This is a genomic window from Amycolatopsis sp. CFH S0740 (genome assembly GCF_004522315.1).
Lineage (GTDB): Bacteria > Actinomycetota > Actinomycetes > Mycobacteriales > Pseudonocardiaceae > Amycolatopsis > Amycolatopsis nivea.
The window spans coordinates 115,343-173,013 of record NZ_SDLS01000016.1; the positions used below are offsets into that span (position 1 = coordinate 115,343).

At 66.2% G+C, this 57,671-nt stretch carries 41 protein-coding genes (2 of these 41 running past the window's edge); 27 read left to right on the forward strand and 14 right to left on the reverse strand.

Going from position 1 to position 57,671, the window contains the following annotated elements; translation table 11 throughout:
* From EIZ45_RS25880 to EIZ45_RS25910, 7 genes are all read left to right on the forward strand, one after another.
* Nucleotides 1–1,115: the final stretch of a LamG-like jellyroll fold domain-containing protein gene (locus EIZ45_RS25880; protein WP_043829551.1), read on the forward strand. 3,052 nt of this gene lie to the left of the window's left edge; 1,115 of the gene's 4,167 nt are visible here — the last part of the coding sequence; the start codon falls outside the window, past its left edge; it ends in the stop codon at nt 1,113–1,115.
* A 45-nt stretch (nt 1,116–1,160) separates the two neighbouring features.
* Nucleotides 1,161–7,994 (forward strand): RHS repeat-associated core domain-containing protein, encoded by a 6,834-nt coding sequence (locus EIZ45_RS25885; protein WP_051171853.1) that lies wholly within the window; start codon nt 1,161–1,163, stop codon nt 7,992–7,994.
* 100 nt (nt 7,995–8,094) lie between these two features.
* On the forward strand, nt 8,095–8,850 hold the full coding sequence (locus EIZ45_RS25890; RefSeq protein ID WP_134662607.1) for a barstar family protein: 756 nt from the start codon (nt 8,095–8,097) through the stop codon (nt 8,848–8,850).
* A gap of 245 nt (nt 8,851–9,095) precedes the next feature.
* A complete protein-coding gene (locus tag EIZ45_RS46930; protein ID WP_081684743.1) occupies nt 9,096–10,283 on the forward strand; it encodes a reverse transcriptase domain-containing protein in 1,188 nt (395 codons plus the stop codon).
* A gap of 297 nt (nt 10,284–10,580) precedes the next feature.
* Nucleotides 10,581–15,668: an NACHT domain-containing protein gene (locus EIZ45_RS25900; RefSeq protein WP_134736078.1), complete on the forward strand. Its 5,088-nt coding sequence runs from the start codon at nt 10,581–10,583 to the stop codon at nt 15,666–15,668.
* A 209-nt stretch (nt 15,669–15,877) separates the two neighbouring features.
* Entirely contained in the window at nt 15,878–16,654 is a 777-nt protein-coding gene (locus tag EIZ45_RS25905) for a hypothetical protein (RefSeq protein ID WP_043829525.1), read from the forward strand.
* 589 nt (nt 16,655–17,243) lie between these two features.
* Nucleotides 17,244–18,557, forward strand: a complete 1,314-nt coding sequence (locus tag EIZ45_RS25910; RefSeq protein WP_051171851.1) for an NAD(P)H-binding protein — start codon at nt 17,244–17,246, stop codon at nt 18,555–18,557.
* A gap of 37 nt (nt 18,558–18,594) precedes the next feature.
* Here the strand turns inward: EIZ45_RS25910 and EIZ45_RS25915 are convergent, their stop codons facing one another.
* The 3 genes from EIZ45_RS25915 to EIZ45_RS25925 form a co-directional block, all read right to left on the reverse strand.
* A complete protein-coding gene (locus EIZ45_RS25915; RefSeq protein ID WP_051171850.1) occupies nt 18,595–19,893 on the reverse strand; it encodes a CdaR family transcriptional regulator in 1,299 nt (432 codons plus the stop codon).
* A 319-nt stretch (nt 19,894–20,212) separates the two neighbouring features.
* Entirely contained in the window at nt 20,213–21,610 is a 1,398-nt protein-coding gene (locus EIZ45_RS25920; protein ID WP_037816910.1) for an FAD-binding oxidoreductase, read from the reverse strand.
* A complete protein-coding gene (locus tag EIZ45_RS25925; RefSeq protein ID WP_043829523.1) occupies nt 21,601–22,323 on the reverse strand; it encodes a DsbA family protein in 723 nt (240 codons plus the stop codon). The genes EIZ45_RS25920 and EIZ45_RS25925 overlap by 10 nt, the downstream gene beginning before the upstream one ends.
* Nucleotides 22,324–22,671: 348 nt before the next feature.
* Here EIZ45_RS25925 and EIZ45_RS47400 point away from each other — a divergent pair, with 348 nt between their 5' ends.
* From EIZ45_RS47400 to EIZ45_RS25935, 3 genes are all read left to right on the forward strand, one after another.
* The gene (locus EIZ45_RS47400) at nt 22,672–22,803 is read left to right on the forward strand and encodes a hypothetical protein (RefSeq protein WP_255443398.1); all 132 of its coding nucleotides are present in this window, start codon (nt 22,672–22,674) and stop codon (nt 22,801–22,803) included.
* Nucleotides 22,800–24,173 carry an NAD(P)/FAD-dependent oxidoreductase gene (locus EIZ45_RS25930; RefSeq protein ID WP_304571906.1) on the forward strand — a complete coding sequence of 458 codons (1,374 nt, stop codon included), beginning with the start codon at nt 22,800–22,802 and terminating at the stop codon, nt 24,171–24,173. Before EIZ45_RS47400 ends, EIZ45_RS25930 begins: the two co-directional genes overlap by 4 nt.
* Nucleotides 24,174–24,244: 71 nt before the next feature.
* Entirely contained in the window at nt 24,245–25,750 is a 1,506-nt protein-coding gene (locus tag EIZ45_RS25935; RefSeq protein WP_037817285.1) for a PucR family transcriptional regulator, read from the forward strand.
* Between the two features lie 40 nt (nt 25,751–25,790).
* On the opposite strand, the gene EIZ45_RS25940 is transcribed toward EIZ45_RS25935, so the two are convergent.
* Complete coding sequence (locus tag EIZ45_RS25940) at nt 25,791–26,693, reverse strand: bifunctional methylenetetrahydrofolate dehydrogenase/methenyltetrahydrofolate cyclohydrolase (protein WP_051171849.1); 903 nt, start codon at nt 26,691–26,693, stop codon at nt 25,791–25,793.
* Nucleotides 26,694–26,963: 270 nt separating this feature from the next.
* On the opposite strand from EIZ45_RS25940, the gene EIZ45_RS25945 reads away from it, so the two are divergent.
* The 8 genes from EIZ45_RS25945 to EIZ45_RS25980 all read left to right on the forward strand — a co-directional run bounded on the left by EIZ45_RS25945 (nt 26,964) and on the right by EIZ45_RS25980 (nt 37,866).
* Nucleotides 26,964–29,411 carry an FAD-dependent oxidoreductase gene (locus EIZ45_RS25945; protein ID WP_037817287.1) on the forward strand — a complete coding sequence of 816 codons (2,448 nt, stop codon included), beginning with the start codon at nt 26,964–26,966 and terminating at the stop codon, nt 29,409–29,411.
* Complete coding sequence (gene purU, locus EIZ45_RS46215) at nt 29,408–30,262, forward strand: formyltetrahydrofolate deformylase (protein WP_037817289.1); 855 nt, start codon at nt 29,408–29,410, stop codon at nt 30,260–30,262. The genes EIZ45_RS25945 and purU overlap by 4 nt, the downstream gene beginning before the upstream one ends.
* A 111-nt stretch (nt 30,263–30,373) precedes the next feature.
* Nucleotides 30,374–30,763: a cupin domain-containing protein gene (locus EIZ45_RS25955; protein ID WP_063697534.1), complete on the forward strand. Its 390-nt coding sequence runs from the start codon at nt 30,374–30,376 to the stop codon at nt 30,761–30,763.
* Nucleotides 30,764–31,050: 287 nt separating this feature from the next.
* The gene (locus EIZ45_RS25960; RefSeq protein WP_037817292.1) at nt 31,051–31,902 is read left to right on the forward strand and encodes a xanthine dehydrogenase family protein subunit M; all 852 of its coding nucleotides are present in this window, start codon (nt 31,051–31,053) and stop codon (nt 31,900–31,902) included.
* The gene (locus tag EIZ45_RS25965; protein WP_037817294.1) at nt 31,899–32,405 is read left to right on the forward strand and encodes a (2Fe-2S)-binding protein; all 507 of its coding nucleotides are present in this window, start codon (nt 31,899–31,901) and stop codon (nt 32,403–32,405) included. Before EIZ45_RS25960 ends, EIZ45_RS25965 begins: the two co-directional genes overlap by 4 nt.
* Nucleotides 32,402–34,822, forward strand: coding sequence for a xanthine dehydrogenase family protein molybdopterin-binding subunit (locus EIZ45_RS25970; RefSeq protein ID WP_051171848.1), 2,421 nt, complete (start codon nt 32,402–32,404; stop codon nt 34,820–34,822). Before EIZ45_RS25965 ends, EIZ45_RS25970 begins: the two co-directional genes overlap by 4 nt.
* Nucleotides 34,823–35,248: 426 nt before the next feature.
* Nucleotides 35,249–36,583, forward strand: a complete 1,335-nt coding sequence (locus EIZ45_RS25975; protein WP_205673408.1) for an APC family permease — start codon at nt 35,249–35,251, stop codon at nt 36,581–36,583.
* Nucleotides 36,583–37,866 carry an NAD(P)/FAD-dependent oxidoreductase gene (locus EIZ45_RS25980; RefSeq protein WP_037817297.1) on the forward strand — a complete coding sequence of 428 codons (1,284 nt, stop codon included), beginning with the start codon at nt 36,583–36,585 and terminating at the stop codon, nt 37,864–37,866. The genes EIZ45_RS25975 and EIZ45_RS25980 overlap by 1 nt, the downstream gene beginning before the upstream one ends.
* Before the next feature lie 72 nt (nt 37,867–37,938).
* Here EIZ45_RS25980 and EIZ45_RS25985 read toward each other — a convergent pair whose 3' ends face one another.
* The 3 genes from EIZ45_RS25985 to EIZ45_RS25995 form a co-directional block, all read right to left on the reverse strand.
* Entirely contained in the window at nt 37,939–38,424 is a 486-nt protein-coding gene (locus EIZ45_RS25985) for a (2Fe-2S)-binding protein (protein WP_037817299.1), read from the reverse strand.
* The gene (locus EIZ45_RS25990; protein WP_037817301.1) at nt 38,421–39,296 is read right to left on the reverse strand and encodes a xanthine dehydrogenase family protein subunit M; all 876 of its coding nucleotides are present in this window, start codon (nt 39,294–39,296) and stop codon (nt 38,421–38,423) included. The genes EIZ45_RS25985 and EIZ45_RS25990 overlap by 4 nt, the downstream gene beginning before the upstream one ends.
* Nucleotides 39,297–39,435: 139 nt before the next feature.
* Nucleotides 39,436–40,650 (reverse strand): CdaR family transcriptional regulator, encoded by a 1,215-nt coding sequence (locus tag EIZ45_RS25995; protein ID WP_037817417.1) that lies wholly within the window; start codon nt 40,648–40,650, stop codon nt 39,436–39,438.
* Nucleotides 40,651–40,724: 74 nt separating this feature from the next.
* Here EIZ45_RS25995 and EIZ45_RS26000 point away from each other — a divergent pair, with 74 nt between their 5' ends.
* Entirely contained in the window at nt 40,725–41,948 is a 1,224-nt protein-coding gene (locus EIZ45_RS26000; RefSeq protein ID WP_043829521.1) for a CdaR family transcriptional regulator, read from the forward strand.
* A gap of 21 nt (nt 41,949–41,969) precedes the next feature.
* Here EIZ45_RS26000 and EIZ45_RS26005 read toward each other — a convergent pair whose 3' ends face one another.
* Nucleotides 41,970–42,320: a cupin domain-containing protein gene (locus EIZ45_RS26005; RefSeq protein ID WP_037817305.1), complete on the reverse strand. Its 351-nt coding sequence runs from the start codon at nt 42,318–42,320 to the stop codon at nt 41,970–41,972.
* Nucleotides 42,321–42,353: 33 nt separating this feature from the next.
* Nucleotides 42,354–43,436 carry a S9 family peptidase gene (locus EIZ45_RS26010; protein ID WP_276323840.1) on the reverse strand — a complete coding sequence of 361 codons (1,083 nt, stop codon included), beginning with the start codon at nt 43,434–43,436 and terminating at the stop codon, nt 42,354–42,356.
* A gap of 66 nt (nt 43,437–43,502) precedes the next feature.
* On the opposite strand from EIZ45_RS26010, the gene EIZ45_RS26015 reads away from it, so the two are divergent.
* The 8 genes from EIZ45_RS26015 to EIZ45_RS26050 all read left to right on the forward strand — a co-directional run bounded on the left by EIZ45_RS26015 (nt 43,503) and on the right by EIZ45_RS26050 (nt 52,264).
* The gene (locus EIZ45_RS26015) at nt 43,503–45,977 is read left to right on the forward strand and encodes a xanthine dehydrogenase family protein molybdopterin-binding subunit (RefSeq protein WP_200864239.1); all 2,475 of its coding nucleotides are present in this window, start codon (nt 43,503–43,505) and stop codon (nt 45,975–45,977) included.
* A 97-nt stretch (nt 45,978–46,074) separates the two neighbouring features.
* Entirely contained in the window at nt 46,075–46,377 is a 303-nt protein-coding gene (locus tag EIZ45_RS26020; protein ID WP_200864238.1) for a Dabb family protein, read from the forward strand.
* Entirely contained in the window at nt 46,377–47,303 is a 927-nt protein-coding gene (locus EIZ45_RS26025) for a cyclase family protein (protein ID WP_037817311.1), read from the forward strand. Before EIZ45_RS26020 ends, EIZ45_RS26025 begins: the two co-directional genes overlap by 1 nt.
* A 12-nt stretch (nt 47,304–47,315) precedes the next feature.
* The gene (locus EIZ45_RS26030; RefSeq protein ID WP_037817312.1) at nt 47,316–48,485 is read left to right on the forward strand and encodes an FAD-dependent monooxygenase; all 1,170 of its coding nucleotides are present in this window, start codon (nt 47,316–47,318) and stop codon (nt 48,483–48,485) included.
* A gap of 55 nt (nt 48,486–48,540) precedes the next feature.
* Complete coding sequence (locus EIZ45_RS26035; RefSeq protein ID WP_037817313.1) at nt 48,541–49,284, forward strand: SRPBCC family protein; 744 nt, start codon at nt 48,541–48,543, stop codon at nt 49,282–49,284.
* Complete coding sequence (locus EIZ45_RS26040; protein ID WP_051171846.1) at nt 49,281–50,123, forward strand: carbon-nitrogen family hydrolase; 843 nt, start codon at nt 49,281–49,283, stop codon at nt 50,121–50,123. Before EIZ45_RS26035 ends, EIZ45_RS26040 begins: the two co-directional genes overlap by 4 nt.
* 43 nt (nt 50,124–50,166) lie before the next feature.
* The gene (locus EIZ45_RS26045) at nt 50,167–50,790 is read left to right on the forward strand and encodes a flavodoxin family protein (RefSeq protein WP_037817314.1); all 624 of its coding nucleotides are present in this window, start codon (nt 50,167–50,169) and stop codon (nt 50,788–50,790) included.
* Between the two features lie 85 nt (nt 50,791–50,875).
* Nucleotides 50,876–52,264 (forward strand): FAD-binding oxidoreductase, encoded by a 1,389-nt coding sequence (locus tag EIZ45_RS26050; RefSeq protein ID WP_037817315.1) that lies wholly within the window; start codon nt 50,876–50,878, stop codon nt 52,262–52,264.
* A gap of 306 nt (nt 52,265–52,570) precedes the next feature.
* Here EIZ45_RS26050 and EIZ45_RS26055 read toward each other — a convergent pair whose 3' ends face one another.
* The 5 genes in view from EIZ45_RS26055 to EIZ45_RS26075 are tightly spaced (at most 60 nt apart) and all read right to left on the reverse strand, a layout consistent with a single transcriptional unit that may run on beyond the window.
* On the reverse strand, nt 52,571–53,929 hold the full coding sequence (locus EIZ45_RS26055; protein WP_043829515.1) for a sialidase family protein: 1,359 nt from the start codon (nt 53,927–53,929) through the stop codon (nt 52,571–52,573).
* A gap of 60 nt (nt 53,930–53,989) precedes the next feature.
* A complete protein-coding gene (locus EIZ45_RS26060; protein ID WP_134662605.1) occupies nt 53,990–55,450 on the reverse strand; it encodes an alpha/beta hydrolase family protein in 1,461 nt (486 codons plus the stop codon).
* Complete coding sequence (locus tag EIZ45_RS26065; protein WP_037817319.1) at nt 55,423–56,559, reverse strand: serine hydrolase; 1,137 nt, start codon at nt 56,557–56,559, stop codon at nt 55,423–55,425. Before EIZ45_RS26065 ends, EIZ45_RS26060 begins: the two co-directional genes overlap by 28 nt.
* 13 nt (nt 56,560–56,572) lie before the next feature.
* A complete protein-coding gene (locus EIZ45_RS26070; protein WP_037817320.1) occupies nt 56,573–57,592 on the reverse strand; it encodes an oligopeptide/dipeptide ABC transporter ATP-binding protein in 1,020 nt (339 codons plus the stop codon).
* Nucleotides 57,589–57,671, reverse strand: partial view of a dipeptide/oligopeptide/nickel ABC transporter permease/ATP-binding protein gene (locus tag EIZ45_RS26075; RefSeq protein ID WP_051171843.1) — the end only. 1,846 nt of this gene lie beyond the right edge of the window; only the last 83 of its 1,929 coding nucleotides appear in the window; its start codon lies beyond the right edge, outside the window; it ends in the stop codon at nt 57,589–57,591. The genes EIZ45_RS26070 and EIZ45_RS26075 overlap by 4 nt, the downstream gene beginning before the upstream one ends.

A 57,671-nucleotide genomic window follows, 5' to 3' on the forward strand; every position in this document is an offset into this window, starting at 1 on the left:
AACCTGACGATCTCAACGGCACTCAGACGGTGCTGACACAGCCGGGCAGCCACGCGGAAAACTTCGTACTGCGCTACGCCAAGGACGTCGGGCACTGGGTCTTCGGCGTGAACTCCGCGGACGACTCCGCCGCGACGATGCGGTGGGCAGTCGGGACGAGCACGCCGTCGGCCTCGACGTGGACGATGGTCTCCGTCGTGTTCGACACCGACACCAAGCAAGCGCGGCTCTACGTCGACGGCAAACGCGAAGCGACCATCACCGCGCCTACGGCATGGGGCGCGACCGGCAACGCGCTACTCGGGGCAGAACCAGGTGCTGTGAACCTGTTCAAGGGAGCCGTGGACCAGGTCGGTGTCTGGGCGACCGGGCTCAACGACGACCAGATCGCGGCGATGGCGGGGTACAGCTACTACGAGTCGGTCGGGCAGCGGGCGAGCAGCGCCTCCGGCGGCGTTCAGCTCACGGCAACTCCCGACGCCGGAGGCAACCCGACCGCGTGTGCCGCGCAGTTCGACAATTCCTGGAGCGGCCAGGTCGACGTCCCAAAGCCGGCGAACTTCCGCACGGACAAGTCGTTCACCGTGGAAGCTTGGGTCAGCCACACCTGGACCGCTGCCGACGTCTCCGCCATCGGTGCGGTCGATCCGTACGCCCGGGCTGTGGCCGGCGGGAACGACGCACAGTACTCGCCGTTCCTCCTCGGCTATCGCGCCGTGGCCGACAGCGCGGGGAAACTGCACGGGAAGTGGAGTTTCCTGCTCTCCACGTCGGCGACCAGCGACGGTGCCTGGTACGCGCTCAGCGACGCGGACGTCGCCGACAACACATGGACACACCTGGCGGTCTCCTACGACGCCACGACCCACATGGTCACGCTGTACGTCAACGACGTGAAGCAGAACTTCTTCCTCAACACCCAGGACGGCAGCGGCGTCTCCGGCCGCGACGGCAGCAGCGGCCTGTTCCTCGGCCGCGGAATCTGGGGCGGCAACCGATCGGACGAATGGTACGGACGGCTCGCGGGCGTCCGCGTGTACTCCGGCGTTCGCGGTGCCGCCGTCGTCGGCAACGACTTCACCAAAGACGACCCGCGCCTGCTGTTCCGAGGCTGACTTCCTTCCGTGACGCGACTTTCGAGGCTTGAGGGCAGGTTGACCATGCGTGGACGCATTCGGACGAGACGGTGGACCAAGGTCACGGCCGGCGCGGTCGTGGTGGTGCTGACGGCCGCGGCGCAGCAGGCGGTGTCCACCGGGGCCGCGAATGCCGCCAGCGGGTGGCACGGCCTCGGATGGGACCTTCCCGCGACACAGCAAGCGAAATCAGTTCCCGGCAAGGACGGCGGTCTCGCGGATCACCCGGCCCCGCCCCCGTCCGCGCCGCTGCCGGCAGTGTCCTGGCCCAATGCGTCCACCGCGGATCTCAATCTGCCGGAAACCGGTGCCGCGAAGGCGGTTTCGGGGGGCACACCCCCGGCAACGGTGAGCCGTGCGGCCCGCGGTGGTCACGGTCCGGGCAAACTCCGGCTTGAGATGCTCGACCGTGCCGCGACGGAGCGCGCAGGCATTAGCGGTGCGCTGTTGAAGTTGTCGCCGGTCGAAGGCGACACGGCCGGTCCGCTCGACCTTTCGCTCGACTATCGGTCCTTCTCCGGGGCCTACGGAGCCGATTACGGCTCGCGGCTGCGGCTCGTGCAGTACCCCACATGCATTCTCACCACGCCAGATCAGCCGCAGTGCCAGACGAAAACGCCGCTGCCATCGGCCAACGACACCAAGACCGACCGGGTCTCCGGACAGGTCGCTTTCGCACAGCAGAACACGGCAACGGTGGTGGCCGCGGAAGCCGACGACAAGGGCGACGGCGGGGATTTCAAGGCCACTGACCTCAAACCGGCGGGTTCATGGAGTTCCGGCGGTTCGACCGGTGCATTCACCTACTCCTACCCGCTCAACCTCCCCGCCGGACCTCACGGAAAAGGACCCGGACTGAGCCTGGACTACTCGTCCGATGCCGTCGACGGCTTGACCTCGGCCACCAACAACCAGGCTTCACCGGTCGGCGACGGCTGGACGCTCTCGGGCGGCGGCTACATCGAACGGTCCTACAAGTCCTGCGCCGACGACCTGGGCGGCAACAACGGCCAGAACAAGCAGAACGGCGACCTGTGCTGGTTCTCCGACAACGCCACCCTGTCTTTCGGCGGCAGCAGCGACATGCTGGTCAAGGACAAGGATTCTGCGAACAGCTGGCACGCGAAAATCGACAAAGGCTCGAAGATCGAGAAGATCACAGGTGCGGCCAACGGCACGCAGGGCGGCGAAGCGTGGAAACTGACCACGATCGACGGCACCCAGTACTACTTCGGGCTCAACCACTTGCCCGGCTGGCAGAACGGCAACGCCGAGACTCACTCGGCGTGGACCGAACCCGTCTACGGCAACAACCCGGGCGAACCGTGCTACCACTCGGCATTCGCTGATTCGCTGTGCGGCAACCAAGCGTGGCGCTGGAACCTCGACTACTCCGTCGACACCCACGGCAACGCCACCGTCTACTACTACGACAGCGAAAACAACGCCTACGCCGTCAACAACAACACCGCGGCCCCGACCGCTTACGTGCGCGGCGGCTATCTTTCCCGGATCGAATACGGCTTCAACACCCGCGTCGCGGGCGTCTACTCGACACCGCCCGCCCGAGTTCTCTTCGACACCGCCGAACGATGCCTGCCGACCCCGACCTTCGCCTGCGACCCGGCACAGCTGACCAAAACCAACGCCACCCACTGGCCGGATGTGCCGTTCGACCGGATCTGCACGGTGGGAACCACGTGCCTCAGCGCCTCGCCCACGTTCTTCAGCCGCAAGCGCTACACCGCCGTGACCGGGCAAGTCACCGACGGAAACGGCGGCTGGAAACCGGCAGTGTCCTGGACTCTCGGGCAGTCCTACCCGACCACCGGCGACGGCGGCAGTCCGGCACTGTGGCTCGACTCGATCACCCAGACCGGCCTGGCCAACACCTCCAGCGCACAGCCCGCGATCTCGTTGCCGCCGACGCTGTTCCACGGCGTTCCCAAAGCCAACCGCGTTGACGCCACCCATGGCTACACAGCACTCACGCGTCAGCGGATCGACGCGATCACCAGTTCGACCGGCGGCGTCACCAGCGTGAAATACGCCGAACCCGAATGCGTCACGGGCACGAAAATGCCCGCGTCCCCGGAAAGCAACACGCTCGCCTGCTACCCCGTCTACTGGACCCCCGGAGGGCTGGAAGACCCGATCCTCGACTGGTTCAACAAATACCCGGTCACCGAAGTCAAAGAAGACGGCCGGACCGCGCTGTCCCAGCAGATCGTCACGCACTACGACTACCTCGGCGGCGCTGCCTGGCACCATGAGGACACCCCGCTCATCAACCCGAAGTACCGGACCTGGTCGCAATTCCGCGGATACGGCGAGGTGAAGACGACCAAAGGCGCCGCGGCCGGCGACCCGTCCGGTCCGCAGACGATCAGCGACACCCGGTACTTGCGCGGAATGGACGGCGACACCCTGCCCGGAGGGGGACGGCGAAGCGTCTCGGTGCCCAGCTACTGGGGCGAGAACGTCACCGATCTGGACCAATACGCCGGATTCACCCGGGAAAGCCTCACCTACCTCGACGGTCGCGTGATCGTGGACCACCTGAGCGACCCATGGCGCAGCCCGGCCGCCACCGCGACCGACACCGACGGGTTCCAGTCCTTCTACACCGGCACCGCGGTCGACCGGTCCCGGGTCTGGAGCGACTCCGCGCAGCAATGGCAGGCAAGTCGCACGACCACGACCTACGGCGACTACGGCCTGGCCACCGCGACCGAAACAGTCGGTGCGTTCAACGGAACGACGCCGGATCCGGCCCAGAGCACCTGCACCAAGGCGACTTATCTTGCCAACACCGGTGCCTGGCTGCTCAACTCCGTGCAACGCGAAACCAAATTCGCTGCTACGTGCGCCACCGGGCCTAGTGCATCGACCATCGTCTCGGACACCAAGAACTCCTACGACTCCCAGCCCTACGGCACGCCTCCGACCATCGGGGACGTCACCCAATCCGACGAACTGGACACATGGCCGGCTGGGGGAGCGGAGACCTTCCGCAGCCCGGACAGCACCACGACGTTCGACGAGTACGGCCGCAGCCTGAAGGTGACCGACCATCGCGGCCGCGCGACCACCACGTCCTACACACCCCGTACCGGCGGGCCCGTCACACAGATCGCCACCACCACACCGCCGGTCAGCGCGACCGACTCCAGAACGTTCACCTCGACAAAGGTGATCGACCCGGTATCCGGGTCGGTTCTGTCCGAGACCGACAACAGCGGTCTGCGCACCGACGCCGCCTACGACCCGCTCGGCCGCATCACCGCGGTCTGGGCACCCGGGCACGACAAAACCCGCAACGCTCCGGCGACCACGACTTACCAGTACTTCGTCACCGCGGACGCCGGGAAAATCAGTTACGTCGCTACAGCGGCGCTGCTCTCCAACGCGCACTACTCCACGAGCTACTCGCTCGTCGACGGGTTGGGTCGCACCGTGCAGACGCAAGGTCCGACGCCGTATGCGCAAGGCGGAAGGCTCCTGACCGACAAACTCTATGACTCCCAGGGCCGGGTATACATCGACCACAACAACTATTGGAACGGCGACTCCGGCCCGGACAAGACGCTGCACGTCGTACAGGACAACGCTGTCCCGAACAGCACCTTCACCACCTACGACAGCGCTGGCCGCAGCATCGCGGCCGCCTACGTCCACGACGGCACCGAACAATGGCGCACCACCACGGTCTACGACGGCCAGCGGACTGTCACCATCCCGCCTGCCGGAGGCAGCGCCGTCGGCACAGTGATCAACGGCCTCGGCCAGAACGTCCGCACCCTGCAGTACCACGATCGCGACCACACCGGCGCGAACGACGCCGCGGACGTCACCACCTACACCTACGCGCCGAACGGCCAGCTGGCGACCATCACCGACGCCACCGGCAAGAACACCTGGACGACCACCTACGACCTGCACGGCCATCAGGCGAGCACCACCGACCCCGACACCGGGACCACGACCTACACCTACGACGACGCCGACCAGTTAGCGACAACCACTGACGCCGAGCACCGCACGCTCGCCTTCGCCTACGACAACCTCGGACGCAAGACCGCCGAATACCAGGATTCGCCCAGCGGCACGAAGCTGGCCGCCTGGACCTACGACACCGTCCTTCCCGGCAAGCCGACCGGTTCCACCCGCTACGCCGACGGCCGCGCCTACTCGACGGCCGTGACCGGCTACGACACAGCCGGCCGGGCCACCGGGGTCCGCTACACCATTCCCAACTTCGAAACCGGCCTCGGCGGCACGTACAGCTTCGCCACCGCCTACGACCCGCTCAGCGGCGCTGTCACGAACACCACCAGCCCGGGCAAAGGCGGCCTGCCACAGGAAACGATCTTCCACGACTACGGGCCGCTCGGCCAGCCCACCGGCCTGCGCTCCTCATCGACTTCGGGCACATCGCTGTACCTGGTGTCCAACACCCAGTACAACACCCAAGGCCAGGTCATGCGCCTGGACTTCCAGGACCCCGCCAGCCCCAACCAGGTCTCGATCCACAACGACTACGACGACGGCACCAGCCGACTCACCGGAACTCTCGTGCAGCGCGCCACCACGACCGCGCACGACATCAGCAACCGCACCTACAACTACCTGCCGGCCGGAAATCTCGCCAAGCTGGCCGACACCCCGCAAGACGGCGCCGCCGACGTCCAGTGCTTCCGCTACGACAGCCGCCAGCGACTCACCACCGCCTGGACCCCGGCTTCCGCGGACTGCGCCCCCGACCCGGCTGCCAACGCACTGGGCGGTGCGGCGCCGTACTGGACGTCGTGGGCATTCGACGTCGCCGACAACCGCGTCCAGCAGGTCCAGCACTCGACCGGCGGCGACGCGACCACCACAACGACCTACCCGAACCCAGGCGCAGCGTCACCGCACGCTCCCCAGACGGTCACCCGTGTCAGCGGCAACGCCACCAGTGCCAGCGCCGCCGGCTACGACAACACCGGCCGCACCAAAACCCGCGGACCGGCGGGAGCCGGCCAGACCTTCACCTACGACGCGGAAGGACGCATCGCCTCGATCGCCGAGGCCGACGGCAAAACCAGCACCTACGTCTACGACGCCGACGGCAACCGCCTCATCACCCGCGACCCGACCGGCGTGACATTGACCGTCGGCGACACCGAACTTCACGTCGCCGCGGGCAGCGCTACCCCGGTCGGGACGCGCTATTACAGCTACAACGGTCAGCCCGTCGCCGAACGCAATGCCGTCGCCGGGGTGTCATGGCTGATCACGGACAACCAGGGCACGTCGTACGCCACGGTGGACGCGGCGAACCTGACCGTGCACAAGCGATACCAAGATCCCTACGGCGTTCCCCGCGGCACACCGGATGGACCCTGGGCCGACAACCACGGCTTCCTCGGCGGCTACCAGAACACCACCGGCCTCACTCACCTCGGCGCACGCGACTACGACCCTGCCACCGGGACGTTCGTGACGCCGGACCCGGTCCTGGACCCGACGAACCCGCTGCACTTCAACGCCTACACCTACGGCTTCGACAACCCGCTCGCCAACACCGACCCGACCGGCCTCGAGCCGATGCTTTCCGAGTGCGCGGGTGCGGACGACCGGCTTGCTTGCGAGAACTGGGGTTACACCGCCAGCACTGGCAGCGCGTCCGACGACGCCTTCTACAACAAGTACCGCAGGTCCTCCGTCCGGATGTGCAACTGGAGCCGCGACTGCCTGACCAAGTACAGCGACGTCACCGAACGAAACAGAAAACCGCCAATTCGGGACCGAGCCCTGCACATCTACCACGAATTCCACCACGAGGGAATGACGATCAAGGAGATCCTGCAGGCGGGCTGGCAGATGACCGGAATCCCCGACGCCATCGAATGCTTCACCGAGGGTGCGGCGGGCCCGTGCCTGGCGACCCTCGCCTCGCTCATACCGATCGGCAAGGGAGCCAAGGCGATCGAGGCGATCGCCGAGTCCGCCCGCTTCTCCGAAGCGGCACAAGCCGTCCGCATCGTGGACGACGTCGTCAAGGACGAGAGCAAGGCCGCTGAAGGGGCGATCACCCCTGAATTTTCCTGTCCGATCGCGCACAGTTTCACCGGCGACACCCTGGTATTGCTGGCGGACGGTTCGACCAAACCGATCTCCGAGATCAAGGTCGGCGACATCGTTGCCGACAGCGACCCGACGACGGGTCGTGTGCAACAGCACCCGGTGACAGCGGTCCACGTGACCAGTGACGACCGCGACCGGGTCGAACTGGACCTCGCCGATGCCGAGGGTCGTTCGCTGCGGACGACTGAGCACCATCAAATCTGGGAACTCCGGACGAAACACTGGGTCGAAGCCGGGCAGTTGCGGCCGGGTGATCAGGTGTCGGCTCCTGGCGGTCCCGTCACGATCGAGCGCGTTTCGCGGTATCGAGGCGTCGGGTTGACCTACGACCTTACTGTCGAAAGTTTGCACGCGTACTATGTGCTGGCGGGCGAGACTCCGGTCCTCGTTCACAACAGCGATGGCTGTTCTACCGGGAAGCTGTCGGATCCGCTTCCACAGGGGATGTCGAGGCTGTTCCTCGATGCCTATGACGAAATCAGAGCCGGGAGAGGCGTTCCGCAGACGGATCCTGCCACTGGAGCGCAGAAGGTATTCGAAGGTAGGGCGCCTCACGAGAGGCGGTGGGCGGGTGCCTTGGAGTATCGAGTTCCCGGATCTAAGGGTGACAGATCTCGGATTCTAGCGAAGACCCTGCCCGATGGTCGGACAGTGATGGGGTGGACGACTGACCACTACGCGACGATCAAGACCTTCAGCGCGCCACACTTCCCTGACGCTGGGTGGTAGTAGGTAGAAGTGCATGCAGTGGAGAGTCCGGAGAGGTCTCCGTCAGACTTCTCCGGACTCTCCGCTAGAATTCACCTGGTTGACAGTGGGAAGGTGCGAGATGAGTGAACGCGGCCCGGATATTCCGCTCTATCGCCTAGTCGAAGAAGAGTCCGGAACGGTCATTATCGCGGCGCATGAAATCAACGGGTTCTTTGTGGAGACGGATCACGCACAGTCAGAGGACGTCTTGATCTTCGGGTCTGCGCGAGAACCGGTCCGCCTCGGCAAAGACCTGTCAGGCGTAGAGTTGCGCGTGGTCAACTCACTCGGCAACGCGATCGGGTCGTATTACATCGGGCGGGTACGGCTGCTCTCTACGTTCGAGGGTAAGGAAAGCCCCGGGCGGGGTGGCTTTGTTGCGACCTTCTATGGCTATACCTGCCCGTATGTCGCAGCGGGAGCGATCTGGCGTCGATGGTCTTCAGGGAATCCCCTTATGAAGGGGGAGTGGGTGGGGTATCCCATCAAATCGCATGATAGCTGGCTTCATGTGGTTCAGAATTCTTGGTTCGAAACTGGACATGCGGCTAAGAGGTACGGCATTGGCGAAATCTGCGTAATCGATGGAAGTCAGATCTTTGGTGAAGGCAGCTTCTATTGTGCGCTTGGCGAAGCGGTTAATGGTCCCGGCGGATATTTTGGATCCACTCTTGACGGCCTTGCTGACTGCCTTGCGTCGTCCCGAAACGCTAGTGCTTCGTTTAAGTTGGTATGGGAACACTTTTCCGGTGCGCAAGAAAGGATGGGTGCCTCGCTGGCGGCGTCCGCTATAGACGTTCTGAGAGAATTCGGCGTAGGCGTGACACTCAGGTAGCAGCGCTCGATTTCTGGGCGTCAGAAGTGCAAAACTGAAGGCCCATAAAGCAGTTCCTGGTGGGCCTTCAGCGGGTCTTGACGGCAGTAGTTGACGGCAACGTCAGCGTACGAAGGCGGCACAAGGTGGCGGTTCGTCGCCGTCGGAGCCGGCCGTCTCGGTGATCGACGAGCCGTTGAGTGCAGTGCCGAGCGTGTCGATGGCGTCGCGCTGGAGGCGGAGTGATTCCCAAGGCGAACGGAAAGATGCGTCGTCTGGGAATCCCTACCACGGCCGACCGGGTGGTCCAAGCGGCCCTGAAGCTGGTGTTGGAGCCGATTTTCGAGGTGAACTTTCACCCATGCTCCTACGGGTTCCGCCCCGGACACCAGGCACAGGACGCGATCGCCGAGACATGGTTCTTGGCCAAGCACTCCTACGAGCGGGTGGTCGAGGGCGACATCGAGGCGTGCTTCGACACGATCGACCACACGACCCTGATGGACCAGGTGCGACGTCGAGTCGGAGACAGACGCATGCTGGCTCTGGTGAAGGCATTCCTGAAGGCCGGAATCCTCAACCAGGACAGGCAGTTCAGGACTGCGGACTTCCAGCAGCGCGTGTTGCTGTTCGCCGGTGAGCGTGAACGACGAGCCGCCGTCGATGGTATTCTCGAGGTCCTCGAACAGGGACACCGGCGCGGCGTGCGGGGCGGTCAGGAACTCCTCGACCGCGTCCGGAGCCGGCGCGGCGAGGCCCAACCGCGCCGCCAACGCGGACGTCGCGGCCAGGTCGTCGCGGCCGAGCAAGGACACTTCGGGCACGGGCGAGGATGCGCGCAGCCGCTCGATCTCGCCGGGCGGGGCGTTGTGCAGGATCGCGGTGCCGCGGACGTCGAACTTCAGTTCAGTCCGGCGTACCCACTGCTGGAGATAGGCGATGTATCCGGCGGCCTGCGCGGCCGGATGGGGCCGCACCTCGCCCCGGATGCGCACCTGCGAGCCGCCCATGTTCTTGCAGCGGTCCCATTGCTTGAGTTCCACGACGACAACGGCGAGCTGGCCGTCGTCCGCTGTGTCCAAGAGCAGTGCGTCGACCCGCTCGCTGCTGCCGGTCAGCGTGTACTCCAGGCACAGCCACAATTCTCCCAGGCCCGCGTCCACCAGCGCGTCGAGCATCGGCGGCCAGCTCGCGTGCCAGCTCCGGCGCTCCGCGTCCCCCGCTGGCTCCTCGTGGATTTGTTCGAACCGGCGTGCACACGCGCCGACGAATGCTGTCGCGGACGCCGACATCTCCTCGGCGGCCGCGCGGACCGTTCCCCCGTAGACGTACATGTGGACTGGGTACCAGAACCAACCGACAATTCCAGCGAAGACCCCGATTTCGGCGGACCGGATTGGTCGGCTGCCGCGGGGACAGCGTCGACAGAACCCCGCGTCGCGTGCGCGGGTTGATGGCGATGTCGGCGAATTTCGAGACGCCAGAAGTCTTCCGTGCCGCTCCGCGCGTGGGAACATTCGGTCGTGGCGGCGGAGGGAGAACTGGTGGGCCGGGACGAGCGTTGGGAGAACACCAACCGTGTCGAAGGGACCGTCTCCGGCCCCACTGTGCAGGCCGGCTCCATCCAGGGCGGAGTGCATGTCCACCTGCACCTTGACGAATTCGATCGGAATTCCTCGTCGGCGGAGGGGAATCCCGCGCCTTCGTGCGGGAACCCTCGCCTGGGCGATCTTCCGCCGGAGGTCCGGTCGTTGCTGCGCGCCCAGGTGCAGGCGGCTACGGAGCTTCCGTACCGGTTACCCGGTGCTCGTCGGCCGTCGCTGGCCACGGTCTATGTGCGCCAGGAACTCGGTGCCGGCGCGGAGACGACACAGCCGGAGCAGCCGAGCCCGGCCCCGATGCTCGACGACCGCGGGCGGATCGTGGACGTGTCTCGTGCATGGAATGCCCGTGTGGTGGTGCGGCCGCCGGCGCGCGCGGTCCGCGAAGTGCTGGACTCCGACCGGCATCTCGTGATCACCGGCGGTCCGGGGCAAGGAAAATCGACGTTATCTCTGCGTTTGGCAGCGGATATCGCAGAACAGTGGACTGTGTCGGGCGACGTCGCTGCTCCGCTGCCGGACGCCGTGGTGCCGCTGCGGCTCACCGCCCGGGAGCTGGCCGCGCGGTTGGATCTGCCGTTCGCGGAGGCGCTCGCGGCGAGCGCGCGCGTCGAGTACGGCGCGCTGCTGAGTGTCCCGTTGACCGGCTCGGCGCTGAACGACCGGGTCCTCGGCTGTCCCTGGCTGCTGCTGGTGGACGGTCTCGACGAGGTGGCCGGCAGTGGTGAACGGGATCGGCTGGTGTCGGTTCTGGCTGCGTGGGCGTCGAGTTCGCCGGATTCGGCCTACCGCGTGGTGGTGACGACTCGGCCGATCGAGGGTGCCGCGCTGGCTCCGCTGCAGCGCATCGGGGCGGCGCGTTACGAGCTCCAGCCTTTCGACGACGAAGCCTTGCGACGCTTCGCGGAGAACTGGTTCGCCGAGGTCGGTCCTGAACGCGCCCAGCATTTCCTGCGGGACGTCCGCGACGCGCATTTGGACGAACTTGTCTCGGTGCCGTTGCTCGCGACGATCGCGGCGATCACCTACGAGCAGTCCGACGGACAACCCCTGCCGGACAACCAGTACGAACTCTACGACGCGTACCTCGCTTTCCTGGGGGCCGCGCGAACCTGCGCACTGAGACCGTTCGGTCGTCGACGCGCGGCGCTGCTCGAACACCTGGGCCTGGTGCGGCTGGAGCGCGACACCTCGCTCGTCGAGGCGGCACGCGACTGGGCGCTGCGGAACGTCCCGGCACCGGAGCTCGCGGACGGCTGGGAAGCACAGCTGCGCGTGTTCCTGGCGTCAACGGGTCCCTTGGTCGTCCGCGGCGGCGATCTGGCGTTCCTGCACCACAGCTTCGCCGAGCATCTCGCCGCCACGGCGACCGCGCGCACCCTGCCGGAGCAGTTCGATCCGGACGACGACGGGTTCGCGAACCTCCTGCACAGCGCTCTGCCGAAGGACGCCGGGCGCCACGCCCGCGCCGTGCTGCTCCACTACGCGCGCTTGCGTCCCGATCAGGCGGACCCGCTGATGAGCCGCCTGCACGCCGGAAGCTCTGACCAGCATCTGCTCGCCGCGCGGCTCCTCGCACGCCATATCCCGGCGGGCGCTGACACGACCGACGCGTTCATGGCGACGGCCCGTGGCTGGGCCATGACGACCCAGTACGCCGCCGGGGAGATTCTGCGGCAAACCTGCCGCGCCGTACACCATCCGGGACTTGTCGAGTGGCTGCTGGACTTGATGAGAACGAACGACGCTCCATGGCCGTCCCGGGTCGAGGCGGCCTCGGCGCTGGCGATCAGGGTGCGCAGCACCCACAGCTCCGAGGCGACGGCGTTGCTGCGCACCGTCGCAGACGACGACGGCGTGCCGATCGACCATCGCCTCGCCGCCGCCGAAGCCTTGGCCCACAGCGGCACCGCCGAACGCGACACCGCAGAACGAGGCCTCCGCTCGGTTCTGCGCGACCCGCTCGCGTCGGGAAAGAACTGCCGCACAGCCGCGATCGTCCTGTCCGCCTTCGGCGCCCGCGCTCGAGCGGACGCAGTGAAGACCTTGTCGCGGCTGCTGGCAGACCCCGACACGCCGACCGACGACATCGTCGCAGCGGCCACCGGCCTGGTCGAAATCGGCACCGAGTTCCACGAACCCTGCGCTGAAGTGTTCCGCGCTGTATTGCGCGACCCGGTGGACCGGGACAGCATGGCCGGCCGGCGCGACGCTGCGCTCGGGCTGGCGTCCCTGGGACCCCAGTGCCTCGCCGACGCCGCCACCGAGATCACCGCGCTGATCACCGATCGCCGCCGCCACCGCTTCGACCGGGCAACAGCTGCGAACATACTCAGCGAACTCGGCCCGCAACACCGGATCGCCGCGGGCAAACTGCTGACCGAGATCCTCGGAGAACGAGGAATCATGCCGTTCGAACGACAAACTTGCGCGTACCAACTGGCCCAACTGGGCGCAGAGTTCAAGCTCCGCTCCGTTGCCGAGCTGCGTTCGGTGATCACGGACCCCGAGGCGAACACCAACAACATCCTGTTCGCCGCACGCTACCTGGCGGAAATCAGCCCGGAACTGCAGAGCGAAGCGGCCGACACGATGTGGAAACTTCTCGACGACCCCGCTGCCAACGGCGATGACCGCGCGCAAACGCTCGGCGAACTCGCCCGGCTGACCAGCGATCCACACCGACAACAAGCGTTGGACCGGCTGCGCGCCATCGCATCCGATTGCGCCGCGGATCCGTGGGCACGCTTCCGCGCAGCGCAACTCCTAGCCGACATCGGCCCCGAGTTCCACGCCGAAGCGTGTTCGCATCTGCGCGCCCTGGCCGCGAGCGGCCTCGACTCCGAAATCGTCTCGAGGGCCTGGCGGGAACTCCTCATGCTCGATGCATCGGTCCACGACCAGGCGTGCGAAGCTCTGCTCGACTTGGCGTCGTCCGAAGGACCTGCCGGAGCCCTTTCGCTCCACGTTGCCTCTGCGGTGGCATCGACGGATCGCAAGCACGTCGAGCAGGTAGCGCGAGCGCTGAACGCCGTCCAGACCAGCGAAGAACGCAGCCTGCGCGCCCGGATCTCCGCCACCCGCGAACTGGTCGCACTCGGACGCACGTTTCATCGCGGCGCTGCCGGTGCCCTCTGCGAATTGTTGCGCTCGCCGACGAACGTTGACGTGAACCTCACCGCTGCTGTGCAGAGCTTCACCGCGACGGGGACTGGAATACGCGCCGAGGTCGGCGAAGCGCTACGCGACCTGATACTCAATCCGCATTCGTCGTCCGAGGAAAAATGGGACGCCACCGAAGCTCTCGCTATGCTCGGTGATCGAACTAGGCACGAGACGGCGACCGTCCTGCAGTGCATCGCCCGGGACGAATCAGCGGATTTCCGGGTGCGAACCGACGCAGCTCTCGCGCTGGCGAGAATGAACCCCGGCTTCCTGGCGGAAGCCAGAGAAACCGTCTTTCAAATGCGTTCCGAATCGTGGCGGCCCGGGTGGCGCGCCGCTGTTCTCGATCTCGCCGAACTCGGTGCCGAGGTGGTGCCCCAGCTTCAAGCCGTCGCCGGGGATCGCGACGTCGACATCACCGCTCGCAGCGCCGCAGCGGCACTGCTCGCGGCTCTGGCTCCTGATTCCGCCGACAAGGTGCGAGCGGAACTGCAACGCTGGGTCGACGACGACCACCTCGCCTTCGACACGCGCTCCGACATCTGGCAGGTCCTCGTCGAACTCGACCACGCCCTCCGCGAACCAGCGGCCCGCTACCACCAACAGGTGATCGAGGACGAGCAGGAGAACATTGCCCACCGAGCCGCTGCCGCGTACCTCCTCGCGCAGTTGAACCGGGGCGGCAAACGACTGGCGATCGACTTCCTCCGCCGGAACGCCGAGGACCCCCGAATGCCGTCGAACGCGCGGCGCGCAAGCGCCGCATGGCTGGACAACCTCCTCTCCTGGCGTTACGAGCTCAACCCCCTGTTGATCGCTGTCGTGCAAGACCCCTGGACCGAACCCTATGATCGACTTCGCCTCGCCGAGAGGCTCCCGAGAAAGGTGCGCACCGAGATCGAGCGGGCCTTGCTGGCCGACCGCTCCGCCGCGATCGAGGATCGCCTGCCCCAACGCGACGTGTGGGGAGATTTGCCGCTGGCGGCAGAAGCAGAGACGGAAGTGCGCGACGTGCTTGCCGCAGTCGAGTCCCTGCCGTCCGAACGAGTCAGCGCCGCAGCGGCGCTCGCGCGCCTGTCGCGGCGGCATCTGCCTGAAGGGATCCGCCTGCTCAACCGCTTTGCCCAGCAGGAACACGCCGCATACCAGGCCCGGAAAGAACTGGCCGCATTCGGCCCGTCAGTCCGGCGGGAGGTGCAGGACTGGGCGGAGAACCAGCTCCGTAACGAAACGCTGCCATTGCGGGACCGGCTGCGCGCAGCCCGCCTCGCCATGGACATCACCACGGACTTGCCCGATTCTGTGGTCCACTTGATGCGGCAGGTCGCGCAGGACGAGCGGTCGTCGGACCGGGACCGCGTCGATGCGGTCTTCGCGCTGGGGCACATCGACGGTCTCGACAGGCTCCGGGCATTGCGCGACGACCTGCGGCAGACACCTGTCGTCCGGTGGCGAGCAGCCGAGAAACTCCTTGACAGGACCGTCGAGGACCGAGCCTCAGGCTTGCAGCTTCTCCACGGGATCGCCGCGGACGTGGCGGTGAGGCCCGCGTTGCGCCGGTTCGTCGCAGGCACGCTCGCCACGCTCGGAGTGCCGGGCCGCGAACGAGCAGTGACTGTGCTCCGCGGGCTCATGCACGACACAACTGTGGCGACCGCCGTGCGAGCCGAAGCAGCGCAAGCGCTCGCCGATCTCCTTCCCAGCGGTCATCGCGAGGTCTTGAGTGCCTTGCACGGCATGAGGGCGGAGGCACCCTTGTGCCGCAGAAAGATTCTCCTCGCCACCGCCACCATTGATCCTGTGACGGCAGAGGCAGCTCTCAGCGCGATGGCTCGAGACGAGGGACTCGGCGGGGTAGTCCGTGTCCGGTGTGCAGAGGCGCTGGTCGCATTGCGGCGCGACTGGCGGGAAAGAGCTGCCGGGGTCGCGCGAGCTGTGGCCCGCGACGAAACGGCTCCGTCGCACGTTCGGCGGCACGCTGCCCGTGACCTCGCCCGATGGAGCGAGCTGTGCAGAGACGAAGCACGGGCCATGATCCGCGACCTCAACCCGCTGGCCGACGAGCAGTCTTGAACAACGATCGGTTCGGAGTTAATACGCCGCTTTTCTGCTGGAGGCGAGCGTTGCCGAGCGGGCTGCCATCGTCGCCGTGAATTCGGTCGCAGGTTCGAGCCCTGGGCAGGACTACCAAAGGATGGGAACGGGTCTGGCCAGGGAATCTTCACCGGGACGTTGGTGGTCGAGGCGAGCTTCGAGCTTGCGCGCTCGGGCGGGACTCCGTCATGAGCGCGAACTCGCAGGCAGTTGCTCGGTTTGTCACGGTCACGATGGGGCTGGTCATCGGGCTCACTTTCCTCTTTGGGTTCGGGAACGTCTTGAATCTGGCGTTGAAGCCGCAGGTGCCCGTGTTCGTGGCGCCGCTGGTGGCGCCGGCTGTGGACCTGACGGTGCTGGGGTTGCTCGTCGGTACGCGGCACCTTGCCTTGTCCGGGGCCAGCGACGACGTGCTGCGCCCAGCCCGGCGTCTGCTGCTGGCGGCCAGCGTGGTGACTCTGCTGTTGAACGTCGCCGATCCGGTGTGCGCTGGTCAGTGGGGTAAGGCAGCGTTCGACGCGGTCGGCCCGCTATTGTTGATCGGGTGGGCCGAAGCGGGTCCCGGCCTCCTTCGAGCGCTGAGCGCCGCAAATACCAGTCTCGAAGTAGCGCAGTCGTCCACGCCGTCGTCGTTGGCCCCGATGGAGGCTAGCGGGGAGACAGCAAACCCCAGGTCCGTCAGGTGTGATAAGCAATTGGGGGGAGCAACCCGCAAAACCACCGACCTCGACGAGGAACTCGTGGAGCGAGCACGTCGGGCGGACGCTGAACATTGGCAACGTTACCAGCGTCCCATCTCCGCGGAGACACTGCGTAAGCAGCTTCGGGTCGGTGCGACGACTTCGAGGACTCTCGTGGCGGTGATTCGTCCTGAGAATGCACCGGCAAGGATGACCAGCGCCGAGATAGAGGTGGCCTTGCCTAGCTCCGGGGCACAAACAGCATCCCTCCCGGGGCGTCGTTGACGTCGATGTAGATGTATCCGTGCGAGCCCGTACGGCGGAGTCGTCAACCGACAACAAATCGCCGGAGTGACCACGTCAAGGGCCGATGTTCTGCTGCCACCAGTCGGAGTTGTGGTCTGCGTATCGGGGGCGATGCCGAGAAGCCGAGAAGCCGAGAAGCCAGTCATAAGGTTCCGGGTCGGACATCCGTCGGATTCAGTTCCTCGGCTGTGCCGTTTCAGCGGCCTGCCGTTGCTCTGCAGGCCTTCAACAGGTGGCGGTGTACGGATGAGCCGCCTGCCGGTGCGCCTTCACGCGACAGACACGAGCTCGCGGCGGCTCGGGATCAGGGAGGTGCCCCGTCTCCGGTCGGTGAGCGGCGTGCACGGCCCTGATCGTCAAGCGCCGCGGGCTGGTCGTCCGGGCGCCCGTATGCAGGGATCCGAAGATTTGCCGCTGCAGTCTTCGGAATCGCACAACTCACCTGACGGCGACCTGCGGCATTGTCGTTCGGGACATTCGACAGCCCCCGCGGTCGGACTAATTCCACCAGGGCACTCGCCGCCGAGGATGTGCGGTCAGTGCACCACGACGAAAGGACTCTCTCTCCATGTGCCGAGTCTTGGTCATCGGTGCCAGCGGCAAGACCGGGCGACACGTAGTTGCCGGACTTGTTTCCCGAGGCGCCACGGTCCGGGCAGCCTCGCGCACCCCTGAGCAACTCGACGCCCCGGGAGCCGATCCCACCCGGTTCGACTGGCACGATGAGTCGACGTGGGGCCCCGCACTCGAGACCGTTGACGGCGTATACCTCGTGAAGCCCGAGTCTTCGGACGTCGTCGAGGTGGTCGGCAGGTTCCTGGGCGCCATGAAGGCCGTTGGCGCAGCCCGGCTCGTGTTCCTCTCCGAGAGCGCCACCCAGACCCGGTCCGACGACATCACCGAGCGGCACGTGGAGCGGGTGGTGGAGGCCAGCGGTCTGCAGTGGACGATCCTTCGCCCGAGCTGGTATATGGACGACATCGTCGATGCGGAGTTCTTTGGCTCCATGGTCCGCGATGACCGGATTATCGTGATGACCACGGGTGGTTCGGCCACAGCATGGATCGACGCTCGCGACATCGCGGACGTCGCGGCGGAGATACTCGTCAACGGTGGGGAGGTGGGCCGGGCACTTGACCTGACTGGTCCTGAGGCACTGACCCTCGACCAGCTTGCCGAGCGCATCACCGCAGCCGCCGGCGACCCCGTCAAGGGTGTCGAAGAGAGCGTTCTCGAGGCCAAGAGCCGCATGCGCGCCGAGGGGCTAGACGAGGGCTTCGTCGCATACATGACCCGGATAGTCGAGAGCATCGTCGCGGGGGACACGGCCACCGTCACAGGTGAGGTCGAACGGGTGACCGGCCGTCCGCCGCGCAACATCGACGCGTTTTTGGCGGAGCACGCAGCGCAGCTGCGACCTGTTCGGGAAGTGAAGTCCGAGCTGGACGCCGAGTACGCAAATCAGCTTGCGCGTGAAAACGAGGCCCTCTTCCGTCGCCAGATCTCCGCATGGGCGCGAAACGACCTCGATGACCTGATCGACTGCTACACGGATGACATGGTCTATACGGACATGCCGTTTGCGGATCAGCAGGTCCGGGGCAAGGCTGCTTTCCGGGAGTACATGGCGGGTTACAACGCGCTGTTCGCCGGCAGCCAGGTCGAGGTGGAGATCGTGACGCTGGTCGCCTCCAGCGCCAACGTCGTCGGGGAGTTGCTGTGTCGGGCACGTTACGTTGGCACCGGCGCGCCGGAGGGCGGCGTGCCGGTTGAGTGGTACGCCACGCTCGTGGACACGATCGTAGGTCGGAAGATCGTCTCCGAGCACGCTTACTTCGACCCCACGGCCTTCGACAAAGCAGTCGAGCAGACGGCTACCTGAGCGGTGCTTGCGTTCGGCATCGCGCGGCTGCGCTGCCTCAGTCTGGAAGGATTGTCCCGCTTCGCTTCTGTATACTCCGAACAGTTCGGCTGGCTGTGCCCAGTACGGGGCTAAGGCGCCCATCTGGCTGGCCGTCCTCGCCCGCCAAGGCCGGACGGGGTTCGCTGCCCTCGCTCAGGATGTCGGCCAGGCGGAGTGCGATCGCGAGCTCGTCGCGGCGGCGGCTGATCGGGACGCCGAGCCGCTCTTCGATTGACTTCAGCCGGTAGGCGACGGTTCGCTCGTGGATGTGGATACGGATGGCGGTCGCTGCAGCGTTCTCCCCGGTGGCGAAGTACGCCTTCAGCGTCTCGCGCAGGACCTCGGCGCGCTCGTCGGCGTAGCCGAGCGCGCCGAGTTCGCTGGTCATGAAGTCTCGGGCGGCCGGGAGGTCGCCCAGTACCAGGCTCTCAAGGGCAACGTCGTGATAGCAGGTCACCGGCCGCGGCCGCAGGCGACCGACCCGGTAGGCCTGCCATGCGTGCCGATGGCCGAGTCGGAAACCCTCGAGGCCTGCCCCGGGGCGGCCTACGGCCAGATAGGTCGCAGCAGGTAGCTCTACTGAGGTTATGTGCTTCTCGAACGACTCGCCGACCCGGCTGCTGCCGAACCAGGCCAGTGACGTGCCCCCGGTGCCCTCTACGACGAGCAGCGAAGCATCCAGGAGGCTGGCCAGGGCGTGGAGCCCCGCATGTGGTGCGTAACCCCAGGCGACAGCGGCGATGTGTTCGAGCTTGAGGTTGTACCCGAGTTGCTCTGTGTCGGTCGGGACTCCGTTGAGGAGGTCGGTGACGATAGCTCGACGCACCCTGTCACGGCTGTGGAAGAAGTACGCCGACTTCTCCTCCTCGTAGGCCGCCACGACGTCGCGGGTGACCTGGTCGTTCCAGGCGAACTGGTACTCCGCTGCCTGTTTGAGGACCGCGACCTGGCGCGGGCCGTTCGGAACAACGCGCACCGCGGTGTCGAGGATCCAGTTCCAGAGAACGACCTGACCGATCCGCCGGGTCAAGAGCAGGTCCGAGAGCTCGACGCCTGCCTGCGCTGCGATCCGCGCTTCCTGCAACGCGCCTTCCGAGGCTCCGTCTGGCAGCTGCCGGGAGTGGCGGAGTCCGCGGATGATGCTGTTGAGCGCCCCGAAGATGCTCGGCGACTCGGACTCCAGCAGCATCGGATCGTGGCGACCGTAATATTTCGGCGCTCCCGAACGAATGCGCTGCCGGATGGCCTCGCCGATGGCGGGGATGTCGTCGGCCAGTACATCGGCCACCGCACGGAGGTCGTGTTCGATCGACATGTTCGTCCCTCCCGTGGAGGCTGCTCAGGGTGCGATTTCGCGATTGTCACGTCGCCGCCGACGATCTGGCCGCTCTGCCATTCCCCGCTGAACCCGGTTCTCGCCGGCTCTGGAGAGGGCCGGGTTGCGTGGAAGCGCACACTTGCGGACGCCTGCCCGTTGGAACTTGGCTCAATACCAACAATCTGCCACCGTCCTGCGGATGGAGCCTTCCAGTTGAGGCGATTGCCGAGCCCGTGTTCGAGGCTTGCCGGCACCGCTGTTGCGATCGCCGCCTGTCGCCGTGCAGCGACGCGGCCGGTCAGTCCGGAAACGGTGGTCAGACCCAGGAGGTCGGGTCTAGCCGGGTCAGGCCGGCGGTCACCGGACCGGTGCGCCGCCCGGTGTCGCTCGCCTCTTCGGTCCGGATCAATGCCAAGCGGACCAGTTGACCACCGAGGAAGCGGATCGGCTCCGGTGGGAGCCATCCAGTGGGGAGCCGGGTGAGGCCGCAGTCGCTCCACTCGTCGTCGGCTCCGGTCGCAAGACTGGCGAGGATGCGCCCGCCGAGCCGGGAAGGGCCGACGCCGTCGCCTGAGTAGCCGGTGCCTACGAAGACGCGGGGATTGTCAGGCAGCGCGGTGAAGAACGGCAAGGACGTCAGTGAGTACTCGACCGGTGCCCGCCACGACGATATCGCCAGACCGGACAGCTGCGGGAATGAACGCTCGAAGTGGCGGCCAAGCAGCGCCAGATGGGGCACCGGGCCGAACATCGAACTCGCGCCGCGGTCGCGAAACCCGAGGCCGACCCCGCCCTTGCCGAAGAGCAGGCGACCGTCGTCAGTCGTCCGCCAGTAGTTGAGCAGGCGCCGGGAGTCCGAGGCACCGGTGCCCTCCCCTGCAGCTGTTCGGAGTTCGGGGGGAAGCGGTTCGGTGACGAAGTTGTCGCTTGCCGTCATCACCAGGTGCCGGCGGACCCACGGCAGGCTCGACGCCCAGGCGTTGATCGCCAGGACTACCCGGTCCGCGGTCACCACACCACCATCGGTCCGCACCCGGACCGGGCCGGTTCCCTCGATGGCTCGGACCGGGCTCTGTTCGTAGACATCCACACCCAGGTCGGCGGCGGCGCGGCGGAGTCCTCGTGCCAACGCGGCGGGCTGCAGCACTGCGGCGGAGGGATCGAAGGCACCTCCGCGAGCCGGAGAGCCAGCCAGTTCGGCGGCCCGCTCGCGCGAGACCTCGTGCAAGGGAGCCCCGGGCACGTCCGCCAGCGCATCGAGGGTGTCCATCCAGGCGTCGTCCTGGTCCGGGGCGGTCGCAGTCCAGAGCCAGCCGCACCGCCGGATTGACGCGTCAATGGCGTGCGCCCCGGCGAAGGCGATGACGTCCTCGACCGCTTCAGCGGATGCACGGGCCAGGCGCGCACCTTCGTCCGCGCCTGCATGCGCCACTAACGCCGGGTATTTCGGCCAAAGGTTCATCAGGAACCCGGCGTTCGTCCCGCTGGCCCCGCTTCCGCACAATTGCGCCTCGACGACGGCAACGGAGATGCCAGGGTCGCGTTGCTTGAGTTCGATGGCGGTCCACAACCCGGTGTATCCGCCGCCCACGATGCAGACGTCCGCTCGGATCCGGCTCTGGAGCGCCGGACTGCGGTCGTCGTCCTCTCGCAGGGCGTGAGCGAGCCAGTGGCTGGACTGGCTCGCCGCTGTGGGCAGGCTGTTCAGTCGCATCGGTCAACCTTCCCGACCGTGGCCAACGACGTCAGGAGATCGTCGGCCCACTGCGGTTCGTAGGCGACGAACCGCGGGACCCCTCCGTCGGCGGGCGGGGCTGTCCAGTGGTAGTCGACGCCCGGGTTATGCAGCCCGGCAAGATCTTCCGCGGTGAACAGGTGGGGACTGCCCTGGATCTCCGGGCGCCGTGCCGTTCGCCAGTGTTCGTGCACTTCGCGCATCCCGGATCCCTGGCTCAGCGCACGGTCGAGTGCGTCTTGGTTCACGGACTGGCATTCAGCGGCGACGGCGATGATTTCGGAGTGAACGCTGATGCAGCGCTGGTCGGTATAGAACGCGCGGCGAAGGGCCGCGTCCAGCTCGTCGCTGGCGGCCATGCCTCCAACATGCTCCGCCTTGGCGGCCTGGACTGCGGCCATCGCGGGCAGAGTGGTGACCGGATAGGCGTGCTCGTGCGACGTCCACGGCCGCCAACCCAGCTCTGGCCGGAGTCCTGCGATCGCGATGACCTCGGCGTCGATGACCGGTTTCGGCGTCCCTCGCCTGTTGAACAGCTCCAGCGGAAATGCCCGGTGGTCGACGACGAGCGGGATGTCGCGCCGGCTGGCTGCCGTGTGCAGGGTGTCCAGGGCGAGAGACGCCCACGGGCAGCCGATGTCCGACCAAACCGTGACGACCCGCGGTGACGGATGGCGGAGCGGTTCACTCATCAGGCAAGTGTGTTCGACCCTGCTGCCGGAGCTCTTACAGCGAATGGGACAGAACGGCGCGCCGGTTTGTCGTACCGCGACAAAGCACGGAGGTTCGGACGTCGAGGTGATCACCACCGCACCATCCGCCCTGACCTGGTTGTCGTATCGGGAGCACCGCGGGTAAGCCCTTGCAAGGTTCCGTAGATGTTCCTGCCGTTGTGCTTCGCACATACTGGGACAGCGTCTGGAGCGGGCACCGGTGCGCTCGGCGGGGAGGGAGCACCAGATGAGTACCGACAGCGCGCCCCGGCAGGCTTTCTGGTGTGCAGCCGGAAAGCCGGGTCGTTGCCCGCCCAGGGATACGGCATGTTGCGGCCGATCGCCGTTCCGCTCACGGGCGTGACGGGCAGCAGCACCTGGCTGGCCGTCACGTTCGCGGCGCGTCGGCAGCGCGCCGACGACCTGACCCGAGTTGCTCGGACGGCAATCGCGCCATGATGTTCAACCTGTGTACGGCGATTGCCGGCCAGGCCGGCCACCGAGGCGAAGGAGCTCTCATGACCTACGACACGATTGTGATCGGAGCGGGTTTCGCCGGGCTCCGAGCTGCACGTGAACTGAGCGCGGCCGGACAGACTGTCCTTCTGCTCGAGGGCGGCGATCGTGTCGGCGGACGGGCCTTCATGCGGCCATCGGCGACTTCGCCTTCCTTGTTCGTCGAGGCAGGCGGCGCCTACATCTCACGGCACCACCATCCCCGCGTGGCTGCGGCGATCGACGGGTACGGGCTCGGTACTGAACCGGCCGCGCCGGCAACCGTGTTCCGCAACAGGCTGGGCCCCGGGAACCACGACTCGGCGTTTCCGATCCCGATCGAGGAGGCCGTCGAAGCCGAGGCGGCCCTGTATCAGATCCTCCACGACGCCCACCGCATCGACGCCGAGGCTGGTTTGGACCGCCAGGGCCTGGACGACTTGGACATCTCGCTGCTGGAATACGTCGATGCACTGAGGCTTCCTCCAGTCACGCGCCAGCTCGTGCTGTCGTGGGGCTGGAACATGATGGGCCAGCCGCCTGCCGAAGCTTCGGCTTTGTGGGCACTGCAGTTCGTTGCTGCGCACGGGCACAGTCTGCTCAGCGTCGTGCTATCGATCGACGAAGTCCTGGCCGAAGGAACCTCGGCGCTGGCAGCTGCGATGGCCGCCGACGTGCCTGATCTACGGTTGAACGCTTTTGTCAACGCGGTCAGGCAGCGATCGGAGGGCGTGGAGGTGATCGTTGACGGAGACGAGGTCCTCGCAGCGCACGACGTCGTGGTCGCGACGCCCTTGAACACGTGGCGGAACCTCGATTTCGATCCTCCGTTGCCGTCCGCACGGGCCGCATTGGTGGCGGAGGGCCACGGGTGCCGCGGGCTGAAGCTGCTCATCGAGGTCAAAGGTGCGCCGGCGGGGATTTCATGCACAGGCGACGGAGTCTTCCCGACCCTGTACGACTACCTGGCCACCAAGGACGGTGGGCGGATTCTCGTGGCGTTCACCGACTCGAGCTCGATCGATCCCGCGGACGCCGTGGCCGTCGAAGCCGCGGTGCACCACTATCTGCCGGACGTGACGGTGGTCGGGGTCGACTACCACGACTGGGCGAACGACCCGCTGTTCCTCGGCCCGTGGGTGTCGCCGCGAGTCGGGCAGTTCAGCAGGGTCCACAAGGCGCTGGGGGATAAGCACGGCGCAGTGCACTTCGCGGGCTCCGACGTTTCGTTGCGCTTCCCGGGGTACATCGAGGGGGCGTTCGAGACAGCGGACCGGGTGGTGGCCGAAATCCTTGCCGCGTCGTCATCACCGGAGACGGCGAAACCGGCCTGAGCACATGAAGCGGGACCTCGGGGACCAGCTGGCGCCGCTGGTCGGCAGCCGTGGGAGGAACAGAGGACAAGGTGAGCCTGACCGTCGACTCCTTGGTGGAGAATCCGCTCATTCGCACCCGCATCGTCGCGGGGAAAAGTGGCGGTGGCCGGGTCGTTGCCTGGGCGCACACCTGTGAGTTGCGCGACCCCTGGAACTGGCTCGGAAGCGGCGACCTCTTGCTGACGGACGGCTACGGGTTCCCGGCGGAACCCGCGCGGCAGATCGAGTTCATCGACAACCTCGCGCGGGTGGGAATTGCCGGACTGGTTCTCGCCGAGGGCTTCGTCGCGCCGACGCTCAGCCAGTCGGCGAGGGACGCGGCAGAGGAACGCGCGTTCCCGGTGCTCAGCACCGAACGCAGCGTTCCGTTCGTCACGATCGCCCGGCTGGTCGCCGACAGCAACAGCGGTCGGTCCGGCGCGCGGCTGACCTGCGTGCTGCGCCTGTACGACGTCTTGCGCCGTTCCCACCTCCGCGACCGAGACGCGGTCAACCTGCTCGACGACCTCGCGCGAGAGGTCAACGCAGAGTTGCACGTCATCGACGTCGTACGAGGTCGTGAGCTCATGCCGACCCGGGAGCCGATGGCTGAGAACCTGCGCGCTGCCGTACTGGCCAAGGTCAAAGAGCACGCCGGCATGCTTCCAGCGTTCAGCCGGGTGTCGACGAAAAACCTGGAAGCTCTCGTGTTACCGGTCGGCCGCCATGACACCACCGCACTCGTTGCCCGCGCTACGCCTGCCGACGATCTGCCTGACCCCGTGTTGGCGCAGCACGTGGCGATGATCGCCGAAATGGACGTCGAACGTCGATGTGCCAAGGCGTTGCGTACCCGGGAGCGCCGCAGCGCGCTGGCCAGACGGCTCGTGGACGGCGCACTCGCGCCCGAAGCTGCCGTCTCCCAACTCGAGTTCTTGGGTCTGGGCACCGGCCCGTGGCGAGTCGCCATGTGGGAGGCCGTGGCACGAGAGGATGCGGCCGGCCTCGAAGCGGAGCTTGTGGCGCTGGAAGTTCCGAATCTCTACCTTGCGAGCGGCGATGCCCACCTGCTCGTTCTACGGGAAGATGCTTCGCCGGATGCCTTGCAGTCATCGCTGTCGCCCTGGCCGGCAAGGGTCGGCCTCAGCCAGCCGGTCCTGTCGTCCACGCGATTTCCCGATGCTTTCCGAGAGGCGAAGTGGGCTCTCGAAGGTGCGCGCGCGTTGCAGATCGACCTGTCAGTGTATGGAACGCACAGCTCGCATTTCCTGCCTCGCACGGTCGCGGAAGGCGAAGCTGCCGTGTCCAGATTGCTCGGCCCGATCATGGAATACGATGCCAAAAACGACACGCAGCTCCTGCAAACACTCAAGGTCTTCTTCGAGGTCAACCGGTCCTGGCAGGAGGGTGCGAAGCGACTCGGAATACACAAGCAAACGCTGGCCTATCGCATGAAGAAAGTTGAGGAGCTGACTGCCGCGGATCTGCGGGACTTCGGGTGCCAGGCAGAACTGTTCTTCGCGATACGGACGTGGTCCCTTCTTCAACTGGGGTGACCTGGGACGAAATCCGGGCTGTTCGGTGTCAAGCTCACGTTCAGGATGCCGAGCCAGCCGACTGGGGAAGCTGGTCTTGGCCCCACAGGCCAGCGGACCGCTCAGCCAGTTCGACGACATTGCTCAGCAACATGGCCCGCGTCATCGGCCCGACGCCACCCGTCGCGCGCGTCCACTTCCCGGCCACGTGCTCGACGTCAGGATGGACATCGCCCAGAACGCCCTCGACGGTGCGGGTGATACCCACCGACAGGACAGTCGCCCCCGGTTTGATCCAGTGGGGCTTGACCAGGTGCGCAACGCCTGCCGCGGCGATCACCACATCCGCGACCCTGGTGTGCGCGGCGACATCCACGGTCGCCTCGTGGCAGAGAGTGACGGTCGCGTGTTCGGTCGGCCTGGTCAGCATCAACCCGAGCGGCCTGCCCACCGTCGTCCCGCATCCGATCACACAGAATTGCTTGCCGGTGATCGGCACCTGGTCGCGCCGAAGGAGTTCGAGAATTCCTCGGGGCGTGCACGGCAACGTGCCGGGCCTGCCAAGCAGCAAACGACCGAGGTTGGTCGGATGAAGACCGTCTGCATCCTTGTCGGGATCTATCGCCTCCAGCACCACACGCATGTCGATGTGCGACGGCAGCGGCAGCTGGACGAGGAAGCCCGAACACTCCCGATCCTCGTTGAGACGAGCGACCTCGGCAAGCACCTGTTCTTGAGTCGTGTCGACGGGCAGCTCGACCTGGATGGACTGCATCCCGACTTGCGCGCAATCCCGATGTTTTCCCGCGACGTAGGCACGCGAAGCGGGATCGTCGCCGACGAGGATCGTTCCGAGACCAGGACGCTGACCCATGCCGGCGAGCCGATCGATCCGCCCTGCCAGCTCGCATTTGACCTCCTGCGCGGCAAGACTCCCGTTGATCACAGCCGCTGAATGTCGCACTGGGTTGCCCTTTCGTCCGCGTCCGACCTGAGTGAAACATCGCGAAAGAAGACTGTCCGAGGCCGACTGCGACCGGTACTGGCCGATCGCACGACATACGCGGCAGCACTGCATCGATCGTCCGAATCGCGGGCCTCGCGTGGCGGATGAGGTAGCCGGCGCCTTTCACCCTGATCGATCGAACAGGTGCAATGGGCCTGTTCGATCGATCGTCGCATGGAGAGGCGGCAACGCGACCAGCAAAGTGGTGTCCAAGGGAGGGCGGATTTCATGGGACTCAGGTTGCCCGCGCGGGCACAGGTCGTCATCGTCGGCGGCGGCATCGTCGGCGCCAGCACCGCGTACCATCTCGCGCGCCGCGGCTGGACCGACGTGGTCGTACTGGAGAAGAACACAGTGACGTCCGGCACCACGTGGCACGCGGCCGGCCTCGTGACCCAGGCACGCGGGACGTACGGCACGCGCGCGATCGTGCGACGCAGCCTCGAGATCTTTAAGTCCCTTGAAGAGGACACGGGGTTCTCGACCGGCTTCGTCGAGACCGGCACGCTCAACATCGCGACGTCTGCGGCTCGCATCGATGAGTTGCGCCACCAGGCCAGCGTCGTTCGCAGCAACGGGATCGAAGCGGAATTGCTCGACGTCGAGCAGACGATCCGGGTCCATCCGCTGCTGAATCCCGACGGGCTGCACGGAAGTCTCCACTTCCCGCGAGACGGCCGAGGAACCGCGACCGACACGACGATGTCGCTGGTTCGGGGAGCGACGCGCCGCGGCGTGCAGGTACTGGAAGGCATCTCGGCCGTCGACGTGCTCACGTCTCACGACCGGGTCGTGGGCGTCCGTACGGCGCAGGGAGACATCGAGGTGGAGTACGTAGTCAACGCGACCGGACTGTGGGGGCGGGAATTCGGCGCCAAAGCGGGTGTGGAAGTGCCGCTGCAGGCATTGGCGCACTACTACGTCGTCACCGACCTGATTCCGGACTTGCCGCGAAACCTGCCGACGGTCAAAAGCGGCGACGAGTACGCGTACGTGAAGGACGAAGCCGGCGGGCTGATGGTCGGGTTCTTCGAGCCGGGAAGCTACGCCTGGGGCAGCCAGGGAATCCCGGCGGACAAAGGATTCGTGCAGCTGCCCGAGGACTGGGATCACCTCGGCCCTTACTACGAGAAGCTGATCCACCGGATGCCCGTCCTCAAGGACGCGGGAATCCGCCTCCACTTCTGCGGCCCGGAAAGCTTCACCCCGGACGGCCAGTACCATCTGGGCGAAGCCCCGAACCTGCGCAACTACTTCGTCGCCGCCGGGTTCAACTCCGTAGGCTTCCTGTCGGGACCGGGTGCCGGCTCGGTGCTGGCCGATCGGATCGTGGACGGCCGCAGTCCGGTCGACCTGCCCGAAACCGACTTGGGCCGGGTGCAGCGGCACGAGACGAATCGGCGGTTTCTCGAACAACGAGCGCTCGAATCACTGGATCTGGCCTACGAAATCCATTGGCCGTTCCAACAGCGCACCAGCGCCCGCCCTTTGCGGATCAGCCCGTTGCACGGCAAGACCGCGGCGGCGGGTGCGGTTTTCGGCGAGCTGTGCGGCTGGGAGCGGGCGAACTGGTACGCGCCGTCCGATGCGGAGCGACGCTACGAATACACCTTCGAGCGGCAAAACTGGTTCGAGCACTCGGCGGCCGAACATCGCGCCGTCCGGGAACGCGTCGGCGTGATCGACACTTCCTCCTTTGGGAAGCTGCTGGTCCAAGGACGGGACGCGGTGCGTGTGCTGCAGCGGCTGTCGGTGAACGATGTCGATACCCGAACCGGGCGGATCACATACACACAGTGGCTCAACGAGCATGGCGGGATCGAAGCGGACGTCACCGTGACCCGGCTCGACGAGGACCGGTTCCTCGTGCTCTCCGGACCCGCGACGGTCAACCGGGACCTGGCCCACCTGCGGCGGCACCTCACCGATCAAGACTTCTGCACCGTTGCCGACGTAAGCGGGACCATGGCGATGCTCGCGGTCATGGGCCCGGACTCCCGTCGGCTCCTCCGGCAGGTGACGGACGCCGACTTGTCATCGGAAGCATTCCCGTTCGGCGCATCGGCCGAAATCGACCTCGGCCTCGGCTTCGTGCGCGCAACGCGCGTGACGTACGTCGGCGAGCTCGGATGGGAGCTGCTGATCCCCGCCGAAATCGCGCACCATGTCTGGGACGTGCTCTTCGAAGCCGGGCAGTCGTGCGGGATCAAGCCCGCCGGGTATCACGCGATGAACTCCCTGCGGCTGGAGAAGGGCTACCGCAGCTGGGGCCACGACATCTCGGCCGGCGACAACCCGCTGGAAGCAGGACTCGGTTTCGCCGTGAAGTGGGACAAGCCCGGTGGGTTCATCGGCAGGGAAGCCCTGGCACAGGCCAAAACGGCGGGAGTCTCGCGCCGGCTCGTCCAATTCACGCTGACCGAGTCCGACGCGCTCCTCTTCCACGACGAGCCGATCTTCCGGGACGGACATCTCGTCGGCCGCGTCGCGTCTGCTCAGTTCGGCCACACCTTGGGAGCCGCCGTGGCGCTCGGCTGGGTGAGTGCCCCCGAAGCCGTCGCCCGGACCTGGTTCGAGGAAGGGGACTACGAGATCGAGACAGGCAATCGCCGAGTGCGGGCGCGAGCGTCCTTGCGTCCCCTGTACGACCCGAAGTCGGAAAGGCCCAAGTCGTGACAAGTGAAATCGTGTTGACGTTGTCCTGCGCCGATCGGCCGGGGATTGTCGCGGCGGTCGCCGGATTCCTCGCCGACCGAGGGTTCACCATCCGAGACAGCCAGCAGTTCGGGGATGAAGCTACCGGTCTGTTCTTCATGCGGGTCCACGCCGCGGAGGGCGCACCCGTCGATCTCTCGTCGCTGCGCTCGGAATTCGGCTCCGTGTCTGATCCGTTGGACATGACTTGGGCAATTCACGACCCCGGTCACCGTCACCGGCTGCTCGTCATGGTGTCCAAACAGGGCCACTGCCTCAATGATCTGCTGCACCGGGTCCGGACGGGTTCGCTGCGTGCGGAGATCGTTGCCGTGGTGTCCAATCATGAGGATCTGCGACCATTGGTGGACTGGCACGGGATCCCGTTCCACCACGTTCCGGTGGCACCGGACACGAAACAGCGGGCGGAGGACGAGCTGCGGAAGCTCGTGACCGCATACTCTGCGGAGACTGTGGTCCTCGCTCGCTATATGCAGATCCTGTCCGACAGCCTCTGCCGGGAACTGCGCGGGCGTGCCATCAACATCCACCACAGTCTCCTCCCCAGCTTCAAGGGCGCCCGACCGTACTTCCAAGCTCACGCTCGGGGCGTCAAGGTAGTCGGCGCGACAGCCCACTACGTGACGTCGGATCTCGACGAAGGACCGATCATCGAGCAGGGGTTCGCGCCCGCCGATCACAGTCATTCCGCGGCTGCTCTGACGGAGATCGGCAAAGACTTGGAAGCTTTGGCGCTGGCACGCGCCGTGGCAGCGCATGCGGAGCACCGGGTGATGATCAATGGAAACAAGACGGTGGTCTTTCGGCGGTAGGAGGCTTCGCGGAGAGCCGGCTGCCGGGAGATCCGGCGTGACCAGCTTCCAGCGCACGGCCGACTTCGCGCGCCGAGCGCCAACCTGACCACCCGAACGTTAGGGACGACCATGACGATGACACACCTCGAAGATGCCGTGACGACGCAACTTCCCGCGTCTACGCCGAAATCCACCAGCCTGAGCGACCAACGTGAGGCTACCCTCCCCGTCTGGTCCGCAGGCACCGTCGAAACCGGGGTGTGGGAGTGCGAGCCGGGTGTATTTACCACCGCCCGGAACGGTTCCCACGAGATCTGCCAGATCTTGGCCGGTTCCGCCACTCTCACGGGCGAGGACGGGCAAGTTGTCCGCCTGGTCCCCGGTTCCATCGTCGTACTGCCCGACGGGTGGAAGGGCAGTTGGCGCGTCCACGAGAGCCTTCGCAAGACGTATGTGATCGTCCACGTCAGCCGGGACGACGCCGACAATGTCCGATTGGCGGCAAAAAGGCTCCCGTGAGCGAACTCTCCGACGTGTGTGACTTTCTTGCCGCCGAAGGTGCCTGGTCGCGACGCCGGCGGCATCTCAACAGGATCCAGGCTGATCCGGCCCATGGCCCCGTATTTTTCCGACCTGCCCTGCCGCTCGCCGGGATGAAGCGTTGCAAAGACCCATCGACGCGGCAGCAGCTTACCTGAAATAAGCATGATGTGCACAAAGGAGCTTCTTCGGTTGTCATTGTCGGTCAGAGCGCAATCTCTCCAGGTGCGGCACAGTGAATCAGCCGAACCCGACAGGAGGGCGCCGTGAAGCTACCCGCGCTGCGGTACGTCGCACCGCGAACCATCGAACAGGCGTGTGCCCTGCTCGACGCAGACGATGACGCCAAGATCGTCGCTGGTGGCCAGAGCCTGATGCCGCTGCTGGCCATCCGGCTCGCCATCCCGTCGACGCTGGTCGATATCGGACGGATACCAGGCCTGGACCGGATCGAGGAAGCGGGCGACTATCTGCGTGTCGGGGCGATGGTCACGCACGAGAGGGTGATTACGTCGCCCCTTGTGCGCGAGCGGTTGCCGCTGATGATCGAAGCAGGGCGCAACATCGCGCACGTCCAGATCCGGTCGCGGGGCACCATCGGCGGCTCGATCGTGCACGGCGACAACGCGGGCGAGTGGCCGCTTGCGCTGTTGACCCTGGGCGGCGCGGTCGAGGTGCAGAGCGTGCGGGGACGCCGGACGATTCCGGCCGAAGAGCTCTTCCTCGGCCCTTACATGACAAGTATCCGGCCGGACGAGATCCTCACCGACGTGTGGTTGCCGACCCACGCCCGTGGTTGGAGCTTCCACGAGGTGGCGCGCAGGGCGGGCGACTACGGCCTGGCGCTGGTCGGCGTGCGCCTCGAGTTCAACGCCAATACGTGCACTGCGGCGACGATCACCGTGGGCGCGGCGGTAGGGACTCTCCAGCGTGTGACGGCCGCCGAGGAGGCCGTCATCGGGTCCGATGTGGACAGAGATGCCGCCAGATCGGCCGGCGAGGCAGCAGCTGCCTCGTTGTCCTTCATTTCGGACATCCACGGATCCCGTGAGTACCGCGCTCATCTCGTCGCTGGACTTGTCGAGCGCGCCGTAGCAGACGCAGGAGGTCGTCGATGACCACGAAAGCCCAACCCGCCGAGCATCTCGACGTGACGATTCGCGTCAACGGGCGGGAGACCACAACCAGGGTCGCCGCACGGGACAGCCTGGCCGATCACCTCCGAGATCAACTCGGGCTGACCGGCACGAAACTGGGCTGCGAGCACGGAGTGTGCGGAGCATGCACCGTGCTGCTCGATGACAAGCCGGTGCGGTCATGTCTGATGCTGGCAGCACAGGCGGACGGCCACGAGCTGCGCACGGTGGAGGGCCTGGCCGGACGAAGCTCGCTGTCTCCGCTGCAGGAGTCGTTCCGTCGGCAGCACGCGTTGCAGTGCGGCTTCTGTACGGCCGGGTTCCTGATGTCGGCGACGGCACTTCTGGAGCACAATCCGCGGCCTACCAGAGAGGAAGTCGTGGACGGGCTGTCCGGTTGCCTGTGTCGTTGCACCGGTTACGAAAAGATCGTCGAAGCTGTTCTGGACGCGGCGCACGGCAACGCGAACGAGGTCGGCCAATGACCGCAGCTGACCAGACGAACCAGGTGAACGGGCCGCACTCGAAGACACCGCAGGTCGCGGCACGGGCCGTGGGGGCGCGCGTACAACGGCATGAAGACCCTCGGCTGCTGACCGGCCGCGGGCAGTATCTCGCCGATGTGCGGCTGCCCGGAAAGTTGCACGCGGCCTTCGTGCGCAGCCCGGTTGCTCATGCCCGGATCACCGGAATCGACACCAGCGCAGCTTCCGGTCTTCCCGGCGTCCACCTCGTATGGACCGGTGCCGATGCGGCCCGGTTCTGCAGCGGTGTCGAAGGCGTCCTCAACGTCGAGGGCTGCGTTCCGACTGTCATGCCCCTCATGGCCACCGACGTCGTACGGTATGTCGGCGAGTCGGTGGCGGTCGTTGTCGCCGACAGCCGTGCAGTGGCCGAAGATGCCGCCGATCTGGTCTCCCTCGACTTCGACGAGCTGCCGGTCGTCGTCGACCCACTGACGGCCCGCAAAGGAGGCCCGGCCGCCAACGAGCAGCTGAGCGACAACATCGGCCTGCTCGGAGGAGCGACGTTCGGCGACGTCGATACCGCATTCGACGAGGCACACCGAGTCGTGGAGGCGACTTACTACACCGGTCGGCTGGCGGCATTGCCCATGGAGACCCGCGGATGTATCGCCGACTACGACTGGACAAGCCAGAACCTCCGGGTCTGGACGTCGAGCCAGGTGCCGCACTACGTGCGGTACTGCCTGACTGCCTACCTGGAGTTCCCCGAACACCGGGTCGAGGTGCTGACCCCCGACACCGGAGGCGGGTTCGGGCAGAAAGCGCACCTGTACCCGGAGGAACTGATCATCCCGCTGCTCGCACGTGAACTGGGATCGCCGGTCTCCTGGGTCGAGGACCGCCGCGAGAACCTCATGGCGGCGACCCACGCGCACGAGCAGTTCGTCACGATCGCCTACGCCCTCGACGAGCAGGCGCGGATCTCCGCCGTGAGAACCCACGCTCTCGGAGACGGCGGTGCCTACCATTCGGTGCCCTGGTCCATGGCCGTCGAGCCCTGGTGCGCGGCGGCCGTCACGCCGACCGGCGTCTACGACATTCCCGCGACAACCTACGTGTACGAGGCGACTGCTACCAACAAGTGCCCGGTCGGCGCCTACCGCGGAGTCGGATACATGGCCGGGACGCTTGCTCGGGAGGCGCTGGCCGACGAGGCGGCACGGGCGTGCGGCATGTCGCCGTTCGAGTTCCGGCGCCAGAACGTGGTCAAGGGATTTCCCTGGGTCAATCCACAGGGAATCTGCTTTGACGAAGGAAGCTGGCTCGAGACCATCAACATGCTGGAGAAGATGGTCGACTATCCGGCGTTCCTCGCCCGGCAAGCCGAGGCCAGGGAACGGGGCCGCTACCTCGGCCTCGGGTTGAGCGTCTTCGTGGAAAGCAGCGGTGAGAGCACGGCCATGGGAGCCGTTCACGGCCTCCCCGACGTCTATCACGACACCGCGACCGTCCGGATGGATCCCAACGGATGCGCCACCGTCACCATCGGACTGACGACGCAGGGCCAGGGAAACCGGACGACGATGGCCCAGGTCGCCGCGGACATGCTCGGAATCCCGTACGAGAACGTCACTGTGCGGGCAGGCGAGTCGACTTCGCACGCGTACGGCAGCGGAACCCTCGGCAGCCGGGGCGCGGTGGTAGCCGGCGGTGCCGTGAGCAGCGCCGCCCACGTACTGAGGGAGAAGATCATCGCTGTCGCCGCATCGATGCTCGAGGCCTCCCCGGACGACATCCAGCTGGAGGACGGCAGCGCACGTGTCGCGGGCGTACCGGACGCCTCCGTCAGTGTGACCGACATCTGCACGTCCATCTATTTCGACTCCACTGTCTGGCCGGATGGATTCGACCCGGCGATGGAAGCCACGGCTGCCTACGATCCGTCCCGGCCGATGTTCTCCAACGGCGGCCACGCGGTGATCGTCGAGGTGGACGCGTTCACGGGCTTCGTCAAGGTGGAGAAGGTCTACTCCGTGGAGGACGCCGGCACCATCATCAATCCCGACATCGTCGACGGCCAGATTCGCGGCGGGGTGGTCCAGGGAATCGGCGCGGCGCTCTTCGAGAGGCTTGTCTACGACGGCGACGGCCAGTTGCAAACCACCACGCTGCTCGACTACCAGGTCCCGACCATGGACGTCTCGCCTCCGTTCGAGATCGCCCATCTGTGCTCGCCCTCCGCGCACACCGCCTATGGCGTCAAGGGTATGGGCGAATCTGGGCTCATCGCAGCCCCGGCAGCGGTCCTCAATGCCGTGAACGACGCATTGACGCCCTTCGCCGCCATCATCCGAGAACTGCCCGCCACCCCTGAGCGCATCTTCGACGCGATCAGGAAATCCCGTGAACAGCCGAAAGCGCAGTCGGTCAGTTGAGCAGTCGCCTTGACGCTGAGGTCAAATGACCTCAGCGTCAAGCCGAGTGCTCCAGCAAGACCACGAAAATAGTCGAAACGATCAATTTGCGAGCCGTGCCGATCTTTTGTTAAACGTTTACCGGAAGCATCAACTCTTCCGGTGTTTTGCGGCACTGTAGTCGCTGCAATTTGATCATATGCAGACTGCGACAACTTCGTCCGAGGCTTTGTGAGGCTTCGCCGGTGGAATACCCATCCGCAGCGTCAATAGTTATCTCGGTCACTCGAAGCGGTCAGACGGTACCGCGACCGAGATGCAGAGAAGGAGAACCGGATGGATTCACCTCAAACCGGAGCGGAGACGTCTCCCTTGACAGGCGCCGTTGACGGCGGCCAGGACGGTCTCGAAGGCCTCGAGCGCGGCACGTTGAGCATGGGCAAGGCCATGGGACTCGCGATCGTGGTCTTCAGCCCAGTCCTGACTGCGGCCACCGTGGGTTCGTTCGTCGGCGGGGCCGCCGGCTCGTCCGGATGGCTGTCCGCGCTCGCTGGGGCCGTGGTCATGGCGTGCGTGGGGGTGGCCATTGTGCCGTTCGCCCGGCGGTTCGTGGTGTCGGGTGCGCTGTACTCGTACATCGGTCACGTTTTCGGTCGTTCCGCGAAGTTCGTGACCGGTGCCTCGCTCGCGGTCGGCTATGCGGTGGGAATGATGGTGATGCTCGGCGTCCTGGGCCTCTATGCCAGCAGCATGATGTCTTCGGTGTTCGGGTTCTCGGGCGCCACGTCGTTGCCCGGCCAAGTAGTCATCTACCTGGTGACGATTACGACGGCTGGCCTGCTGGCATTTCGCAGTCTCGACACCTCGGTGAAGATCAGCATTTGGCTGTTGATCCTGTCGGCTCCCGTTGTCGTTGTCGTGCTCGTCGCGAATCTGTTCACGCCGGGTTTCGACTTCGGCAGCCAGTTCACGTTCGGTGATTTCTCTATGGGCGGGTTCACTCTCGGTCTCGTTCTCTGCGCAACATTCTTCGTCGGGTTCGAGGCCAGCGCGGCCACCGCCCTGGAGACCGCGGACCCCATGCGCACCGTGCCGCGCTTGATGATCAGGGTCCCGTTGATCGTGGGTGGCATCGCGGTCCTGGCATCGCTGCTGTCGGTGCCTTCGCTCGGCGCGATCGGGGACCAGATCGCCGCGGGCGAATCGCCGATTTCGGCTATGGCACAGAAGTCCGGGCTGGGTTTTCTCGCGCCAGTCGCCGATGTTGCGCTGGTTCTCAGTTCCTACGCCATCGTAGTCGGTTTCCTGAACTACGCCTCCCGCGTGTGGGCCACGATGGCCAGCGAAGGGCTGTTGCCGGCGAGCATCGGACGCGTCCATCGCCGGACTCACACTCCGGCGGCCGCGATCCTCACGATCGGGATTGTGGCGTTGGTCTTTCCCATCGTCTTGAGCGCGGTGACGAAGGCGACGCCGTTCGAGGTGTATCAGTATCTCGCGACGTTGTTCCCCTACTTGTGGGTGCTGCCGTACGTGTTGATCTGCATCGGCTCGATGGTGCTGCTGAGGCGTGCCGGCGAACTGACCGTGGCCAGGACGATCGCCTGCGTGGTCGGGGTCATCGGCATCGGAGGTTCGTATGTCAACTCGATCGTGAACCCGACCGGAACCCCGTTGGACTACATGACCTGGGTAGCTCCGGCGGCGATCGCCGCCATGATGCTCATCATGGCGGCACGGCAGCTGGTAGCACGTCGCAGCGATACCGGAAAAGAGGCGTGATGGTTTACGACACGATCGTTGTCGGTGCGGGATTCGCCGGTCTGCGCGCGGCGCGCGAACTTGCCGCGGCGGGTCAGTCCGTGCTTCTGCTCGAAGGGGGCGATCGGGTCGGTGGCCGCGCGTATCGCCGCCGATCGCGGACTTCCCCGTCGGTGTGGGTGGAACTCGGCGGCGCCTACATCTCACGGCACCACCATCCGCGCGTCGCAGCCGAGATCGACCGCTACAGCTTGCGGACCGAGCCGGCGGCACCGGCTACCGTATTCCAGAACAGGCTCGGTCCCGGTGGCCATAATTCGGCGTTCCCGATTCCCATCGAGGAGGCGGCCGAAGCCGAAGGCGGCTTGTATCGCCTGCTGCGCGACGCGCACCGGATCGACGTCGATGCCGGCTTGGATCGCCAGGGCCTCGACGACCTGGACATCCCGCTGCTCGACTACGTCGAGTCGCTGAAGCTGCCTCCCGTGACGCGCCAGCTCGTCTTGTCATGGAGCTGGAACATGCTGGGGCAACCTGTCTCCGAGGCGTCGGCGCTATGGGCCCTGCAGTTCATCGCCGCACACGGCTATAGCGTGTTAGGAATCGTGTTGTCCCTCGACGAGGTGCTTTCCGACGGCACCTCCGCGTGGGTCGAGGCGATGGCGGCCGACGTTCCTTCGATGCGGCTCGGTGCTGTCGTGAATGCGATCAGGCAACGACCGGAGGGAGCGGAGGTCGTGATCGACGGCGGCGAACTCCTCCACGCCCGCCACGTTGTCGTCGCCACGCCTCTCAACACTTGGCGCAACGTCGAGTTCGATCCGCCGTTGCCCGCCGGACCGGCCGCGGTGGTGAAGGACGGACACGGCTGCCGGGGGCTGAAGCTGCTGATCCAGGTGAGCAACGTGCCGGCCGGGATGTCCTGTACCGGCGACGGTGTACTGCCGACCCTCTACGACTACCTGCCCGCCGAAGACGGAGGCCGAATCCTGGTGGGGTTCACCGACTCCAGCTCGCTGGATCCTGCCGACGGCGAAGCCGTCGCTGCCGCGGTCAAGTACTACTTGCCCGAAGCCGTCGTGACGGGAGTGGACTACCACGATTGGTCTCGTGATCCGTTGTTTCTCGGTCCGTGGGTGTCGCCCAGGGTCGGCCAGTTCAGCAAGGTGCACAAGTCCCTGGCCGATCCGCACGGCGCAGTGCATTTCGCGGGATCCGATGTTTCGCTGCGCTTTCCGGGATACATAGAGGGTGCGCTGGAGACAGCGGATCAGGTCGTCGCGGAAATCCTCGGCCGGACCTGATTGTTTCGTGTATGAGAAAACGGGCCACCGCAACCGGGGGCCCGTTTTCTCATACACGATGAAAATGGCGTATCAGCTGTCCTCGTCACGCCGCTGCAAGGCGAGCTCGGTCGCCTCGACGATCTGCTGGTATCCAGTGCACCGGCACAGATTTCCCGAAATCGTCTCTCGGACCTGCTCGCGGCTCAAGGATGCCCCGCTGTCGTACACCGGTTTCAAGGTCATCAGGAAACCGGACGTGCAGAACCCGCACTGGAGCGCGTGGCATTCGGAGAACGCCTCCTGCAAGGGGTGCATATCGGACCCACTGGACTCCGCGAGGCTCTCCACCGTCTGAACCTCGCAGCCGTCGGTCTGGACGGCCAGCGTGGTGCACGACCGCACCGGCTCGCCGTCGAGCAAGACGGTGCACGACCCGCACACGCCGTGCTCACAGCCCACCCTGGTGCCGCGCAGGTGCAGGTCATGTCGGAGGAAGTCAGACAGAAGACGGCGCGGTTCGACCCGCTTTTCGTACGTCTGCCCGTTGACGACCACAGTGACGTCGTATCCGTTCACAGAGTGCTCCTCGCTCGGCTGGCAGCGGTGTTGACGGCCCGGCACACCATTGCCGTGATGATGTGCCGGCGGTACTCGGAGCCGCCGTGCAGCGTGGGCATCGGTTCGAGGTCCGCGCTGGCGAGATGCCCGGCCGTCTGCGCGTCCGACGACGTGACCGACGTGCCGACGAGGGCGGCTTCCGCCTCATCGCGCCGGGTCGCCGTGGCACCGCCGCCGAGTACGGTGATCCGTGCTCGGGTACAGATGCCTGCCTCGTCGAAGGTCAGCACGCTCGCCGCGCCGCCCACGGCGTAGTCGCCGTGGCGGCGGGCGAACTCGGTAAAGGCGCAACCTGTGCGCGCCGGCAACCTCGGAACCTCGACGTTCACGATCATTTCGTCCGGGTTCAGGGAACTGACGAGATGACCGACCGCCAGGTCTCCGACCGCGAGGTGACGGTCATGATCAGGTGATTTCACCGTCACCGTCGCGTCGAGGGCGAGCAGGACGACCGGCAGTTCCGCCGACGCATCGGCATGTGCCAGCGATCCGCCGATAGTCCCGCGATTGCGGATCTGCGGATGTGCTATCCAGCCCGCGGCCTCGCGGAGCAGCGGTATGTGTTTGGCGATCGTGGAGGACGTTTCGAGGCGATGGTGCCGGGTAAGCGCACCGATCCGGACAAAGTCGTCGTCAACGACGATGTCGGACAGTCTCGGGATTCGGTTGACGTCGACGAGCAACGAGGGGCGAGCCAGCCGGAAGTTCATCAGCGGTACGAGGCTCTGACCGCCGGCCAGGAGCTTCGCGTCTTCTCCCGCCTCGCGCAGGTGACTGACTGCGCTCTCCACGGAATCGGCGACGGCGTAGTCGAACGACGGCGGCTTCATAGCGGCGTCCCGATGGCCGAACTGTTCATGCATTCACTATGACTCGCTCGCAGCCGCTCACGCTCCACAATGCACGACAACGACCGTGCCGTCGTTGCGCACATCTGAGTATCGCCTGGCTGCTCGGTCCTGGCGTCGGTCAGATCCGGACCACCGGACCGACCGGCGATGTAGTGCTTGATATCGCTCGTAGGGCGGTGAGCAGCCGCAGCGCGACAACGAGTTCGTTGCGACGGCTGATGACATCCATGCCGAGTCGTTCTTCGACAGTCCGCAGCCGATATGCGACGGTGCGTTCGTGCACCTGCAACTGGGTTGCGGCCTTCGCGGCATTGCAGCCCGCCGCGAAGTACACCCGCATGGTCTCGCACAGAAGTTCCGTCCGCGGGTCGCTGAGGTCGAGCGGGCCGAGCTCTTGGGTGACCAGGTCACGGGTGGCTTGCAGGTCGCGGAGGAACAACGCCTCCAGTGCGATGTCCGCGTAGTGGGTGACCGGGGAATTCGTCAGCCACCCGACACGATAGGCGCGCCAGGCTTGATGATGGGTTGTGCGGAAGCCCGCCAGTCCGGCCGCCAGCCTGCCGAAGGCGACCCCGGTGCCGATAGCCGGTACGAACCCGGCGCGCAGACGCTCCTGTGCCGACATGTGGTCGTCCAGTGCGAACCAGGCCAGAGTCGTTGCCGAGATGCTCTCGACCGAGAGAACCACCTCAGTACCAGCCGCGGTGGCGATGTCCTGGATGGTGCGTTCGGGCCGGTCGCCCCAGACCACGGCAGCAAGGTGGGTCGCGGCCAGCGGATAGGCGACGTCCGGCAGCGCGTCTGTTCGGCCAGCGATGAGCTCTCGCAGCGCCGAGCGGAGCCGCCGATCGCGGGACTGGAAGAAGAACCGGCGCTGCTCGTCCTGGTAGGCCCGCACCACGGCGGAGACAACGGTGTCGTTCCAGCGGAAGTGGAACTGCGACATGTGCTTCTGGACGATCAACTGCTGGTCCGGGTCCGGGATCAGTGACGCCGTTTCGGTCAGTACTACGTCCCAGATCACGGCCTGCGCCACGCGATAGGTCTGGATGAGACTGTTGAGATCGAGTCCTGCCTGGGCGGCGCTGCGCGCCTCGCTGGTGGCTTCGCGGATCACGTCCTCGTTTGGCTCCGGCGTGCCGGAGATGCCGTCGCTGAACGACTGCAGTGCGGCGGCTATGCGCTCTGTCTCGTGGACGCTCAATGCCGGGTCGAGGTCGGCCGCGTAGGTCGGAACCTTCTCGCGCAAGCGGCGGCGGACCAGTGCCGTCAGCTCCGGCAGCCGTTCGGCCAGTGCGCGGCTCGTGGCGCGGATAGGGTCGACGTCGAACACAACCTGCAGCGTAGTTGAACCCCGGACCGGTCCGAGCCTGTGCTCGGCGTTCACGCAGGTCCTAGGATGCGAACGTGTCGATTGAATCCGGACTTCGGCAAGTGACCGACGCGGTGCGGGAACGCGTACCCGAGCTGTACGACGTGATCCGCCGGCGGTTGCAGACCGAGCCAGCCGAGTACAGGCTGGCCGGCAATGAGCAGTTGTCGGTGGCGGAGTCCGAGGCAATCACGGCGTCGCTGCGCGACGTGCTCGACTACATCGCCGTCGGCAGCGCCGGATCCGTCCGGGCCTCCAACGAGGCCCTGCGCGAGGTGCGGTTGGCCGCTCGTGCCGGGATAAGCCTGCCGCTGTTCTTGCAGGCCTCGCGTGTCGCGCAGTCAGTGACCTGGGATTTCGTGCTCGAGGAGGCGCATCGCCTGCTTGAGGACACTGAGGAGCGCGTAGCGGTTCTGCGCCGCGCCAGCGCACACCACTACGGGTGGAACGAGATCATCTCGGGTGCCATTATCGAAGCGTTCGAGCAGGAGAGCTCGGTCTACGCGCTGCAGAGCCGCGAACGGCGCAAGATGTCGACGCTGAACGCGCTGCTCGCTGGCTTGCCGGTGGATACCGCAGAACTCGAGTACACCTTCGACGGCCTTCACCTGGCAGCTCAGGTATGGGGCGCGCAGCCTGACGCGGTTGCCCGGTTGATCGGGGTCAAGGAGGGGCGTCGGCCGTTGCTCGGCGTGACCGCGCAGGGCGACAGCTACGTATGGTTGCCGTGGTCGGCTCGGCAGGGCAAGCCGTCCGAGCGGCTGGCCGGCATCGACTGGCCTGCCGGCGCGAGAGTGGCGTTCGGTGCTGTTGGTGCAGGGCTCGAAGGATTCCGGCTGAGCCATCGGCAGGCGGGCGAGGCGCGAATCGTGGCCGAGGCACTGGGGCTGGCAGAGGTCTGGTACGACGACGTCGTGCTCGAGACCTTGGCGATGCACGATCTGCCTGCGACGCGCGCATTCGTCCTGGACGAGCTCAAGCCTCTGGGCGACGTCTTCGACCCGGACAATGTGCTGGTCGAGACTCTGCACATGTACTTCGCGGTCGGCGAGAACGCGGTGGCCACTGCCCAGCGACTCGGTGTGCACAGCCGGACAGTCGCGTATCGGCTGCGCTCCGCGGAGTCCAAGATCGGTGCCGAGGCGATGCATCGAGAAGAGCTGCCGATCGCACTGCGGCTGGCCAAGCTCGTGGCGTCGATCGGCCGGGATGAGCCGTCTTCGACGACCGATCCCAGCCTCCCGACGCCCGCGCTCTGAATCAGTTTGCCGACTGTCTTGTCAGTCCACCAAGAACCACACTTCCTTGAAGGGAGTGTGGAAGGTCCAGGTGGATTGATGTCCCTTGGGCAGCAGCGCCAGGTCACCGGTGGTGAGCTCGACCGCTTCCTGGCCATCGAGTGCGATGCTTACCGACCCCTGCAAGACGTAAATGATCTCGTTCGAGGTGAGTTCATACGTAGTGGTCGACGGCTGGCAGGCGAATACGCCGGTGGCGAACGCCGGGCCGACGGTTTGCTCGAAGAGGGTGAATCCGTGCCCATGAGGGTTGCCGTCGAGGACGGTGACCCCCTCCGGCTGCCACACTTCCAGCGGAGCTTCGGACGTCGTAACGGAACGGATCGCGGTCATCGGCGTAGTCCTTTCTCGGCGTACTTGGATGGGCTATTTGACGAGCTGGTCGTGGATCCAGTCGGCCATCGCCAGTCGGGGTCGCAGTCCGAGGTTGTGGCAGCAGTGATCGCCTTCGTTCTCGACCACGATGGTGAGCGGTGCGTTCGTGACGTGGTTGCGGACAGTGTCCACAAAGCTGAGCGGCACCTCGTCGAGCGCTCCGTGCAGGATGTAGGTGGGACAACGGAGCTTGCCGAGAACATGGCGGGTCTCCGTCGCCTTCTGGACGTGGTCACGGGCCTCGTCGAGGGTCTCGACCTTGCTCACGTATCGCCAGCTCTCCTTGGTCATGGGCGTTTCGGCCTCCCAGGAGTCCATGTCGGAGAACCCGCCCCAGCTGACACAGGCGGCGATCCGGTCGTCGCAGGCGGCGGACTTCAAGGCGTAGTTTCCGCCAAGACTTCGGCCCAGCACGCCGATCGCGGCGGCATCGATGTCGTCCCGGTCGGTGAGGTAGTCGACCACCGCGGAGGTGAAGCGTTCGAAATCTCCTGCCAGGGCCCGGGAATCGAACGTTTCTCCCTGGCCCGGACCGTCGAACGTCACGGTGGCCATCCCGCGCGCAAGCACGAGATCCTCCATGTGGCGGCTCTCCTCTTTGGTGCTTTCCAAGCCGCCAAGCATGATCACCGCAGGATGGGGCGCCGGCCGGTTCGGCGTACGGACGTATGCCCGCACCGGGACGCCGTCGATGACCAGATCTGCTTCGTGAGCAGGCGGGTCGAGGAGAGGCGCGGCCTGGCGGTACAGCGCGGCCTTGCGCTGCTGCGCCACGCCGCGCTCAGGCCCGAACCAGAGGAATTGGCCGTACTGGGCGGCCAGGGTGCCGAGGTAGAAGTACTCGCCAGCCGAGAGGTGGTGCCCCTCGGAGAACGCCTTGTTCGCGAGCTCCTCGTACTCCTTGGAGCGGCCCAGCCAGTAATTGAGCCAGCTCATCCCCTTGGGGCGGTCACGGGCTCCGATGAGGTCGGCGAACGGGACGCCGTCGAGGAGGAGGCGACCCCAGTTCAGCATCTCCTGCTCCGGGGTGAGGCTCTGCTGGTCTGAAGGTGCGGCGTCGTCGGTGGCGGACACGGTGCTCCCTGGGTGAGTCCTGTGAAGTGGAGTGGGCAGAAGGTCTGCCTCCGCCATTGTGGTGGCGTGCCCGGGGCAGCGCGTCTGCACATGACGTCTATTCGCCGGGCCGATTTGTCGTTGTCTGCAAACGCAGGCGGCGGCATTCCTCTAGATACTGAGGTGGTGCCGGATACGACGAACTCATCCAATACCGGGCAGCCGCCAGTGCAGCGATGCCCCCAACGCTGGATCGGCAAACCGGTTCGGCGCCGCGAAGACGAGCGTTTCCTGACCGCGTCGGCGACCTTCGCCGGCGATATCGATCTCACCGGACAGTTGCACTTACGCATCGTCCGATCGACCCAGGCGCACGCCCGGATCGCCGGGATCGACGTCGAGGAGGCCCGAAGCCAGCCCGGGGTCCGCCTCGTGCTGACCGGCGAGGATCTGACCGGCATCGGCACCGTGCCGCTGGAGGAGGCGGGCTACCACGAAATCTATCCGAACCTCGAGGCCTTCACCCAGCCGGTGCTGGCCGTGGATCGGGTGCGTTACGTCGGTCAGCCGGTCGCGGCGGTGTTCGCGGACGATCCTTACCTGGCCGAAGACGCCGCGGAACTGGTCAGCGTCGACTACGAGCCGCTGCCTGTCCTGCTGGATCCGGTCAGCTCGCTCGAATCGGAGATCGACCTCTTCCCCGGGTACGGCAATGAAGGCGCGCGAATCGAGAAGGCTTACGGTGACGTCGACGGCGCGTTCGCCGAGGCCGCCCACGTCGTGTGTCACGAGTACACCGTCGGCCGGCATTCCGGCGTCCCGATGGAAACCCGCAACTTTGTCGTCCAACCCGACCCGAGTCGCGACATCCTCTACATCTGGGGGACCGTCCACGTTCACGGCAACATGCGGGTTCTCTCGCGCATCCTCGGCATGCCCGAGACGAGTCTCCGCATGCGGCACGTGGAGATCGGCGGAAACTTCGGTGTCAAGGGCGATGTCTTCCCGGAGTACGTCGTTGCCGCGTGGGCTGCGCGGCGCCTTCGGCGGCCGGTCAAATGGGTCGAGGACCGCCAGGAGCACATGGTCGCCACGTCGCACGCGCGCGAGCAGGTGCATCGCATGGGGCTCGCGCTGAACGGCGCAGGTGAGATCCTGGCCATGCGGGACGAGATCTTCCACAACCACGGCGCGTTCTTCCGGCAGACCGAGCCACTGGTCAGCGACATCACGACCGGTATCGTGTTCGGTCCGTACCGCGTTCCGAGCTACGAGGCGACGCTGCATGCCGTCTTCACCAACAAGACGCCGCTGGCCGCCTATCGAGCTCCTGGACGGTACGAATCGACCTTCGCCCGTGAACGGCTGCTCGACCTGGCCGCGGCCGCTGTCGGAATCAGCCCGGTCGAGATCCGCCGACGAAACCTGCTGCGGGCGAAGGATTTGCCGTGGACGCCCGGGATCGACATCGTGCACGAGCCCTTCCACTTCGACTCCGGCGACGTTGTCGATCATTTCGATCGCGCTCTGTCCGAGGCAGGCTGGGACGAATGGGTCACCGAGGCGGCTGCGTTGCGGGCCGAGGGACGGTACGTCGGCGTGGGCTTCGGCGTGCTGATGGACAAGGGAGGGCTCGGTCTCTACGAGACGGGCTCTGTCGAAGTCAGTCCCGTCGGTCGGGTCCGTGTGCTCACCGGCGCGTCCTCCGTGGGCCAGGGGGTCGAAACCGTTCTCGCCCAGATCGTCGCGGAGCAACTCCAGCTCGATCCCCAGTTGGTCGACGTCGAGCACAGCGACACCGAACTGGTTCCCGACGGCATCGGTTCGTGGTCGAGCCGGTCGACCGTCCTGGCCGGGGGCGCCGCGCGGATGGCGGCGATCGAGGTCGTAGAGAAGGCGAAGCGACTCGCCAGCACCATGCTGGAAGTCGATGAAGCCGATCTGCAGTTGGCGGACGGAGCGGTGACAGTCAGGGGGGCGGACTCCCGGCTCAGCTTGTTCGAGATCGCCGGTCGCTGGGATGCATACTCCGCACGCCTCGCCGACGATCAACCCGGTCTGCGTGCGGACGCGGTCTACCGGAACAATCTGATGAACTACCCGTACGGCGTCACGCTCGTACAACTCGAGGTCGATCCGGAGACCGGCGGCCACGAGTTCCTGCGCTTCTTCACGACCGCGGAGACGGGACGCATCATCAACCCGATGACGACTCGCGGCCAGATCATCGGCGCGGCCGTCCAAGGCATCGGCGGGGCGCTGTACGAGGAATTCACTTACGAGGACGATGGCCAGCCGACCGCTACGTCCTTTATGGACTATCTCCTGCCCGCCGCGCTGGAGATGCCAGACGTCGACATCTTCACGACGGAGGACGCACCATCGCCGGACAATCCGCTCGGCGCGAAGGGCCTGGGCGAAGTCGGCATCATTGCGGTCGGAGCCGCGGTGGCCAGTGCGTTCGACGACGCTCTTGGCGACGGGTCCCACACTGATCGCCTGCCGCTGCGGCCGGAGGACATCTTCATGCGATGTCAGCTGACGCACAAACCCCGCAGCTGACTTGTCCGTCAACGCAATACAACTCCGTGCGTCAGCGGATAAGACTGGTTGAAGTCCCGAGCACGGAACCCATGCAGTGTAACGAGAGGAATTCATTGTGGCCGTTCGTCATGTCTTCGTGTGGCGCGTCGCCAGCGGAAGTTCTCAGGAAAAGATTGTCGGCATCCTGAATGAGCTGCCGGGCAAACTCCCGGTGATCAAGGGCTGGTCCGTCGGCTCCCACCAGGGGGACACAGGCGAAAACGGTGCACCGTGGGACGGCGCGCTCATCACCGACTTCGACTCGTGGACGGATCTGGACCGGTACTCGAACGACCCGTTCCACCTCGAAGTCGTCGAGAAGCTGCTGCCCATGTTCGCCGACCGCGCGGTGGTCGACTTCGAGATCGGCGACCTGTGATGGGGCAGCAGGCAGGAGTCGCCGTCGGCACGAGTGAATGGGGAGCCGACGACCAATTGGGTGCGTTGAACCGGCTCAGCCCGACCGTCCGGGCCGACGTGCTGGCCCGGGCGGACGCGAGCCGGGTGTACGACCTGAGCATCGACTATTTCGTGGGAATGCCGAGCTTCCAGGGGGCCGGCGACCCCAGCTACCAGATCTTCATGAGCCACACACCTCAAGGCACTGCCGTCGACAACCTCAACGGCGTCGGCGAGTCCGTCAACCGGCACGTGTGCTATTCCGGCGACGTCATCTTCATGTACACCCACACCGGTACGCACATCGACGCCTTGAACCACTTCGGTATCGACGGCCGCATCTACAACAACTTCGACGTCGAGTCGAACCTGGGCAGCCGTGCGTGGACCAAGGGAGGAGCCGAACAGATCCCGCCGGTCATCACCCGCGGTGTCCTGCTCGACGTCGCCGGTCAGCATGAGGTGGCGTGCTTGCCGGACTCGTACGCGATCACCGTGGAGGACCTGGAGAAAGCGCTCGGCGCGACCGGGCTCAGCCTGAACGAGGGCGACGTCGCCTTCGTCCGGACCGGGCGGATGTCGCACTGGCCCGACGGCTCGAAGACGTTGGGCAATCCGCCCGGCGTGAGCCTTGACGCCGCACGCTGGCTCACCGCGCAGGGCATTTCGATTGTGGGCTCGGACCAGGAATGCGTGGAGGTCGGCCCTTCTGAGCACGAGGACAACTGGCTTCCGGGACACTGTCACTTCCTGGCCGAGTCAGGCGTGCCGATGATCGAGCTGCTCAACCTGGAAGAGCTCGCCGCCGATGGTGTCACCGAGTTCTGCCTTATCGCGGCACCGATCCGGCTGCGCGGCGCCAGTGGCGCGCCTATGCGGCCGATCGCAATGGCTTTGCGCAACTGAGGGAACCGTACAATGGAGATCACCCACGTCGCTGTGATCGGCGGATCGATCGGCGGCCTCACCACTGCGCTGTTGCTGTGCGATGCGGGATTCACGGTGGACGTCTACGAGCGGTCGAGCCGTGTGCTCTCCGGTCTCGGCAACGGCATCGTCGTGCAACCCGAGCTTGTCCGCTACCTGGTCGAACGGGCGTCGACTGACATCGATGCGGTGAGTGTGTCGTCGTCGACGATGCAGTACGTCGACGCCATCACGGGGGAGCAACGAGGGGCTGTCTCGGCCGAGTGGCGGTTCACCAGCTACGACAGCATCTATCGTCGGCTCCTTGAACTTTTCGGCACCGACCGATACCACCTCGACAAGAACCTGGTCGGTCTCGCCCAGGACGGCGAATCGGTCCAGCTGCGGTTCGCCGACGGCAGTGACGTGAACGCGTGCTTCGTCGTGGGCGCGGACGGCGGGATGTCGACTGTGCGCCAGCGCTTGACGGGCGTGACGCCGCAGTACGCCGGTTACGTGACCTGGCGGGGCATGGTCGAACCCGCCGATCTTCCCGAGGCCACCTGGAATTTCTTCGACAACGCCTTCACCTACGGTCATCTTCCGAATGGGCATTTGATCGCGTACCCCATCCCCGGGGAAGAGCCAGGCGTTGTCAAGCGGCTGAACTTCCAGTGGTATTGGAATGTGCCGACTGGTCCGGAACTCGACGAGATCATGAGCGATTGCCACGGGATCCGGCTGCCGGTGTCGGTCCATGCGCACGCGCTGTGTCCTCGGACCCTTTCCGAACTTCATCGACGAAGCGAGACACTGGCTCCAATGTTCCGTGAGGTCGTCAAAGCCTCCCCGCTCCCATTCGTCACGGTGGTCAGCGACGCAAACGTCAAATCGACGGTGCACGGCAGGGTTGCTCTTGTCGGCGACGCCGCGATCACTCCGCGGCCACACGCTGCGGCCGGTGCCGCCAAGGCTGCCTACGACGGTTGGACTCTGACTGACGCGCTGGCCGGTTCGGCGGAGGGTCGGGTGCAACGGCTCAAAGAATGGGAGCGCCGGCAACTCGCGGTGGGGCGCGGATACCTGAAGAAGGTGCGCAAAATGGCATCCCGACTGCAATACGGCGGGGATTTCGCGCCTGGGGATCCAGAATTCCGATTCGGCTTGCCGCGCGAGCCGTAACTCCACAAGTCTCCCGTAGTTACGTCATCGCATTAACCAGACAAAGGTGTCCTCAATGCAGATCATGAACGAGCTGAAGCTTCCGGTTCCGCCGGAACAGGCATGGCCGGTCCTCATGGACCTCGAGCGAATTGCGCCGTGCTTGCCGGGTGCGGCGATCACCGGTGTGGACGGCGACACCTTCGAAGGCAAGGCCAAGATCAAAGTCGGCCCGATCACGGCAGAGTACAAAGGTTCCGCAGAATTCGTGGAACGAGACGAATCGGCGCACCGTGCGGTGATCAAGGCGACCGGCAGGGATGCCCGCGGGCAAGGAAATGTCTCAGCCAGCATCGCCGCACGCCTGCTGCCGGACGGGGTGGGCTCGAAGGTGGTGGTGGAGACAGACTTGAACATCACCGGCAAGGTGGCTCAGTTCGGACGCGGTGTCATCGAGGACGCGGCAACGGCCATCGTCGGCACCTTCGCCGAGCGCCTTGCCGAGCTCATGGCCGGCGCACCCGCCACGAGCAGCCCCGCCGGTGACACGGGTGCCCCGGTCGCCGCCGTTCCGTCGGCTGCTCAGAATCGGCAGGCGGATGCCGACGAAGCGCTGGATCTGATCAAGGTGGCGCGAAAGGCGCGAGCTGAACGCAGCCGGTCCACCGGAGGCTGGGCGGCGGTCGTGGTCAGCGTGGCGGCAGCCGGCGTCAGCGTGGCCGCCGCGGCCAATGTTGCCGGCCCGGCGGTGGTGAGCGTCATCGCGGCGAGCATCGGATCGCTCGCCGCAGGCTATTCGCTGGGCCGCAGCAAGCGATGACCGCAACTGCGAGCCCGACCGGACCGCAGATCCTGCGCGTCGCGGTGATCCAGATGCGATACGTCGAAGATGAGCCGGTGGCATCAAGGCTGCGGCGAGCAGCTGACCTCGTTTGCAGCGCCGGCGATGCCAGCCTCGTCGTGCTGCCCGAGCTCTGGGCGCATGGCGGGTTCGCCTACGCCAGTTGGGCCCGGCACGCCGAAGAGCTGGACGGTGCGCTTTGCAGCGAACTGGCGGCGTTGGCGCGTCGGCGACGCATCTGGCTTCACGGCGGTTCGTTCATCGAACGGGAGGCGGGCGTCAGTGAACCACGTCTGTGGAATACCGCGCCCGTCTTCGATCCGTCGGGTTCGCAGTGCGCCGGCTACCGCAAGATCCACCGGTTCGGTTTCGCCGCCGGTGAACCACGTCTGCTGACTGCCGGCACCAGCACGAGCGCCTTTGACCTCGCCGTGCCTGGATCCGCCACTGTCCGTGCCGGCCTGTCGACTTGCTATGACCTGCGCTTTCCCGAGCTCTATCGGGAGCTCGTCGACCAGGGGGTCGAGCTCAACCTGGTCGCGGCGGCATGGCCGGAGGCTCGCATCGCTCACTGGGCGGCGCTGGGTCGCGCGCGTGCCATCGAGAACCAGACAGTGGTTGCCCAGTGCAACCTCGTCGGCGTCGACAACGGTGTTGTGCTCGGCGGTCGCAGCCAGATCATCGACGCCAACGGCGATGTCGTGGCGATGGCAGGCGACAGCGAGGAGGTCATCGTCGCCGACGTCGACATCACTGCCCTGCGCCGAATGCGCGCCGATTTCCCCGTGTTGGCGGACCGCCGCCGGGGAGCTGCCTGACAACCGGCCGTGCTTCGTCCGGCGTTACCTAGAAAGGACCTCAATGTCTGCTGTTAAGCTGAGCATCATCTACTACTCGAGGACCGGCACTGTCAGGTCGATGGCCGAGCACCTGTACAAGGCGGCTGAGGACCAGGGTGCGGAGGCGCGGTTGCGTCCGGTGACGGAAGCGGCGTCAGGTGGCTGGCTGGAAAGCAACGAGTCTTTCCGGCCGCAAGAGGACCGAACGCCGGGAGGGCACCACGCGGCGACCGCGGCCGATATCACCTGGGCAGATGTCGTACTGTTCGGTACACCGACTCGGTTCGGCAACGTCGCTGGGCAGTTCAAGCAGTTCTTGGACACGCTCGGTCCCCAATGGGCAGCCGGAGAACTGGCGGACAAGGTTTACGCCGGCTTCGTCGCGACCCAGACGCCCCACGGCGGGCAGGAATCGACGCTGCTGGCCCTGTACAACAGCATCCATCACTTCGGTGGCGTTGTTGTCTCGCCCGGCTATACCGATTCGGTCAAGTTCGCCGACGGCAACCCCTATGGAGTCGGCCACGTGACGGGGCCAGACAACGACAACCCGCTGGGTTCCACCGAGACCGATGCACTTGACCATCTCGTAAGCCGTGCCATTTCTGTAGCAGCGCGGCTGAAGAACATCCCTCCCTCGCTGTAGCTGCGGAGCGGGAACAACTCTTCGCGACTTAGGCATCTAACCAGCTTGATGAACCCGAAGACTACGCGAAAACCAAGGAGCCATCGTGGACGACAACGGTCGTGCCGGTGCCGGTCTTAGCTTTTGGCACGACGACGCAGGTGGCGATGGGAGTGCCAAAGAGACTCTCGATCACGATCTCGACGTCGACGTGGCGATCGTCGGCGGCGGGTACACGGGCTTGTGGACGGCCTATTACCTCGCCAAGGCCGATCCGTCGCTGCGGGTCGCAGTGCTGGAGAGCGAGTTCGTCGGGTTCGGAGCTTCGGGCCGCAACGGCGGATGGTGCTCGGCGATCTTCCCGGCCACCATGCGGAAGGTGGCGAGCATCAGTTCCAGGACCGCGGCCGTCCGAATGCAACGGGCGATGAACGACACCGTCTGGGAGATCCGTGACGTCGTCGAGGCTGAAAGCATCGACTGCGATTTCCGAGCTGGCGGGTACCTTTCCGTCGCGCGAAACGCGGCGCAGTGGACGAGAGCGCGCAACGAGGTGGCCGGTTGGCGCGAGTGGGGGTTCGGCGCCGATCACATGCGGCTGATCGAGCCGCGCGAACTCGTCGATCAGATACGCATGGCCGACGCCCGCGGTGCGACCTTCACACCGCACTGCGCGGCGTTGCAGCCGGCGAAGCTGGTCCGCGGTCTGGCGGACGCCGCGCGCGCCGCCGGCGTGCAGATTTATGAGGGCACTCGCGTCGTTGGGGTTGAATCCCGCCGACTCGAGACCGAACGGGCACGCGTGACCGCTGAAGTCGTGGTGCGGGCGACCGAGGGGTACACGGCGCGGCTCGCCGGCGCACGACGGGACATTTTGCCGATGTACTCGCTGATGGTCGCGACCGCTCCGCTGCCTGCAGCGGTGTGGGAGGAGATCGGCCTGCAGGATCGCCCCACGTTCAGCGACAAGCGCCATCTGCGAATCTACGGGCAACGAACCGCCGACGGCCGGATCGCCTTCGGCGGGCGCGGTGCTCCCTACCACTTCGCTTCCAGAGTTGCTCCTCGCTTCGACAACGACCCTAGTGTTCACGCCATGCTCCGCAGCATCCTCGGCGAACTCTTCCCGCCGCTCAGGGGAATCGAATTCACGCATGCGTGGGGCGGGAACCTGGGCATCGCGCGGGACTGGCTGCCGTCTGTCTCTTACGATCGCCGGGCCGGGTTCGCTCAAGCGGGTGGATACGTGGGCGACGGTGTTGCCACAGCGAACCTTGCCGGGCGCACACTGGCGGCGGAGATTCTCGATCTCGACAGCGAGATCCGTTCTTTGCCGTGGGTCGGGCACCAGTCGCCGAAATGGGAACCAGAGCCGTTGCGGTGGCTCGGCGTCAATGCCGGCACAGTGGCGTTCGGCACCGCCGATCGCCTGGAGCGCCGCTCCGGTCAGCCGTCCCGGCTCGCATCAGGCCTCTGGCGAGCCCTGGGGCATTGATATCGGCTAGGCCAGAGCGTTTGACGGACCTCCAGAATGAGGACTGACGCCTTCGGGAGAGAAGCTCCATTCCTCGGTGAACGCGGTGACACGCCCTGCGAAGACGCTTCCGGGTGCTGCGAGGTGGAGTCACAGTGGATTGCTTGCCGGAGAACGACATTCGCAGCGTGAGCAGGAAGCATTTGGTGTCGATGCTGTCGGCGTTGACCCGGACCTCAGCCGAGGTCGCCCCGACATCCGGCCGATCCAGCTCACGGCGATGCGCGCACCCGCCACTGCGTGTTCGACGGACGACAGGCCACCAGTTCAATGCTGCGTGGAACAGATCAGTGGGCTGCCGTCGGCTGTGGTGTAGGCGTTGAGCGGGACAGTGCCGAGGTATACCGAGCGATCCCCGGGTGTGGGATCGGCGGGAGTTGTGCGCATGTCGCCCCATCCGGCGTAAAGGTTCTTCGCGTCCAGGGCGACAAAAGAGAAGTCGTCGCCGCCGAGGTCTTCTGCGGAGGATACGTCGTGGCTCATCCGCACCGGAACGCTGAAGGTGAATCCACCGTCGCAGGAGACAGCCGACCAGAAGTCGTAGGGGGCGGTGTTGACGCTCGTCCCGTACACCGTCTTGTAGCCCACGCCGAGCACACCTCGGGCCGAGAAGTTCATCCAGGGCTGGCTGCGCGGGTTCGGCGGGGCCTGTCCGATGAGGGTTGGCGTGGACCAGGTCTGGCCACCGTCGAGGGTCACGCTGACCGTCACGTAGTCGGGTGTCGACGTGGCGGCGGTCGTTCCCGAACCGCTCATGATGGCGAAGTGATCCGGGCGTGACGGGTCGGCTGCGACCCAGTTCGCGGCCAGCGGTGTGAAGTGCCGCGTCCAGGTGGCACCGTCGTCGCCGCTGGTCTCGAAGATGTTGCATGGGCAGTTGTTGACGCCCGGGACAGCTGCGGCTACGTAGGTGAATCCGAGCCGGTCGCCTGCGGCCGACGGGATGTAGTCGCCCATCGGCTGGCCGCCCGCCTCCGGGTAGTCCGCCGAGTCGATCGCGTGAGGCTTGCCGAAGCTGGCGCCGTGGTCGTGCGAGGCGACGACCCACCGCTGATTGCGCGGGAAGTCGACAGCGCTGACGTACACCGTGCCGGAGGTGCTGTCGACGGTCATGAACGCTCGATCGGAATGCCCGGAGTTACGGCCCAGGGCGAGGATGTCCGCCGCGTCGCTGTCGCCGGTGGCGAACACTGCTTTGCTCCACGTGCGCCCGCCGTCGGTCGAGCGCGCCACGTAGATGTTGTAGTAGTCGATCGCGCCGGCAGGCTGGTCCCACCATCCGCCACCGACGTAGAGGGTGCCGTCTGGTCCCGAGGCCGCCACGGGGTCGGAGCAGTTGTGGTACGGAATTCCCAGTGTCGGCCCGGGATCAGCGGGAAAGGCCGTGCTGACCTGCCAGGACTGGCCACCGTCGGCGGACAGGGCGATTCCGCAGACCGAGTTCGTCGTGGTGAACGCGGTCACCATGGTGTGGTGCACGGCATCGAGCGCCGTCTCCGGTTCGCCGGCGCCCAAGCCGTTCGTCACGTTGGTCTCGGTCGGACTGGCATCCCCGGCCGCGCTCGCGGGGGTGGCGACCACTGCCAGCAGCAACGCCAGGCCGACGGCCATCGCTTTCCACGCCATTCGATGGAGGGAGTTCATGATCGGATCTGCCTTCCCATGAGTGCCGTGCGGCGGATGGCGTCAGCTGAACGTCACGACGGAGGTGCGGAAATCGGTGACGTTGCCGGCGTTGTACTGCTGTTGCTGGTCGGCAGGTCCGAGGTTGACGGCGAACCTGATGCGACCGGCTTTGTCCGGTCGCACAGTGGCCGCGGTTCCGTCGATGGTGACGGTCACCGTGTCCTTGCCGTTGAACAACGGTGGGGTGGTGATGCTCGTGGTGCCGCTTCCGGTGACGGTCAGGCCGCTCGCGCTCACGTCGTGCAGGTCCAGAAACTCCAGCGCCCGGTTCGGATCGGCGTTGACCGACCAGCCCCATACGGAGAAAGCTGGCTCGATGGAGCGGTAGTCGAATGTGGCTGGCGGTGCCGGCGGGTCGGCGAGCACGGTGTCGAAGCGCTGGATCGCTTGGGCGATCTCGTACTCGAATAGGGTGGGGCTGTGGCAGCCCCAGGGCAGGTCGTGCCAGCCGTGTGGGATGCCGAGGGCGAGCAGCGTGTTGTGCAGGCTGACGCTTTCCGGCCGGATGATGCCGGACTCGAGGCTGCACCCGCCGCCATCGGTCGCCGTTTCGCCTTCCGCGGTGCCGAGCACGCCGTTGCCGGTGAAGATTTGCACATCGACGCCGGCCAGGTTCTCGGCCAGATCGGTGGGGTTGTGGCCATGCCAGCGCACCGCCTCGGTCGAGAGCGGACCGTAGATCGAGTCAGGTGGAGCTCCCTGCAGCGTCGGGCTGGCCGACAGCACCGTCGCCCCAGCGGGCCAGTTGCTGTCGCTGGCGCCGGAAAGGCTCGCGACGGCGGCGAACTCGTCGGGGTGGCGGGCGCCGAACATGGCGGTTCCGTAGCCGCCCATCGACTCGCCCATCACCATTCGATGCGCGCGGTCGGGAATGGTGCGGAAGTTCGCGTCGATCAGCGGCACCAGCTGCTGGGTCACGAAGGTCTCGTATTCGGGAGGTCCGCCGGTGCTGTTGTTGAACCAGTCGCTCCAGTATCCGCTGTCTCCGCGCGGGGAGACCACAATGGACGGATACGAGGCGGTCAAGCCCTCGCCGTAGTAGGCGGTGCGGAAGGTGGTCTGGTCGTGCGTGGTGCCGGCCAGGTAGTAGGTGACCGGCCAGTGTCGCGTCGCGCTCGCGTCGTAGCCGGTCGGGAACTTCACCTCCACCGGCACCGGCGCGGTGAACGCATCGGTCGCGACCGTCAGCTGCAGGGTGCGCTGGGTGAGCCACTGCTCCCCGACGATTGTCGCCCCGGCGGTCGCCGCCGTTCCCTGCACGGGCGGCAGAGCGCCGGTGGCCGACGCCGGCGATGCGGTGGCGACCACCCCGAAGATCAAGCAGGCGGCCAGCAGAAAGTTTCGCGTCGACATCCAAAAGTGGGGACGGGAACGCGCCATTGCGTTACTCCTGTCTCGTGGCGATGGGGTATCCGAGCTGTCGACCTGTCGAATCAGAGGCAAGTGCGCAGGGCGCGGCACAGGGCTTCGGCGCGGTCATCGGGTACGCCGCCGGGCCGGGCGGTCTGGTAGGCGAAGGCAATCCGGGTTTCGGGGTGGGCGAAGGCGAGCTGGCCGCCGAGGCCGTCGTGGCCGAAACTGCCCGGACCGGCCATGCCCCGGCGGGTCGAGGCAAGCATGAAGCCCGTGCCCCAGCGGTTGCCCTCGGCGGGGCCGATGAAGGGTTTTCCCTTCGAGCGCACGGCGGCGGCATCGCTCACGGTGTCGGGTGCCAGCAGGCGGATGCCGTCGACCTCGCCGACGGTCGCGGCGTACAGCCGGGCGAGGCTGCGGGCGTTGGCAACGAGGTTGGCTCCGGGGATCTCGGGCGTGAGGTAGTCCGGTCCGTTGGCCGACTCGGTCATGTTGGCCGGGTCGAACAGCCCGCCGAGGCTCATCGCGCGGACGGCCATCGGCTGTGCGAGCAGTTCGTCGATAGCCTCGGCGGGCTCGGTGTTCGGCAGGGGTTCAAGCATCGGGCAGAAGTCCGGGTCCGCCAGATCGGCGCCGTAGGTCATCGCCAGGTTCAGGGGCCCGGCCACGTGGTCGCGCAGCCATTCGCTCGGCCGCTGTCCGCTGGCGCGGCGGAGCACCTCGCCGGCGAGCCAGCCAAAGGTGATCGCGTGATACGCGAAGGTGGTGCCGGGTATCCAAGCAGGGGCCTGGCGGGCAAGCCGGTCGACGACGGGGTGCCAGGCACGCAGGTCGTCGGCGGTCAAGTCCGCCTCGGGGGCGACGAGACCCGCTTGGTGGGCCAGCAGTTGCCGGACGGTCGTGGTTTCCTTGCCGTTGTCGGCGAACTCGGGCCAGTACTTGGCCACGGCGGCGTCGAGTTCGATCAGGCCCCGCTCGACGGCCATCAGCACGCAGACGGTGGTGACGCCCTTGCTGACGGAGAAGACGACGCTGCGGGTGTCCGGAGTCCAGCGTCCGCGGTCGGTCTCTCCGGCTGACAGGTCGACGACGGGTTTGCCGTCGGCGTAGACGACGCAGGAGGCGGCGGTGTCTCCGCGCCGGTCGAAATTGGCGCCGAACGCGTCGGCGACCGGTTCGAAACCGGCGGAAACCAAACCGTCAAAGTGGCGGCTCAAGGGTGTTCTCCGTTCAGTGAGAGGTGACCAGGGACGTGGCTGGAGTGCTGGCGGCAGCCTCGTGCTGCCAGTCGGGGTAGCGGTGGCAGGCGACGACCCGCCCGTCGGCGAGGGGGCGCGGCTCGGGTCGCACCTGCCGGCACTGGTCTGTCGCGAAAGGACACCGCGCGGCGAACGGGCAACCGTTCGAGGCCGCAGTCCCGGTGGTGCTCGACAGAGCACCCTGCGTGGCGCGCCGCCGGCGTTGCGCGACGGGGTCGGCGACCGGGGCGGCGAGCAGGAGCGCCCGGGTGTACGGGTGGGCCGGCTGGTCCGTCACGGGTCCGGTGGGTCCGGATTCCATGACCTGGCCGCGGTAGAGCACGGTGACGTCGTGGCAGATGTGCTTGACGACGGAGATGTCGTGGGAGATGAACAGGTAGCTGAGCCCGTGCTGGTCCTGCAGATCGGCGAGCAGGTTGAGGATCTGGGCTTGGACGGAGAGGTCCAGCGCGCTGACGGACTCGTCGGCGATGACCAGCTGAGGCGCGGTCATCAGGGCGCGGGCGATGGAGATGCGCTGCCGTTGCCCGCCGGAGAAGTCGCGGGGATACCGGGCCGCCGCGGCGGGGTCGAGGCCGACGTCCTCGAGCATGGCGGCGGAGCGCTTGGCGAGTTCGGCGCGAGAGCGGGTTCCCTGGGCGCGCAAGGGTTCGGCGAGGCTCCGCGCGACGGTGTAGGACGGGTTCAGCGAGCTGTTCGGGTCCTGGAACACTGCCTGCAGGACCCGTCCGAGCTTGCGTCGCTCCGCGGTCCCGATATGGGTGATTTCCCGGCCGAGCAGGTGCACGCTCCCCGACTGGACCGGCACCAGGCCGAGCACGGCCTTGGCCAAAGTGGACTTTCCGGAGCCGGACTCGCCGACAAGCCCGACGGTCTTGCCGCGCGGGATGACCAGGCTGACGTCGTCGAGCGCCCGGAACACCGGGGCCCGGCGGCGCCGCCGGAATTCCACATGGACGTTGCGGACATCCAGGACAGGAATCTCGGTCACTGGGGCAACGCTCCTTCCTGGACGAGGTCGTCGACCCGGACGCATCGGGTGGCCGCGTGAGCGCCGACGGGGATCAGGG

Bases quoted from the DNA above. Each gene is read 5' to 3' on its own strand.
- EIZ45_RS25885 (WP_051171853.1), top strand. From the start codon at position 1,161: ATGCGTGGACGCATTCGGACGAGACGGTGGACCAAGGTCACGGCCGGC.
- EIZ45_RS25890 (WP_134662607.1), top strand. From the start codon at position 8,095: ATGAGTGAACGCGGCCCGGATATTCCGCTCTATCGCCTAGTCGAAGAA.
- EIZ45_RS46930 (WP_081684743.1), top strand. From the start codon at position 9,096: ATGCGTCGTCTGGGAATCCCTACCACGGCCGACCGGGTGGTCCAAGCG.
- EIZ45_RS25905 (WP_043829525.1), top strand. From the start codon at position 15,878: ATGAGCGCGAACTCGCAGGCAGTTGCTCGGTTTGTCACGGTCACGATG.
- EIZ45_RS25910 (WP_051171851.1), top strand. From the start codon at position 17,244: ATGTGCCGAGTCTTGGTCATCGGTGCCAGCGGCAAGACCGGGCGACAC.
- EIZ45_RS25915 (WP_051171850.1), bottom strand. From the start codon at position 19,893: ATGTCGATCGAACACGACCTCCGTGCGGTGGCCGATGTACTGGCCGAC.
- EIZ45_RS25920 (WP_037816910.1), bottom strand. From the start codon at position 21,610: ATGCGACTGAACAGCCTGCCCACAGCGGCGAGCCAGTCCAGCCACTGG.
- EIZ45_RS25925 (WP_043829523.1), bottom strand. From the start codon at position 22,323: ATGAGTGAACCGCTCCGCCATCCGTCACCGCGGGTCGTCACGGTTTGG.
- EIZ45_RS47400 (WP_255443398.1), top strand. From the start codon at position 22,672: ATGTTGCGGCCGATCGCCGTTCCGCTCACGGGCGTGACGGGCAGCAGC.
- EIZ45_RS25930 (WP_304571906.1), top strand. From the start codon at position 22,800: ATGATGTTCAACCTGTGTACGGCGATTGCCGGCCAGGCCGGCCACCGA.
- EIZ45_RS25945 (WP_037817287.1), top strand. From the start codon at position 26,964: ATGGGACTCAGGTTGCCCGCGCGGGCACAGGTCGTCATCGTCGGCGGC.
- EIZ45_RS25955 (WP_063697534.1), top strand. From the start codon at position 30,374: ATGACGATGACACACCTCGAAGATGCCGTGACGACGCAACTTCCCGCG.
- EIZ45_RS25965 (WP_037817294.1), top strand. From the start codon at position 31,899: ATGACCACGAAAGCCCAACCCGCCGAGCATCTCGACGTGACGATTCGC.
- EIZ45_RS25970 (WP_051171848.1), top strand. From the start codon at position 32,402: ATGACCGCAGCTGACCAGACGAACCAGGTGAACGGGCCGCACTCGAAG.
- EIZ45_RS25975 (WP_205673408.1), top strand. From the start codon at position 35,249: ATGGGACTCGCGATCGTGGTCTTCAGCCCAGTCCTGACTGCGGCCACC.
- EIZ45_RS25980 (WP_037817297.1), top strand. From the start codon at position 36,583: ATGGTTTACGACACGATCGTTGTCGGTGCGGGATTCGCCGGTCTGCGC.
- EIZ45_RS25990 (WP_037817301.1), bottom strand. From the start codon at position 39,296: ATGAAGCCGCCGTCGTTCGACTACGCCGTCGCCGATTCCGTGGAGAGC.
- EIZ45_RS26005 (WP_037817305.1), bottom strand. From the start codon at position 42,320: ATGACCGCGATCCGTTCCGTTACGACGTCCGAAGCTCCGCTGGAAGTG.
- EIZ45_RS26025 (WP_037817311.1), top strand. From the start codon at position 46,377: ATGGGGCAGCAGGCAGGAGTCGCCGTCGGCACGAGTGAATGGGGAGCC.
- EIZ45_RS26030 (WP_037817312.1), top strand. From the start codon at position 47,316: ATGGAGATCACCCACGTCGCTGTGATCGGCGGATCGATCGGCGGCCTC.
- EIZ45_RS26035 (WP_037817313.1), top strand. From the start codon at position 48,541: ATGCAGATCATGAACGAGCTGAAGCTTCCGGTTCCGCCGGAACAGGCA.
- EIZ45_RS26040 (WP_051171846.1), top strand. From the start codon at position 49,281: ATGACCGCAACTGCGAGCCCGACCGGACCGCAGATCCTGCGCGTCGCG.
- EIZ45_RS26045 (WP_037817314.1), top strand. From the start codon at position 50,167: ATGTCTGCTGTTAAGCTGAGCATCATCTACTACTCGAGGACCGGCACT.
- EIZ45_RS26055 (WP_043829515.1), bottom strand. From the start codon at position 53,929: ATGGCGTGGAAAGCGATGGCCGTCGGCCTGGCGTTGCTGCTGGCAGTG.